Consider the following 56,597-nt stretch of genomic DNA (forward strand, 5'->3'; position numbering starts at 1 on the left):
CTCCAACGATGCCTATGCGGATCTCGCCGGTGCATTGAAAGCGGCAGCCGGAGGGGCGCAGGGCGGAGCGAGGCAGAGGGGATGACCATGACCGATTTTGATGCCGATGAACCCGTTGCACCGATCAGGCCGGCGCCCATTCGCCGACGTGTTTCGTCTGTTGACCGGGTACTGGCGGCGACCGGTGTGGCGCTGGCCTGCGCGGCTGCCTTCTTCCCCTGGTATGTCTTTTTCAACGAGGAGAAGTTCGGAGTTCGCGTTGCCGACTGGCAAAGCACGCGTGACCTGCCGGAAGGGCCTGGCCGTAACGTGTTCAGTGTCTCGCCGCTGGCCTTGGTCGACAATGACGACGAAAATGCCGGCGAGGGCAGCAATCCCCCGGCTGTCGATCAGATCGTCACGGCAACCGTGCCGACGCTTGGCAAGGAACGTCCGCAGGGGCTGGACGTGCCTGCCGCCCAGCCGTTTCCCGGTCAGAGCGGTTTCCGCCTGCTGCATGTCGCCAACGGCCGTGCGCTGATCGAGGACGGCGGCACGATGTTCATGGTACGTGTCGGTTCGATTCTGCCCGACAACAGCCGCGTCGCGACGCTGGAGCAACGTGACGGCAAATGGGTCATCGTGACCTCCAAGGGCGATATATATCAGAACAACTAAACTTGTGTGGGTGGGGCAAGTCCCACGCAAGATTACTGGCCTAGGCTCCGAGTGGTAAAAAGACGGAGTAACGCCCATGAACCCAATCCAGTTGTTCGAGCTGGCTTCCCGACAGGCCGAATGGCTTTCGGTGCGTCAGCAGGTTGTGGCAGGCAATATCGCCAACGCCAGCACCCCCAAATATCTGGCTAAGGACATCACCCCGTTCAGCGCAGTGCTGGACAATACGGCGATGGTACAGCACATGGCCGTGACCCAGCCCGGTCATATGGCGTCGAACGATATCAGCGCCGACAATATCGACATCGAGGAGTCAGAGCTCAACGACGAGATCGGCATCCAGGAATCGGGCAACTCCGTCGCTATCTCTGAAGAATTGTCCAAGACCGGCGAGATCAAGCGTCAGCATGAGCTGAACACCTCGCTGATGAGTTCCTTCCATCGCATGATGTTGATGACGGTGAAACGCTGATGACCGATCCTTTAAGTGCAGCCCTGAAAATTGCCGGCAGTGGTCTGGAAGCCCAGTCCACCCGCATGCGCATCGTCTCGGAAAACATCGCCAACGCGCGTTCGACCGGCGACACCCCCGGCGCCGATCCTTACCGCCGCAAGACCATCACCTTCGGCAGCGAGCTCGACAAGGTGTCCGGCGCGCAGGTGATCGAGGTCGAGAAGCTTGGCTTCGACAAGTCCGATTTCATCGAGGAATACGATCCGGGCAATCCGGCCGCCGATGAACGCGGCGTCGTCAAGATGCCGAACGTCAACGTGCTCATCGAAATGGGTGACATGCGCGAGACCAACCGAACCTATGAAGCCAATCTGCAGACCATCAAGCAGACGCGCGACATGATTTCCCAGACCATCTCACTGCTGAAGGCTTCGCAATGATTGATTCCATTTCCGGCGTAAGCGCATTTTCCAAGTCGATGGGTCTTGATTCGCTGACCACCGAACTCTCCACCTTCGACATGTCGACCCAGGGTGTTGCGACAGCTGGCCTGACGCCCGGCATGTCGGCCGGCGAGACATTTCTTTCGACCCTCAACAGCATGGCCACCGAAGCCGTCGGCAACCTGAAGCAGGCCGAGCAGACCTCGTTCGATGGCATGACCGGCAAGGCGAACACCCGCGAGGTTGTCGACGCCGTGATGTCGGCCGAGCAATCGCTGCAGACGGCGATCGCCTTCCGCGACAAGATCGTCAGCGCCTATCTCGAAATCACGAAGATGCAGATTTAGTAAGCAGGGAACGGACACATGAGAGCTCTTGCCATCGCAGCGACAGGTATGGACGCCCAGCAGACGAATCTGGAAGTCATCGCCAACAACATCGCCAACATCAACACCACCGGCTTCAAGCGGGCGCGTGCTGAATTTACCGACCTGCTGTACCAGACCGAACGCGCCCAGGGCGTGCCGAACCGCGCCAACCAGGCGATCGTGCCGGAAGGCGCCAATATCGGTCTTGGCGTGCAGACGGCCGCCGTCCGCAACATTCATACGCAGGGCGAACTGACTCAGACTGGCAACGAACTCGACATGTCGCTGGTCGGTCGTGGCTGGTTCCAGGTCGAATCGCCGGATGGCACGACCCTCTACAGCCGCTCGGGCGCATTCAACATGAACGCCGAGGGTCAGCTGGTCACCATCGACGGCTATCTCGTCACCCCGCAGATCACCATTCCGCAGGATGCCAGCGAAGTTGTCATCAGCCGCACCGGTCAGGTCCAGGCACGCATAGGCAACGATTCCGACTATACCGATCTCGGTCAGCTGACGATCGCAAACTTTGTCAACGAAGCCGGCCTGAAGCCGCTTGGCGACAACCTAGTGGCCGAGACGGCAGCGTCGGGCGAAGCGATTGTCGGCGTGCCGGAAGATCCGGGCTTTGGCTATATCAAGCAGGGCTATCTGGAATCGTCGAACGTCGATTCCGTCAAGGAAATCACGGACATGATCTCGGCACAGCGTGCCTATGAGATGAATTCCAAGGTCATCCAGACCGCCGACGAGATGGCTCAGATCGTCAGCAAGAACCTGAAGTAAGGCAACTGGAGGCAAACATGAAGTTTCGCCGGAAAATCGGGAATGCAATTCGGGCTGTGGCGCTTGTCACAGCATCCGTCATGGGCATCGGCGCGGCGCTTGCGCAGGGAACCGCTGTCGTCCCCACCCAGATCATCTATCCCGGCGAGACCATCTCGGCCGCGCAGGTCAACGAGGTCGAGGTAACCAACCCCAACCTGACCGGCGGTTATGCACGCACCAAGGCGGAAGTTGTCGGCATGGTATCGAAGCGCACGCTTCTGCCGGGCCGCACCATTCCGACCAGCGGCCTGCGCGAAGCCTTCGCCATCAAGCGCGGTGCCAGCGTTCGTCTGACTTTCGCCATTGGCAACATGGTGATCAGCGCCGCCGGCACGCCCATGGTCGATGCCACGGTCGGCGAGGTCATCAAGGTGCGCAACATTGATTCCGGCACGATCGTCACAGGCACGGTCATGGCCGATGGGACAGTACAGGTGATGGCGAAATGAAGTTGTTTGCATCATCACGGATCGCCCTGTGTGTGCTGGCTCTGGTGCTGACGCCGTTTGAGTCTGCCATTGCCGCCAATTCGCGCATCAAGGATATCGCATCCCTGCAGTCGGGACGGGACAATCAGCTGATCGGCTACGGCCTGATCGTCGGCCTGCAGGGCACTGGCGACAGCCTGCGCTCGTCGCCGTTTACCGATCAGTCGATGCGCGCCATGCTGCAGAACCTCGGCATCTCGACCCAGGGCGGCCAGTCCAACGCCAAGAACGTTGCTGCCGTCATGGTCACGGCAAACCTGCCGCCCTTTTCCAGCCCCGGCAGCCGCATCGATGCGAATGTCAGCTCGCTCGGCGATTCGACCTCGCTGCGCGGCGGCACGCTGATCATGACGTCGCTGACAGGCGCCGACGGCCAGATCTATGCCGTCGCCCAGGGCTCGGTCATCGTGTCCGGCTTCAATGCGCAAGGCGATGCGGCCTCCGTGCAGGAAGGCATCACCACCTCCGGACGCGTCCCCGGTGGTGCGATCATCGAGCGCGAGCTGCCATCCAAGTTCAAGGATTCGGTCAACCTGGTGCTGCAGCTACGTAATCCCGACTTCACCACCTCCTTGCGCATTGCCGACACGATCAACGCCTATGCCGCCGCCAACTACGGCGCACCGATCGCCGAGGCCCGCGACAGCCAGGAAGTGGTGGTCCAGAAACCGCGCACGGCCGATCTCGCCCGCCTGATGGCGGATGTCGAAAATCTCGTGGTCGCGACCGATTCTCCGGCCAAGGTCGTAATCAACGAGCGCACGGGCACGATCGTCATCGGCGCCGAGGTTCGTGTCTCGCGTGTTGCCGTGAGCTACGGAACGCTGACGGTCCAGGTGACGGAGACGCCACAGGTCATCCAGCCCGAGCCGTTTTCACGCGGCGAGACCGCGGTGCAGGAACAGACGGACATCATCACGCAGAAGACCGGCGACAAGGTGGTGATCGTCGACGGGCCTGACCTGAGAACCCTTGTCAGCGGCCTTAACAGCATCGGCGTCAAGCCGGACGGCATTATCGCCATCCTCCAGGGCATCAAGTCCGCCGGCGCCCTACAAGCGGAGCTTGTCCTGCAATGACACAGTCCAGGCATTTTCTCTCGCTGCCTCCGATCCTGCGCAACGGCCTGATCGTTTGTGCGATCGCCGTGCTGCCCGTTTTTGCCGACAACGCCGTCGGCCAGCAGCCGGTGAACCCGAGCGACGCCGAGATCCAGCAGTTCTGCACCGGGATCGCCGATGCCGCGCGCGACCAGCGCTATCTGTTGCAGAAGCAGGAACTGGAAAAGCTGCAGGCCGATGTCGACAGCCGCATCGCGGTTCTCGAAACCCGACGGGCCGAATACGAAGACTGGCTGTCGCGCCGCAACGAATTCATGAAGCAGGCCGAAGGCCAGCTGATCGAGATCTACAAGAAGATGGCGCCGGATGCGGCAGCACCGCAGCTCGAGGAGACGAATGTCATCCTTGCTGCTGCGATCATCATGAAGCTGCCGCCGCGCCAGTCGAGCCTCATCCTTACTGAAATGCAGCCGGACAAGGCCGCCAAGGTCGCCGCGATCATGTCGAGTGCCGGTGATTCCACTACGTCGAAGGATCCATCATGAACAAGCGTTCCCCGGCATTGCTGGCTGTTCTGTTTCTTGCCGGCTGCCAGAGCCAGACCGTCAAGGAAATCGGCAACGCACCTGCGATGAGCCCGATCGGATCCGGCCTGCGTTTCAGCCAGACGCCGCAGATGGCCTTGTATCCCAAGCAACCGCAGGCCACCGCCAGCGGCTATTCGCTGTGGAGCGACAGCCAGTCGGCCCTGTTCAAGGATGCCCGCGCCCTCAACGTCGGCGACATCCTGACGGTAAACATCCAGATCAACGACAAGGCATCGTTCGAAAACGAAACCGATCGCAGCCGCACCAATTCGAGCGGTCTGAGCTGGTCGACGGCCGTTGATCTGTTCGGCAACGAGATCCCGGCAACCACCGGCGACCTGAGCTCCGGTTCCGACACCAGCACCCAGGGCAAGGGTACGACGGAACGCTCGGAAAAGCTGACCCTGCTGGTTGCAGCCGTCGTCACCGGCATCCTTGAAAACGGCAATCTGCTGATCAGCGGCTCGCAGGAAGTGCGCGTCAATCACGAGATCCGCATTCTCAACGTCGCCGGTATCGTGCGACCGCAGGATGTCGATGCCGACAACACGATTTCCTACGAGCGCATCGCCGAGGCGCGCATCTCCTACGGTGGCCGCGGCCGCCTGACCGAAGTGCAGCAGCCGCCCGTCGGCCAGCAGGTGGTCGATCTGTTCTCGCCGTTCTGACGGCGGGAAAGCAAGACAGAGCAGGAACGGCAAGGTCCGATGGAACAAAACGAAGAGCCCACAGGCAAGAAGAAATCCGGCCTCATGACACTGCTCGTGCCGCTGGTCGTGCTGACCGTCGCAGGCGGCGGCGGCGGCTGGGTTATCGGCAATATGTTGGCACCACAGGTGAAGCTGTCGGAAGATGCCGCGAAGGCAGCCGAGGCAGCGCCGGCCGCCGGCCATGGCGATGCAAAGAAGGAAGAGGGACTTCCCAAGATTGCCACCGAAGCCAATGGCATCGTCCAGCTGGAGCCGATCACGACAAATCTCGCATACCCGTCGGAAAACTGGATCCGGCTGGAACTTGCGCTGATGTTCAACGGCGCGCCCGACGTCAAGATTGCCGAAGACGTGCATCAGGACATCATGGCCTATCTCAGAACCGTCTCGTTACAACAGGTCGAAGGGCCGCGCGGCTTCCAATATCTCAAGGATGACATCCAGGAGCGTGTTGACCTACGCTCCGAAGGGCGCGTATCGAAGGTGATGTTCAGGACGTTTGTGATCGAATGATTCGATTTTTTCTTGTTGCCGCTGTCATGATGATGGCGCCGGAAATTGCGCATGCGCAGCAGTTTCCGACGGAGATCTTCAATACGCCGATCGATGGATCGGTGGCGGCCTGGATTATCCGTACCTTTGGTCTGTTGACCATCCTGTCGGTTGCCCCTGGCATCCTGATCATGGTCACCAGCTTCCCGCGTTTCCTGATCGCCTTTTCGATCCTGCGCTCGGGCATGGGTCTTGCGACAACACCCTCCAACATGATCCTCACCAGCATGGCGCTGTTCATGACCTTCTATGTCATGGCGCCGACCATGGATCAGTCTTGGCGAACCGGCGTCCAGCCGCTGTTGGCTAACCAGATCAACGAGGCCGAGGCGGTGGCGCTGATTGCCGAGCCCTTCCGCACTTTCATGACGGCAAATACGCGTGACAAGGATCTGCGGCTGTTCGTCGATATCGCCAATGAACGCGGCCAGGCCACGGTCACCGGCGACAAGGTCGACTACCGCGTGCTCGTTCCGGCCTTCATGCTGTCGGAAATCCGTCGTGGCTTTGAGATCGGCTTTCTGATCGTTTTGCCCTTCCTCGTCATCGATATGGTGGTCGCCACGATCACCATGGCCATGGGCATGATGATGCTGCCCCCGACCTCGATTTCGCTGCCTTTCAAGATCCTGTTTTTCGTCCTAATCGATGGTTGGAACCTGCTGGTCGGCAGCCTGGTGCGCTCCTTCGTCTGACCCTTAAAAAATTGTTTACCACTTCCCTTGCGGCGTTGTTTACCAAGGATTTATCCAGCTTTATCGATCCCTAATTTGTTAAGGTGTTGGCAATACTTGGCGGTCAGTTTGGTCCTCACACGAAGGGTCTGGTAGACGAAAAAATCGCTACCGAATGGCATGATGCCGAACTGTCGTAGCCGGTAATTTCCAGTCCGGTATGTCCCCATTAGTATCTTGTTTTAAGGGACAAAAAACATGGCCAGCATTCTGACCAACACCAACGCTATGTCTGCACTTTCGACGCTGCGTTCGATCTCCGCCAACATGGAATCCACCCAGAACGCGATCTCCACGGGCAAGAGCGTTGCATCTGCTTCGGACAACGCTGCGTACTGGTCGATCTCGACCACGATGAAGTCCGACAACATGGCTCTCGGCGCAGTCTCCGACGCGCTCGGCCTCGGCGCTGCCAAGGTTGACACGGCCTATGCCGGTATGGACGCCGCCATCGACGTCGTAACCGAAATCAAGGCCAAGCTCGTCGCCGCCAAGGAACAGGGTGTCGACAAGGAAAAGATCCAGGAAGAAATCTCGCAGCTTCAGGATCAGCTGACTTCGATCGCCGAATCCGCTTCGTTCAACGGCCAGAATTGGCTGGCGAATGAAGGTGGCGACGTGACAGTCATCACCGGCTTTGTCCGCGCTGCCGACAACACGGTCACCGTCAAGTCGAGCACGATCACGCTGGACGACACCAACATGCTGTTCAGCGCTGACGCAGCTGGCGTTATCGACGAAGCAACCGGCATCCTGGGTGCCAACGGCACGGCCTCGTCGTCGAGCATCGTCGGCTTCGAAATCGACAACGACACCGACTCCGCTACGCTCGACAACCTGCTTACCGACGTTGAAACCGCTCTGACCAGCATGGTCAGCGCCGGCGCAACGCTCGGCTCGCTGTCCAGCCGTATCGATCTGCAGTCCGAGTTTGCAGACAAGCTTTCCGACGCCATCGAAACCGGCATCGGCCGTCTCGTCGACGCCGACATGAACGAAGAATCGACCCGCCTCAAGGCCCTGCAGACCCAGCAGCAGCTGGCGATCCAGGCTCTGTCGATCGCCAACAGCGACTCGCAGAACATCCTGTCGCTCTTCCGTTAATCGCAAGAACGGGCCGGCCCGTGAGGGCCGGCTAAACTATCCCGACGCCGATATGCCTTGGTGGCTGACCAGAGGCGCGCGAAGGGAAAGCTTCAACACCCGGAGGCTGAACCGGGTAAGTGGCTGCGGAGGTCGCGTCTGGAAACAGACGCGACCTTTTCGTTTTATTAAGCATTTTTTGTTACGCGCGCGTGCACGCGAAGATTGCAAGTTTTTATAGCGATCGGGCATCTCTTCGAATTGCCTTAGGCCTTCGTTAACCAACATGCGTTTATCTGAACGCATCGAAGGGGCGAGCTAACCATTCAAATTCAGCCGGTTAGCAGGCATGACGCTGTGCGCTTCTACCGGTGATACCGGAATGCCCTTCCTATTCAGCCATTAAGGGGCACACACCTATGACGAGCATTTTGACAAACGTCGCCGCAATGTCGGCACTCAGCACTCTGCGCAGCATCAGCAGCGGCATGGAAGAAACCCAGTCGCGCGTTTCCTCCGGCGAGCGCGTCGGCGAAGCGTCTGACAACGCAGCTTACTGGTCGATCGCAACGACCATGAAATCCGACAACATGGCCCTCTCGGCTGTCTCCGACGCCCTCGGCCTCGGCGCATCCAAGGTCGATACCGCCTATGCCGGTATGGACGCTGCCATCGACGTCGTGAAGGAAATCAAGGCCAAGCTGGTAACGGCGACTGAAGAAGGCGTCGACAAGGCCAAGGTTCAGGAAGAGATCTCGCAGCTGCAGGAACAGCTGATGTCGATCGCTGAATCGGCTGCATTCAGCGGCGAGAACTGGATTGCCGGCGACGCTGCAGACGTGACCGTCGTTTCCGGTTTCGTCCGTGATGCCAACAATGCGGTTTCCGTAAAGACCACCACCTACACGCTTGACGACGCAGCTGACGGCACGCTGCTGTTTGGTGGCGACGGCGCAGGCGGCATCGACGACACGACTGGTGTTCTCGGCACTGCCGGCGGCGCGACGATCGGTGTATCGGTATACGAACTCGACATCAGCACGTTCGACGGCACCGAAATGGCTGAAGCCCTGACGCTTGTTGATGAAGCCCTGGCTTCCATGACGAGCGCTGCTGCGGAACTCGGTTCGATCTCCACCCGCATCGAACTGCAGGAAGATTTTGTCGGTTCTCTCTCGGACTCGCTCGATAGCGGTATCGGCCGTCTGGTCGACGCTGACATGAACGAAGAATCGACCCGCCTGAAGGCTCTGCAGACCCAGCAGCAGCTGGCTATCCAGTCGCTCTCGATCGCCAATTCTTCTTCGGAAGTCATCCTCTCGCTCTTCCGTTAAGCCTAGGCTTCCGGTCAATAGCAAGATCGCAATTTTGGAAAGCCGCCCTCCGGGGCGGCTTTTTTTTACATCGTCAAATTGCGTTAACCATGCATTAACCATGTCCGGTTTACATGAAGGTCAAGTAACGATGGATTAACCAAAACGAAGAAGCGGTTAATAGCATTAGGCAAGGCCATCGTTCCCGGACAGACCGGGATGTCCCAGAAACTAGCCATTTTTAGGGGACGCGCAAGTGACCAGCATTTTGACAAACAATGCAGCTATGACTGCACTCCAAACCCTTCGTACTATTGATTCCAGCATGGAAGACACACAGGCGCGCGTATCGTCTGGTCTCCGTGTCGGCACGGCGTCCGACAACGCCGCCTATTGGTCGATCGCGACCACCATGAGATCCGATAATATGGCACTCTCGGCCGTGCAGGATGCACTCGGCCTCGGCGGCGCTAAGGTTGATACGTCCTACGCCGCGATGGAAAGCGCCATCGAAGTCGTCAAGGAAATCAAGGCCAAGGTCGTGGCGGCAACCGAAGAGGGTGTCGACAAGGCCAAGATCCAGGAAGAAATCGACCAGCTCCAGGAGCAGCTCCGTTCGGTCTCGCAATCTGCAAGCTTCAGCGGTGAGAACTGGATCGCCGGCGATGCCGGCACCAAGACGGTCGTATCTGGTTTTGTCCGCGATTCCACCGGCGCGGTAACGGTCAAGACGACGGAATACATTCTCGATGATGCCGCTGATGGCAACCTGTTGTTCGGTGGCGACGGCGCCGGCAACATCGAGTACACAACGGGTATCCTTGGAACGGTCTCGGCATTCACGGGTGTCGGCGACGTGTCGGTTGATACGCTCGACCTCAATGCCTTCGATCCGGCAGACATGGCCGCCAATATGCAGGAATCGCTGGATCTCATTGAAACTGCCTTGCAGAGCATGACGAGCGCGGCCGCTGAACTCGGCTCGATCTCGATGCGTATCGAACTCCAGGAGGACTTTGTCAGCACGCTCACCGACTCGATCGACTCCGGTATCGGTCGTCTCGTCGACGCCGACATGAACGAAGAATCGACCCGCCTGAAGGCCCTGCAGACCCAGCAGCAGCTCGCCATCCAGTCGCTGTCGATCGCCAACACCGCTTCCGAAAGCATCCTGACTCTCTTCCGTCAGTAAGGGCGCCTTGGCTAGGGGCGACTTCGTCCCGCGCTGACAAGTCGGATGTATTCGGTATGAACCGCACCCAGAAATGGGTGCGGTTTTTTTGTGCCTTGCGTGAGGCTGGCCGAATATTGCGGTTTTGCGCCGAAGCGGATTTCCGACCTTGCCAAATCGCGGTCGCGTTTGTTAACTGGCACCGTTAACGATTTGTTAATGGTTACGGGGACCAGCGGTATGCTGGTCTGCATGATGCCCCTCCGTTGCCACCGGTATGCTTCCGGCCTTTTGGATTGACGATTAAGGGCACCTCAATGACCAGCATCATGACCAACGCTGCCGCAATGGCGGCCCTGCAGACTCTGCGCTCGATCGATACCAATCTGGAAACGACGCAAAGTCGTGTCTCCTCGGGTTATCGGGTCGAGACGGCGTCGGACAATGCCGGCTACTGGTCGATCGCTACCACGATGCGCTCCGACAACGCTGCATTGTCGACGGTCGCGGATGCGCTGGGTCTGGGTGCCGCAACGGTCGATACCGCTTACACGGCACTCGACAACGTCATCGAGGTCATGTCGTCGATCAAGGCCAAGCTGGTCGCCGCAAGCGAGCCGGGCGTCGACAAGGAAAAGATCAACGAGGAAATGAAGCAGCTGAAGAACCAGCTGGTTTCAGCGGCACAGTCGGCATCATTCTCCGGTGAGAACTGGCTCTACAATACGAATGTCAACGAACTGGGCACCAAACAGGTTGTCTCGTCGTTCGTGCGCGGCGCCGACGGCAGCGTTCAGGTCACCACGCTGGATTTCGATACCGCCGATTCCGTCCTGATCGATACGGAAGATGCTAGCCGCGGCTTCCTGACCAAGGCGATCGACGCGGACACACTTGTTGCGGACCCGACGGGTACGGCGCGCGAATATTACCTTCTCGACGTCGGTTCCGTCGTGCCGCCGACGGGCGATCCGATCGAGATCGACAACGACACCGACACCGACACGTTGGATGACATGATCAGCGTTGTCGACGATCTGATCAGCCAGCTGACCGACGCTGCCGCAACGCTTGGCGCGATCACCAGCCGCATCGAGATGCAGGATAACTTCGTCTCCAACCTGATGGACGTGATCGACAAGGGTGTCGGTCGTCTGGTCGATGCCGACATGAACGAGGAATCGACCCGTCTGAAAGCCTTGCAGACCCAGCAGCAGCTCGGCATCCAGGCACTGTCGATCGCCAACAGCAGCGCAGAAAAGCTGCTCACCCTGTTCCGCGAGTAAACGCAAGCCTCGGCACCATGGCCAGATACGCCGTCGATACGGCATGGAACTTTTGGGCCGCGCGATCATCCTGGCGCGGTCCTTCGCATTCATCCTCGCGCAAGTTTGAAACCCTAGCTTCGGCCAAAGCACCCGTGGGCATATGCGCCCGCGACCGGCTCGATCCGAAGGTGATCTCGACATTGGAAGTGATGATGCTGCGCGTTCGGACATTTTTGAAATTCAGTCTGCTTGAGATCGATGACCGTTTCTCCGGAGCGGTCGTTCTCGCCGATGGAGGCGATCGCCGATGAGCATGCCATTGACCCGTCTTTTGAAGGATTTTTCGGCGCCTCCCGCGCCGACGCCTTCGTTGTCGGTCCAGTTTGACGTCTCGGAGCCGGACCCGTTCGACATGGATTTTCCAGCCCTGCCGGAACCCGTGCCGGTCGACCTCGATGCGGAGCGCCGCGAGGCCTATGCCGAGGGGCATGAGGCCGGCGAAAAAGCCGCTGAAGAACGTTTGGAAGTCGATCGTCAGGCGATGGAAGTTGCCCATTCCCAGGCGATTGCCGAGCTCGAAGCCCGGCATCGCGAAGAGATGACGAAAGCCCTGTCCGAAAAGCTCCCCGCCATCATCAACGAGCTTTCGCTTGCGATCAGCGATCAGGTGGCGGTCGCTCTCGCTCCGCTGTTTTCCGATGCGGTGGCAGAAAAGGCCGTGAGCGATCTCGCCCATTTGCTGAAGACGGCCATCAGCGCCGGCGAGGCGGGGGTGATCGAGCTGCGCGGGCCAAAGGCGCTGTTTGCCATGCTGTCGACCCATATGTCGGACCATCTCGGGCTTATGCACCATGTCGAGGCGGACGATCTGGATCTGTCCGCCGAATTTGCTGAGGCCGCTCTGGTCACGCGTATATCGGCCTTTACGGCCAGCCTCAGGAAGGTGATCGGATGAGCGACGAGAATCACCATCACGGCAAGAACGAAATCATCATCATCAAACGCCACGGCGGCGGCGATCACGATGGCGCCCATGGTGGCGCCTGGAAGATCGCCTATGCCGACTTCATGACGGCAATGATGGCGTTCTTCCTGGTTATGTGGCTGGTCAATGCTGCAAACGAGGAGACCAAGGCCTCCGTCGCCAGCTATTTCAATCCGATCAAGCTGTCGGATGAAAAGCCGACCGAGAAAGGCTTGAAGAAGCCCGTCGATCAGGCCGAGGGCGAGCAGAAGCAGGAACGCTCTAAGGTCGAGGCCGAGGAGCAGACGGTGGGCGCTGCGGCCGCGACCGGCGAAGACCAGACGGCAACGTCCGGCGACCAGGCGAATTATTCCGAAGCCGACTTCTTCGAAAATCCCTATTCCGTTCTGGCCGAGATCGCCCAGGAAGTCGGCCAGCAGGCCAATGTCAGCGCCAAGGGCGAGGGCGGCGCCGCCGATTCCGGTCCGTCGACGGGTGCCCAGGGCGGCGAAGCCTATCGCGACCCCTTCGATCCGGACTTCTGGACGCAGCAGGTCCAGACGGCCAATACGCCGGTCGGCAAGCCGACCGATGCAACGACGCCGGCCGAGCCGCAGACCGCCGAGATCCAGCCGCCACAGGAACCGGCAGACCCGACGACACCGGATCAGCAGGTGGCACTTGTCGTGCCTGGACAGAAGCCTCAGATGCAGCCGGACATAGCTGAGCTGGCTAAGCCGGACGAGGGCAAGACGGAACAACCGCTGGACGGCAAGGCCGAGATGACTGCCGAGGCCGAGCTTGCGGTCCAGCAGGCATCGGCCGACACGCTGAAGGCGCAGATCGAGGCCGAAATCGGCGGCGTATCCGGCAAGCTTGCCGAGGGTCTGATCGTAACCCCGGCCGAAGGCGGCCTGCTGGTGACGATCAGCGACCAGAGCGATCAGCCGATGTTCAGCGTCGGCTCGGCCGTGCCTCAGCGCGAAATGGTTCTGGCGATGGAGAAGATCGGCAAGTTGCTGCAGGCGCGGCCGGGATCGATCATTATCCGTGGCCATACCGACGGTCGCCAGTTCAAGGGCAACGAGAATGATAACTGGCGCCTCTCGATGGCCCGTGCCCACAGCGCCTATTACATGCTGTTGCGCGGCGGCCTGACGGAAGATCGCGTCCAGCAGGTGTCCGGCTTTGCCGACCGTCGTCTTCAGGTCCCGGATGATCCGTTGGCCGATGCCAATCGACGCATTGAAATCCTGATTCAGGCGGAGCAGGGATAATGACGCTCCGCAGGGTATCCATTTCGCTTCTGGCTCTCGCTTCGCTTGTCGGACTGGGCAATGCCGCGGCGCGCGCCAATGACATGGATACCATCCAGCCTTTCCAGATGCTGCGCTCGCTGCAGTTCGTGCAGGACACCGTGGTTCTGGGCGATCATTCTGCCGCCGAAATGCAGCGCTTCATGCTGGGAACCATCGACGAGCGCCTGCGCAGCGCCGATCAGGCGATCTTCGACGATCCGCGCAATGTCGATGCGGCCCTGATCTACGCCATGAGCGGTGGCAACCCGGCGACGCTTGAATACCTTGTTGCGCGTGACATCAACGGCAATTTCGACAATCGCATTGCCGACAGCCTGCGCAAATATCTCAGCGGCAAAGGCACCCTGATTGCCAAGTCCCTGGGGGAGATCAGCAAGGAATATCGCAACACCGACCTTGCGCCATACCTTGCTCTGGTCGCCGGGAATGTGACGATTACGCGCGATCCGGCCGATGCGCTGAAATTTTATGACTGGGCGCGCCTGACCGCACCCGGCACGATCGTCGAGGAGGCGGCCCTGCGTCGCTCGCTCGCGGTTGCCGTCGATGCGAAGATTGTCGACAAGGCGGGCGGCTATGCCAATCGCTACGCACGGCGCTACCTCTATTCTCCCTATGCCAGCCAGTTTGCCGATCTCTTCGTCCAGCTTGTCGTCGAGCACTATGACGTCATCAAGCAGGAAGATATCGAGGCCACTCTGGGATATATGGACAATGATCGCCGGCGTGAGGTCTATCTTCGCATCGCCCGCAAGGCGGCGATTGCCGGGCGCAAGGACCTGACCAAGATGGCAGCCGATCAGGCCCGGGCTCTGTCTGGAACAGCGGAAGGGGCCGATGCACTTGCCAATCTCTATGGCAGCCTGGCCAACATCTCGACGGAAAATGTCGATGACGCCATGCAGGCGATCATGGATATTCCAGCGGAATCACTTTCGCCGAAGGATCTTGCGCTGCGCCGCGCAGCAGAAGCCGTTGCCAAGGAAGTGCTGCGTAAACCGGAACCACCGCCTGAAAGCCTGACGCAAGCCAACGCTAATACAACTGATGCAGATGCAGGCGCGGTGGCTGCGGCAGAGGATGATGCGGAGTTGCAGGATCCGACGGCGCCACCAACCCCTGCCGCCGCGCCGCAACCGCAGCCCGTTTCGGCTGAGGCCGACGCAGGCAATGCCGCCGCACTCGATCCGGCGGTTCGTACCTTTGTTGACACCGGACGCTCCAAGCTGGACGCGATCGATGATCTTCTCAAGCAGGAAAGCCCCTGACCATGATGGATGCATATATAGCCCCCAGGATCCCCACAACGGATACAGCGGCCTCCCATGCGACATCGGGTGGGCGCGCAGATAAGTCCAGCGAAGGTGGTTTTTCCGAAGCCCTGTCAACTTCGAGCCGCCAGGATCAGGGCGATGCGAGTGACAGCGAAGTGGAGGCTGACGCAGGATCGGGCAACGAGCAGGGCGATGCCGCCGCGGTAGAAACCGGGCGCGCGAAGCGTCCGATCATCGATCTGTCCCAGGCAAGCCTGCTGAAGTCCGCTTCGGCGGAGACGACGAATGCTGTTGACGAGCAGCTTGATCAGCAGACAGTGGCTATCGACGGCAAGGACAAGACCAAGGGCAAGGTAAAGGCGCCTGTCGAGACGGACGGTACGGCTTCGTCGCTCGACGAGCAGCAGCTTTTAGCGCTTGTGAAGAGCGGTGGTCTGAAAGCTGCCGCCGCCAATGGCGAGAAAGCCGCAGAGGCAGACAGCGACGTTTCGGCAACCGAAGACGGTACCTCCGCGGACGGGAAGAGTGCCGATCTCGGGGATGTCTTGTCGCTTCTGACAACGGGGGCTGCGACCGAGCAGGCCAATGGCCAGGCAACGGTGCGCGACGCCATTGAAGGCAACAAGACGATCGTTGACGGTCAGGGCGAACAGATGGTCGAGGCACTCTCTGGCCGCGACGTGTCTGCAGGCGACGCCGAGACCGCTACTGACAGCGGCGAAACGGATCAAACATTCCGCTTCGTGCGTGCCGACGGCAAGGGTGAGCCCCTCACTCTGAGAAGCGAAGGCGCCCAGACCGTTCGGGATGAGGGTGGGCCGGCCTCTTCGACTGTCGAAACGGTCACCGTCATCGATGCACGCCGCTTCCTGGCGCCGGTCTCGAGCAACAACGCCGCTTCGATCACGGCCGCCATGGTTGGCGATAGCGAGTGGATCAGCGCGATGTCGCCCGGCTCGGAACTGGCCAATGCCGCAACGCAATCCAGTCAGGGCAAGGTCGTCAATACCCTGAAGATCCAGATGAACCCGATCGAGCTTGGCAGCGTTACGGCCACGCTGAAGCTGACGGGCGAAGAGCTTTCGGTGCAATTGACCGTCGAGAACCACGCAGCATTGCAGAAGTTGACCAAGGATCAGGACGAGATCCTCAAGGCATTGCGCGCACAGGGGCTGACCGTCGACCAGGTGCAGGTCAACATTCAGGTCGCGCCCGCCGATCGTAGCGCCGACAGCCAGAACAGTGGTAGCGGCCAGCAGAACGGTCAGTCGGGACAGCAGGCGTCCGATCAGTCGGGACGACAGGCCGGTGGCGATCGCCAGGCACGCGGTGACACTTCGGGCGACAGTGTGAGGGTGACGGATGACAGGACGCTTCAGCCAGCTGGCAACCAGGCTGTTGCCGATGACAGCACTCGTCCTGATCTCATTTACATCTAGCGCCTCGGCCAGTGTCGGCGTCTGCGAGCGCGAGATCAGCGCTGCCGCAGCAAAATATGGGGTGCCGGAAGGCATACTTTATTCCGTCGGCCTGACCGAAACCGGTCGCAAAGGATCGCTTCAGCCCTATGCCATGAATGTCGAAGGGCGGGCAGTCTATTCGGGCGACATGAACGAAGCGCTTGGCGCGTTTCAGGTGGCGCGCGGGCAGGGAGCCAAGCTGATCGACGTGGGTTGCATGCAGATCAACCAGCACTTTCACGGCGACCAGTTCACCTCGGTTCAGGCCATGTTCGATCCGAAAAAGAACGTCGAATATGCCGCCCGCTTCCTCAGCAAGCTCCACAATCGACACGAGACCTGGACGATGGCAGTGGCCCGATATCATGCCGGGCCGAACAATGACCCGGCGCAAAAGCGCTATGTCTGTCGCGTTATCGCCAATCTGGTCGCCACCGGCTACGGCACCTGGACGACCAATGCGCGTCAATTTTGCGGTGAATAGCAATCTTTGGTTGTTTGACAGCCACATTAGTGCCGATTTGATAATTGTGGCAAGACTGCGGACAATTGGGGCAAAGCAAGAGCTTGCGCGAAGCTTGCGTTAACTTTTCCACTAAAAAATAGTGCGCGATAGTGGGTATACCCACTACATATAGATCAAATCGGCACCAATTCGTTAATCAATTATTAATATCTATCATTAACTTTCGCCAGTTGTCGCTGAATCCCTCGATTCGTACCCATAGTGCATCGAAACACCACACTGATTCGGAGGCGGCTGAATGATCGTCGTGGTTGATGAGCGCGAGCTCGTGAAAGACGGGTACACTTCTCTATTTGGACGGGAAGGTATTCCATCCACCGGATTTGATCCGGCGGAATTCGGGGAATGGGTCACTACGGCGGCTGATTCCGACATTGCGGCAGTTGAGGCTTTTTTGCTCGGTCAGGGCGAAAGCACATTGGAACTGCCGCGGGCAATCCGGGATAGAACCCAGGCACCGGTGATCGCAGTCAGCGATCAGCCGTCCCTGGAGGCGACGCTGGCCCTGTTTGATTGCGGCGTCGATGACGTCGTGCGCAAGCCGGTCCATCCTCGTGAAATCCTGGCGCGGGCGGCAGCCATTCGCCGGCGTCTGAAGGCAATTTCCAACTTCACGGAAATCGGCCCTATCCGGGTTTTCTCCGATGGTCGCGATCCGGAAATTTCCGGCGACGTATTTCCTCTGCCGCGGCGCGAGCGTCGTATCCTGGAATACTTGGTCGCAAATCGCGGTCGACGCGTTTCGAAGACCCAGATCTTCAACGCCATCTACGGTATCTTCGACGAGGAAGTCGAAGAAAACGTTGTTGAAAGCCATATCTCCAAGCTTCGCAAGAAGCTTCGCAAGAAGCTCGATTTCGACCCGGTCGATTCCAAGCGCTTCCTTGGCTACTGCATCGACTGGAGCTGATTGGGCAGCATGCGGTTCCCTGCGTGGGGACGGCTGATCGGATGAATTCGACCGATAGCCGGAATGTCATACAGCCTCACGCAAGGCCCATCTCCTAGTCTCCGTACTGACTACCGAAGCGAGGATTTTAATATGAGCCTTTACGGAACAATGCGAACCGGCGTGTCCGGGATGAATGCCCAGGCGAACCGCCTCGGCACCGTCGCTGACAACATCGCGAATTCCAGCACTGTCGGCTACAAAAAGTCGTCGACACAATTTTCATCGATGATTTTGCCAAGCACTGCAGGCCAGTACAATTCGGGCGGTGTCGAAACGGATGTCCGTTATTCGATCTCCAGCCAGGGCACTTTCAGCTACACCACATCCTCGACCGATCTTGCGATCAACGGCGATGGCTTCTTCATCGTATCGGGTGAAGACGGCGTCGAGTACCTGACCCGCGCCGGTGCATTCACCTTGCAGGACGATGGTAGTTTGCAGAACTCCGCCCGCTATACGCTGATGGGTTATGAATATGACTCTGCTGCCGATCCGACGATCGTCGTCAACGGCTTCGACGGCCTGACCGAGGTGAACCTGTCCGGTTCCGGCATTTCTGCTGTTGCCTCCACGAGTGGGGCGCTTTCGGTCAATCTGCCGAACTACGAGGCCGATGGCTACGTCAAAACGACCTCGCTGAAGGTCTTCGACAGCCAGGGAACGAGCCGTCTTGTCGAATTTACCTACACGAAAGACAGCGACAACAACTGGACAGTCGATGCTGTCATTCCTGAAACCGGCGATGTGCTTCTGGCCGGTGCAGCAATGGAGTTCGACAGCGATGGCAAGTTGATTAATCCGGATCCGGCCGAGTTTGTGCTCGATCCTGTTGCCGATATCGATGGCGCCACGATCCCCGCCATCACGCTGAGCGTTGCTGGTACGACGCAGCTGGCGTCTGATTTCTCGGTGCAGAACGGCAAGGTCGACGGCAATGCGGCATCGAAGGTCAAGGGTTACGAAATCGATGACACCGGTGTGGTTTCCGTCGCTTATGAAAACGGTGACCTTGTGCCCACGTTCCGCGTGGCGCTGGCCAGTGTGCAGAGCCCGGACAACCTCAATCCGGTGGCTGGTAACCTCTACACTCAGTCCAATGATTCTGGTGTGGTTGTCATGGGTTATGCCGGCTCCAGCGGCTTCGGCAGCATCATCTCCGGTGCACTCGAAGACTCCAATGTCGACGTGGCTGAAGAGCTCACCGCGATGATCGAGTCCCAGCGCAACTACACAGCAAACTCCAAGGTATTCCAGACCGGCTCCGAATTGATGGAAGTCCTGGTCAACCTGAAGAGATAGTTCGAAAAGTTAGGGTAGCCTTATGTCGCTTGCATCATCGCTTGGCACTGCTCAGGGAATCTTCCGGAACACGGGGCAACAGACCTCCGTGCTCACGACGAACATCGCCAATGATGGAAACGAGAACTACGTAAGGCGCCAGGCTGTCGTTACCAACACCGTATACGGTGCGACGATGGTCCAGAACGAACGTTCGCAGCAGATGGCTCTGCTGCGACAGTTTTCCAGCGCGACATCGCAGCAGAGCTCGCAAAGCACGCTGCTGGAAGGTCTGGAAACGATCTCCAGTGCGCTTGGCGGCAATGACTACGAATTGTCGACGTCCACCTACCTCGCCAATCTGCAGAGCAGCCTGCAATCCTTTGCAGCAGCACCAGGTGAGTACGCACTGGCATCCACCGTGGTCACCGATGCGATCGATGTTGCCAATTCTCTGAACAATGCGACGGCTTCGACCCAGCAGCTGCGCGCCGATACCGACGCCCAGATTGCCGAACAGGTCGAGAGCCTGAACAAGCTTCTCGCCGAGTTCAAGACGGTGAATGACTCGGTCATTCGTCTGACGGCAACCGGTGGCGAGCCGAGCGATTATCTCGACCGGCGTGATACGCTGGTCAAGGAGATTTCCGGCATCGTTGGTGTCAGCATCAACATGCGCGAAAACAGCGACATGGTGCTGTACACCTCGGACGGCACAACGCTGTTTGAAACCGACCCGCGCGAAGTCACCTTCGATCGCAAATACAATTACGACGCATCGGTCACCGGAAACTCGATCTATATCGACGGAACTCCGGTTCGTGCGGGCGTCGGCGGCAACACTGACGGACAGGGCACGCTGAGCGCGCTGGTCCAGTTGCGCGACGTCATTGCACCGACCTTCCAGGTGCAGCTCGATGAAGTGGCGCGTGGCCTGATCGAGGCCTTTGCCGAAACCGATCCCTCGGGCGGCCAGCCGGATGCACCCGGCCTGTTTACCTGGTCGGGTGGCACCACGCTGACGTCCGGCACCGTCGAGCCGGGACTGGCCGCAAAGATTGTTGTCAATGACGCTGTGCGCTCCGATGCCGGCGGTGATCCGACGCTGATCCGCGATGGCGGAATCAACGGCACCGACTATGTCCACAACACAGCCGGGGCTTCGGGTTACACCGACCTGATCAACACCTATGTCGACGCCATGTCGGCCGACCGAGACTTCTCGGCGGACGCCGATCTGACCACGACGACCAGCCTGCTGTCTTTCGCCAGCGACTCCATCGGCTGGCTTGAGGAATATCGTTCGACGGCCACCTCGGCCGGAGACAACAAGAGCGCGCTCTATGAGCGCACATACCAGACATATTCGTCGAAAACGGCGGTCAGTCTCGACGAAGAACTTTCTCTGCTGCTCGATGTTGAGCAGTCCTACAAAGCTGCAGCCAAGCTTGTCTCGACAATTGACGAGATGCTGGAAGCCGTGCTGCAGATGGCGGGGTAATCCTGAATGTCGACTTCAAACGTATCCAATATCTCCATACAGACGTCGATGCGTTTGACCATCCGGCAGGCGCAGACCGAACTGCTGCAGGCGCAGCAGGAGGTCAGCACCGGGTACTTCGCCGATATCGGCGCCGAACTGGGCAGCAAGACGTCGACGGTGGTCGATCTCAACCGCGAAAGCCTGCGCCTGTCCTCGATCCTCAGCAACAACAGCATTGCGACCCAGCGGCTGTCTGGCTCTCAGGAAGCCCTGAATCAGATCGCCAAGGCGGCCGAGGAGATGAACCAGTCGCTGATCACGATCTCGGGTTCGACCAATACCGATACAATTGGTACGACGATCGGCACGGTCAAGAGCTCGCTCGACACCATGACCGACATGGCCAATTCGGCTATAAACGGCGAATTCCTGTTCTCCGGCATCAATACCGATGTGCAGCCGCTCGCCAAGTACGACGAAACCTCGGCGGCCAAGGTCGCCTTCGACAATGCATTTAACAGCTATTTCGGCTTTGCACCGACCGACACGGCCGGTACAGCAACGATCGTCGCCACTGGCGGTGCGCCGAGCATGGAAGACTTTATCGGCAACGTCCTGGAACCGATGTATTCCGGAGCCGACTGGACGACGGACTGGTCGAGTGCCTCCGATGAGGTGATGACGAGCAGGATTACGCAGTCTGAGACGGTGAACACCTCGGCATCTGCCAATGAAGACGGTTTCCGCTACTTCGCCCTTGCTGGGGTCATCACCCAGGAGCTGATGAACATCGGCGCGCCGGCCGATGCCGTCACCGTGGCAATCAATTCGGCGATTGACTACACCGGCAAGGCCATCAGCGGAATCAACAAGACCAGATCTGAGCTTGGTCTTTCGGAAAACCGGATCGAGAAGGCAGATTCGTCCTTGCAGATCCAGGTCGACATCATCGAGACGAGCCTGTCCAGCAAGATCGAGGTTGATGCTTATGAAGCGTCGACGAAGGTCAACAGTCTGCTGGCAATGGTGGAAGCATCCTACACGCTGACCGCCAAGATCCAGGCGCTGAGTCTCGTAAACTACCTTTGATGATCAAAGGTACTGAGTAAAACTGAAGGGCAAATGAATGTACCAGTTTTCATACGCCGAAATCATGGAAGATGGGGTGGCCGACGCGAAGGATCGCGAGCGTCAGGCCCTGGATCGGACAATTGATTTGCTGCGGGCGGCTGCACTGAAGGCCAGCTATTCGCGCGAGGCGATTGAAGCGCTTTACTACACACGACGGGTCTGGGTCCGCTTCATTGAGGATCTGCAGCATCCCGAAAATCAGCTGGCTGTCGAAGTTCGCGCCAATCTGATTTCCATCGCTATTTGGATTTTGAAGGAATGCGACCGGATCCGGAAGCGCCAGTCAGACAATTTCCAGGGCATCATAGACGTGACAACCATCATCAGGGATGGACTTAAATGAAGAGCACTTTGCGCATCTCGCTCAAGTCGGGCGAACGGATCTTTATCAACGGAGCGGTTCTTCGCGTCGACCGCAAGGTTGCTTTGGAGTTCCTGAACGACGTGACTTTCCTCCTGGAAAATCACGTTCTCCAGCCCGACCAGGCCACCACGCCTCTGCGTCAGCTCTACTTCATTGCGCAGATGATGCTGATCAATCCGGAAGGCCGCGAACAGTCGATGGCGATGTTCCGCAAGTCGATCATCATGCTGCTGAACTGCTTTCAGAACGAAGAAATTCTGGCCGAGCTGAAGCGTGTCGATGCGATGGTTTCGTCCGGGCGAGCCTTTGACGCGCTGAAGGCAATACGCTCGCTTTATACGGTCGAGGACCGGATTTTGAGCAGCGATGAGATGAGCCCGGCAACGATCGAGCAGATTCGCAAGGAGATCGCGCCATGGCGGTAGATGCAGTCGGCAGCACGACAAGTGCCACGACGACAAAGACGACGACTGATACCTCGGCCTCCAGCGCTTCGGCGTCTGCCTCGCTGGACTACGAAAGTTTCCTGAAGCTCCTGATTGCTCAAATGCAGAACCAGGATCCGACCGATCCGATGGATGCCAGCGAGCAGATCTCGCAGTTGGCCACCTTCTCGCAGGTCGAGCAGACGATCCAGACCAACTCGAACCTCGAGACTCTGATCACCGGCAACGCCCTGACCAACGCCTCGAACTATATCGGCAAGACCATCACCAGTGCCGATGAAAAGACGACCGGCGTCATCCAGTCCGTGCGTGTCTATAGCGACACGATGGTCGCCATGACGACTGACGGCAAGGAAATTCCGATCACCGTCGGCGTTCGTGTGGGCGAACCGAAGGCGACGACAACCGATACAGAGACGTCCGGCACCTAAAGTGCTAAGCCTTCTGGAGTGGAGGGCTTGATTCGCCGCTCCGGAAGGACCCCGTCTCATGAATGAGGCTGACGCACTCGATATTATGCAGGCCGCCATCTGGACGATCCTGATGGCATCCGGGCCAGCCGTTGCTGCCGGCATGATTGTCGGCGTGGTGATCGCGCTGATCCAGGCGCTGACCCAGGTTCAGGAAATGACCCTGACTTTCGTGCCGAAGATCCTGGCGATCCTGATTACCATCGGCATCACCGCACCATTTGCCGGCGCGCAGATTTCCCTTTTTGCCAACATGGTTTTTTCCCGCGTCCAGTCGGGGTTCTGATCGGATCGCCTGAGCGTCCGAACGCTTCCTGACACCCTCGCGCAAGCTTCGCCGTCTATCTCTTTTCCCGATACTGCCCGAAGCTCGGCTTCAGGATGACTTCTCATGAAGAGATGGAACGGACATGGCGCAACCTCCTGCAATCGTAATTCCGAAGGTTAGTCCGAGCGGACGCGATATTGGCTTTGCTCTCGGCATCACCCTGATCCTCGGCATTCTGTTCCTGCCGATCCCGCCGTTCCTGATCGACATGGGACTGGCCTTCTCGATCGCTTTCTCCGTGCTGATCCTGATGGTCTCGCTGTGGATCCAGCGTCCCCTGGATTTCTCATCCTTTCCGACTATTCTGCTGATCGCGACCATGATCCGCCTGTCGCTCAATATCGCGACGACACGTGTGATCCTGTCCCATGGCCACGAGGGCCATGGTGCGGCTGGTGGTGTGATCGCCGGCTTCTCGAGCCTGGTCATGGGCGGTGACTTCGTCATCGGTCTGATCGTCTTCATGATCCTGATCACCGTCAACTTCATCGTCATCACCAAGGGTGCAACGCGTATCGCCGAAGTCGGCGCCCGCTTCACCCTCGACGCCATCCCCGGCAAGCAGATGTCGATCGACGCCGATCTGTCGGCCGGTATCATCGACGAAAAGGAAGCTCAGCATCGCCGTAAGGAACTCGAGCAGGAAAGCTCGTTCTTCGGCGCGATGGACGGTGCCTCGAAATTCGTCCGCGGCGACGCCATCGCCGGCCTGATCATCACCGGCATCAACGTCTTCGGCGGCATCATCATCGGTTATTTCCGTCATGGCATGGAAATTGGTGAAGCGGCCGACGTCTTCGTCAAGCTGTCTGTCGGCGACGGTATCGTTTCGCAGGTGCCGGCTCTCGTCGTTTCGCTGGCTGCGGGTCTTCTCGTCTCGCGCGGCGGCACACCCGGCTCGACCGACCAGGCGGTCATCAACCAACTGAGCGGTTATCCGCGCGCGCTGTGGGTTGCCGCCTCGCTGATGGCCGCCTTGGCGCTGGTTCCCGGCCTGCCCTTCATCCCCTTCATGGCCCTTGGCGGCGTGATGGCATTCGGTGCCTGGTTCATCCCGCGTCAGCTCGAAGCCGAAAACAAGGTCAAGCGCGACCAGGAAGAAAAGAAGGTCATTCAGAACAAGGAAGCCGAGAAGGACTCGGTCAAGTCTGTCCTGAAGACCGCCGAAATCGAGCTTGCGCTTGGCAAGCTGGTTTCGACCCGCCTGCTCGGCGCCCATCAGGAACTGGCCTTCCGCGTCGGCAAGATGCGCAAGAAGTTTGCCAGCCAGTACGGCTTCGTCGTGCCGGAAATCAAGGTGACCGACGACATCGCCATTCAGGACAAGTCCTACCAGATCCGCATCCATGGCACGACGATTGCATCGAATGCGCTGCGCGTCGGCGAAGTGCTCGTTGTCACAGGGTCCGGTCGCAAGCCGAAGGTCCCCGGCGACGAGATCCGCGAACCCGCTTTCGGCATGCCGGCGGTCTCCGTCCTGGAAACCTTTACCGAAGAACTGAAACGCGAAGGCTTCCACCCGATCGATAACGTTTCGGTCGTGCTCACCCATGTCAGCGAAGTCATCCGCAACAACCTGCCGCAGTTACTTTCCTACAAGGACGTCAAGATCCTCATCGATCGCCTTGATCCGGAATACAAGAAGCTGGCCGATGAAATCTGCTCGTCGCACATGTCCTATTCCGGTCTGCAGGCAGTCTTGAAGCTTCTGCTGGCTGAGCGCGTCTCGATCCGCAACCTGCATCTGATTCTCGAAGCCGTGGCAGAGCTTGCGCCGCATGTGCGCAAGACCGAACAGATCGTCGAGCATGTACGGGTGCGCATGGCCCAGCAGCTCTGTGGCGACCTGACCGACAACGGTGTCCTGCGCGTGCTGCGCCTCGGCTCGAAGTGGGATCTCGTCTTCCACCAGGCGCTGAAGCGCGATGCCAAGGGCGAAGTCGTCGAATTCGACATCGATCCGCGCAGCCTCGAAGAGTTCAGCGAGCAGGCGAGCCAGGTTATCCGCGACTTTATGGACCGTGGGCTTCCTTTCGTGCTTGTCACCTCGCCGGAAACACGGTCCTATGTTCGCATGATTATCGAACGCTTGTTCGCCACGCTGCCGGTTTTGTCTCACGTCGAACTGGCCAAGGGCATCGAGATTAAGATCCTGGGCTCCATTTCATGATAACAGACCCGGAAGGGACCGTTCTCGCACTCTTTGCGGTCTTCTGCCGCATTGGCGCCTGCATGATGACCTTGCCGGGTTTTTCCTCCGCGCGCATTTCGATGACGATCCGGGTGCTGCTGTCGGTCTCGATGTCTCTGGCGTTGCTGCCGATCCTCTTCGACACGGTTTATCCGCGTGTTTCTGGTGGCGGATATACCTACATCCAGCTGATTGTCGCCGAAGTCCTGATCGGCGCGATGTATGGCCTGGTTCCCAGGCTTTACGTGCTTGGTCTGCAGTTTGCCGGATCGGCCACATCCATGGCGATCGGCTTCAACTCGCCGGGTGCGGCCGATGTCATCGAAGATACCAGTGAAAACCAGCTGACAAACCTGATCAGCTTCGGCGGATTGCTGCTTCTTTTCATGCTGGATTTCCACCATGTGGTCTTCCGCGCTCTGGTCGAATCCTATTCGGTCATGCCGCTGGGCGGCTTTCCCGACACCCAGAAGATGTTGATCACGCTGAGCGACACGCTGTCCAAGACCTTCATGCTGATGCTGCGGCTGGCAAGCCCGTTCATCATCTTCGGCCTGATGTTCAACGTGGGTGTCGGCCTGGTCAACAAGCTCGCGCCGCAGATCCCGATCTTCTACATTTCCACGCCTTATCTGCTGATTGGCGGACTGCTGCTGGTCTATTTCTCCATCGCGGCGATGGTCATGCAGTTTGCCCAGTCTTTCCCGATGATCTTCGACTTCTAGTGCAATTCCAGCAAAAGTGGGAACCGGTTTTGCGTACGGAATTGCGTAACAACAAAGAGATAGAGCATTGAAGGCGCTCCGTTTTCGCCGGAAATGCTCTAGGCCGCGCCAGAGGACCGCCAAATGGGACCGAAAAAGCAGTCCGAAAAGCTGAAGCGCCTGGTCGCAGTGCAGCGCCACATGGAACGCATGGCGGAGAGCGATCTCAGCACGACCGCGAAACGCATCGAGGAGAACACGGTCTCCATGGATTCGGTGATGGATGCCATCGGCTCGCTGGAACCCGTGCATCGCCTGTTCGCGCAGAATTATGCGGATCGCTTCGATCGCCTGTCGAACTCGGACAAGCAGCTCCGTGGACTTCAGCAGGTTCAGGAGATGAAGGTCATGCGCGAACGCGCCAAGGGTGATCGTCTGGAGGAGAACATGAGGGACGCCCGCGATCACGAAGATCGCGAAGCCGATGACAATTCCATCTATGATCTGATCGATCTGCAGTTTGCCACACCAGCCTCCAGCAAGCTTCACGAGTGATAGTCGCCGCGAACACATATCGAGGATGTCATCGTGGCCATTTCCCCTCCGAGCGATCTCGTGCTGGACGTTGTCCGGGCGGCTGATCCGTCGCAAGTTGCTGCAGCGCAGGAAAAGCTCAAGACAAACCGGGCAAATTTTCTGGCAACGAGCCTGGCCGAAAAGGGTGCCGGCTTTGGAAATGCCGTCGAGATCCTGAACAAGGCCAGTGCTGCCGAGGCGCGTGCGACCGCTGCAGACAAGGCCGAGGGCACCGAGCCGCCGAAGGTCTACCGCGACTTCGAAGCGGTTTATCTGACCAACTTTGTCCAGTCGATGCTGCCGGATGACAGCGAGGAAGTTTATGGCAAGGGCAATGCCGGCGAGATGTGGAAGAGCATGATGGCCGAACAGATGGGTTCGGTGATCGCGGACTCCGGTGGCATCGGCATCGCCCAGCAGATGTATGACGAAGCACTTGCCCGTACCCGCGGTCAGGACACTGCCAATGCCAAGACGGACGAAGCTGATCGAAGCCGGGCTTTGAGCTGGGTGACCGATCTTGAACGGCGCACGCTCGGCGCCTCCGCCGAATCCAAGTCCGCACAATAATTAGAATACTTTTTGAGGTGACATCATGGAAGTTGTTTCGAGCGAATACCGTGTGAAGACGGTTCTTGGTCGTCTGGAACGCATTATCGACAATGAAAACGAACGGATCGGCAAGGATCGCGAATTCGATTTCAAGGTGTCGAATGCCCACAAGAGCCGCTGCCTCTATGAACTGACAATGCTGTTCAGGGAGACGGATCCGCGCGAAATCGCCGTCAACTACGTCGAGCAGATGCATTCGCTGAAGAAGAAGCTCGCCCTCAATGTCCGTCGCGTCGAAGCGCATATGAACGCTGTGCGCGCCGTTGCCGATCTCCTGAAGAATGCCGTGCGCGACGCGGACGGCGACGGTACCTATTCCCAGGAACAGTTCCTTCTGCATAGCGAGTTCTGATGGGAAAGATTCTGGCCGTTGGTTTGTGGGTCTGCATCGTCACGCTCGGCGCCGTCTACGGCGCCATCAGCCTGGCAACGGCCCCGGCTGGCCCCAGCGAAGAGGACCAGAAAGCTCCGCTTGAACTGGTCAAGGGCGAGCCGATCACCATTCCGGTCATTTCGGATGGTGGCGTGTCGGGCTACTTCCTCACCCGCGTTTCGTTCATGATGGACAAGGCGAAGATCACCGGCGTCGAGCTGCCGATGACCGAGCTGATGACCGACGAGCTGTTTACCCTTCTGATTGGCAACAAGATGGTCGATCTTGCCAATACCAAGGGATTTGACGTCGCTGTCTTCCGCGAGAAGATCAAGACCGACATGAATGCCCATCTCGGCGAGGGCTTCGTCAGTCAGGTCCTGATCGAACAGCTTGACTACGTCTCCAAGGAGGTTGCCCGCAAGGCAGCCGATGGCGACAGCCGCGGGCCTCTGGACGCGACCGTGATCGTCGAAGGCGAAAAGGTCGAGGAACCGGCGGCAGGTTCGGGCCACTGAACCGCCCGCACTCGCATTGGCTACAGATTGAAGACAGGAGGGTGCAATCCGGATTGCCCCTCCTGTTTTGCATCGCGCTAACCGATCTCGTTGCCGCAACTCTTGCAAAATGCCGCAATTTGACAGCATAGGACGGAGACAGGCAAACGGCGCCGGGTCGATGACGCTAGCTTGTCGAAACGTGAGGCGAGGGCGAGAGACAGTGACGACGGTGATTGATGGAAAGGCAGCGGCCGCATCGGTGGTCGAGGCGGTAACCTCTGCAGCAGCAGTCCTTGAAACGCGCGGCCATCGCAAACCCGGCCTTGCCGTGGTGATCGTCGGCAATGATCCGGCAAGCCACGCCTATGTCGGCGCCAAGAGCAAGATGGCCAAGCAATGCGGCTTCAATTCCATCCAGCATACATTGCCGGAAGACACGTCCCAGGACGACCTGATGGCCCTTGTCGCGTCGCTCAATGCCGACACGACCATTGACGGCATCCTCGTCCAGCTTCCGCTGCCGAAGCCGCTGAATTCCGATCCGGTGATCCAGTCGATCCTGCCGGAAAAGGATGTCGACGGTCTGCATGTGGTCAATGCCGGCAAGCTGGCGATTGGCGATACCAGGACCGGCCTTGTGTCCTGTACGCCGGCCGGTGCCATGATCCTGGTGCGCCAGGTGCGTGGATCCGACCTCTCCGGCCTCAATGCGCTGGTCATCGGCCGCTCCAACCTGTTCGGCAAGCCGATGGCCCAGCTCCTGCTGGCCGCCAATGCCACGGTGACGATCGGACATTCGAAGAGCCGCGACCTGCCGGCTTTGGCGCGCGAGGCCGATATTCTGGTCGCTGCGGTTGGTCGTCCTGAAATGGTCAAGGCCGACTGGGTCAAGCCGGGCGCGACGATTATCGATGTCGGCATCAACCGGATCGCGGCTCCTGAGCGCGGCGAAGGCAAGTTCCGTCTTGTCGGCGACGTGGCCTTTGCCGAGTGCAAGCCCGTAGCAGCCGCTATCTCGCCTGTACCAGGCGGCGTCGGTCCGATGACCATCGCCATGCTGATGGCAAACACCGTGATTGCGGCCTATCGCGCAGCGGGTGAAACAGCTCCGAGCTTCTGAGCTGGGAGCCGCCCGGCGATCAATCCGCCGCCGGCGCCGGCCCTGTCGAGGACCTGACCACCAGATCGACCTTCCACAATTCCTGCTGCTGCGGCTGCATGTCCGTGCCGGTGTGGATCATAGCGATCAGCCGTTCGGCGACGCGCTTGCCGGCCTGGCGCAGCGATGAGCGTGTGGTCGTCAACGGGACGCTGAAATTTTCCGGTTTCAGCAGTGGCAATTCGTCGTCATGGGCGATGAGCGATACATCTACCCCGAGCTTCAGGCGCGCTTCGTTGAGTGCCCTGACGGCACCGAGCGCCAGAACGGTGCTGGCACAGAGCACGGCCGTCGGCCGCTGCGGTCCGCTGAGGATTTCCTTCATGCCGCGATAACCCTGCTCGTCGCCCATGAAGGTGTTGCGGATATGGGCCGGGTCGAGGGCCAGCCCTTGTTCGGCAAGGGCCCTTTCCGTGCCTTGTTTCCGGCGGAAGGCAAAATCAAGGTCGGCAGGTCCGTTCAGCAGCGCGAAGCGCTTGTGGCCGAGCTGCAGCAGGAAACGCGTCGCATCATAGAATGCGCCTTCGTTGTCGACGTCGAGAAAAGCATAGTCCGTCGCGCGTCCGTAGGAACGGCCATGCACGATGAAGGGCAGGGAAAGGGACTGCGCCATGGCGATGCGCGGATCGTTCTCGCGCATATAGGCGAGATAGTAGCCATCGACGCTGCCGCTGGCCACCAGCCAGCGGATCGCTTCCTGCTCGTCCTCCACCCGCGCCGGCATGATGACGAAGTGAAAGTCGTGTTCGATCGCGACCTCTGCCAGGCCGCCCTGAAATTCGGCAAAATGGATGTCTGAGGCATGGTCGGGCGAAACCGGCATGATGAGGCCGATCGATCCGGCTTTGCCGGTGGCCAGTCGCTGGGCAGCCCGGTTGGGCCGGTAGCCGGTTTCCTTGGCTGCCTTCAGCACGCGTTGACGGGTTTCCTCGTTGACCTCGGGGTAACCGTTGATGGCACGGCTGATCGTCGTTTGCGACAGGCCGAGCATGAGCGACAGTTCTTTGAGATTCACGGCAGGCAATTCCTCTCCCTCGCTGGGAAACCGCCGGTTCTTCCTCCCTCCGGCATTTCAAAGCGCTTCGACTATGCAGCAGTTTTCGCTTGGGCGACAAGTCCGAACTTGCCATAATTGCGCGCACCTGCACCATTTTAGGATGCGCTTTGCGACTATTTGGAGCAAATTTGCGATAGCTCTTGACTCTTCGGGGATGGGAGTGGGATGACTTGTAGGCCAAAGCGCTTTGAGGAAGGGGCTTTCGAGCCAATGGACGTTTGGCCGTCCATATGTGATGGGAGGTATATCACATGAAGAAACTGTTTTTGATCACGGTCGCTGCCGCAGCGCTGACCACAGGTATGACGTCCGCCGCCGAGTTGAAGTTCAAGCCGGGCGAGGACGCGAAATTCAATTGGGCGAGCTTTGAAGAGTTCAAGAAGGCGAATGACCTCAAGGGTCAGACCCTGAGCATCTTCGGACCCTGGCGCGGCGAGGACCAGGCTCTGTTCGAGAGCATCTTTGCCTATTTCGAGGAAGCCACGGGCGCAGACGTCCAGTATTCCTCGTCGGAAAACTACGAGCAGCAGATCGTCATCGACACCCAGGCCGGCAGCCCGCCGAACATTGCCATCCTGCCGCAGCCGGGCCTGATTGCCGACCTCGCGTCGAAGGGCCATCTGACGCCGCTGGGCGACGAGACGAAGAACTGGCTGCTTGAAAACTATTCCGCCGGCCAGTCCTGGGTCGATCTCTCGACCTACAAGGGCAAGGACGGAACAGCGGCCCTCTACGCACTGCCCTACAAGATCGATGTGAAGTCGTTGGTCTGGTACGTGCCGGAAAACTTCGAGGACGCCGGCTATGAAGTGCCCAAGACCATGGAAGAGTTGAAGGCGCTGACCGAAAAGATTGCCGCTGACGGCGGTACGCCGTGGTGCATCGGGCTCGGTTCGGGCGGTGCGACCGGCTGGCCGGCAACCGATTGGGTCGAAGACATGATGCTGCGCACGCAATCCGCTGATGTCTACGACAAGTGGGTTACCAACGAGGTTAAGTTCAACGATCCGGCCGTCATCGGTGCGATCGAGGAATTCGGCTGGTTTGCCCGCAATGACAAGTTTGTCGATGGTGGCGCCAAGGCCGTGGCCTCGACCGACTTCCGCGACAGCCCGAAGGGTCTCTTCGGTGCGCCGCCGAAATGCTATCTGCACCATCAGGCGTCGTTCATCCCGTCCTTCTTCCCTGAGGGCACGGTTGTCGGCGAAGATGCCGACTTCTTCTACATGCCGCCTTATGCATCCAAGGCCGATCTCGGCAATCCGGTGCTGGGTGCCGGAACGCTCGCCATGATCGCCAAGGATAGCCCGGCTGCCCGCGCCTTCATCGAGTTCCTCAAGACCCCGATCGCGCATGAGACCTGGATGGCGCAGTCGAGCTTCCTCACCCCGTTCAAGGGTGCCAACAAGGAAGCCTATGCCAATGCCCCGATGGCCAAGCAGGGTGACATCCTCCTGAATGCCACCACGTTCCGCTTCGACGGTTCCGACCTGATGCCCGGCAAGATCGGCGCCGGCGCCTTCTGGACCGGCATGGTGGACTATTCCGGTGGCAAGTCTGCGGAAGACGTGACCGGCGAGATCCAGAAGGCCTGGGACGCCCTGAAGTAAGTCTCTCCGAAGAGGGAGCACCGCCGGGCTCGTGGAAATCGAGCCCGGCGACAGATACAAAAATGCCTGCGGTCCGGCGTCATGTGCCTATGGCGAGGGGGACCCCGTAAAGGGAGGGAACGCAAGTGGAACAGCTATTCTTTGCATTGTTGACGATCGTGATCGGTGTCGCGGCAGCCATAGGTTATTTCTATGGATCCAACCTGCTGCTCGACATGATCTTTCCGTCGCGCATCGCGGACACGACCCGCGCATCCGAAAACCTGCGCAAGGCGGCGCTGATCCGCCCTTGGCTGTTTCTCGGGCCAGCCCTGATCTCGCTGGCGGTCTATCTGGTTTATCCGCTGTTTTCCTCGGTGGTCTATGCGTTTCTCGACCGGTCCGGCGAGAACTATGTCGGCCTCGCCAATTTCCGCTGGATGCTGCAGGATGGCGAATTCCGCCAGTCGATCTACAACAATCTCCTCTGGCTGATCGTCGTGCCGGCGGCCGCCACGCTGTTCGGCCTGATCATCGCCGCCATGACCGACCGCATCTGGTGGGGCAATATCGCCAAATCGCTGATCTTCATGCCGATGGCGATCTCCTTTGTCGGTGCCTCGGTCATCTGGAAATTCGTATACGATTACCGCGATGCCGGTTCCGAGCAGATCGGCATCCTGAACGCCATCGTCGTCGCCTTCGGCGGCGATCCGCAGATCTGGATCGCGCTGCCGTTCTGGAACAATATCTTCCTCATGGTCATCCTGATCTGGATCCAGACGGGTTTCGCCATGGTTCTTTTGTCCGCAGCGCTGCGCGGCATTCCGGAAGAAACCATCGAGGCCGCGATCATCGATGGTGCAAATCCCTGGCAGATCTTCATGAAGATCAAGGTGCCGCAGATCTGGAACACCATCGCGGTCGTCTGGACCACCATCACCATCCTCGTCCTCAAGGTCTTCGACATCGTTCTGGCGATGACCAACGGCCAGTGGCAGACACAGGTTCTCGCCAACCTGATGTTCGACTGGATGTTCCGCGGCGGCGGCGATTTCGGCAAGGGTGCCGCCATCGCTGTCGTCATCATGATCATGGTCGTGCCGATCATGATCTGGAACATCCGCAATGCCCGCCGTGAAATGGAAGGACACTGAGATGCACGCCACCAAGCTTTCGCCGCTGACGATCGTCGTCAATCTCACCGTTTTGCTGCTGGTCGCGCTCTGGACGCTGCCGACTGCCGGCCTGCTGATCTCGTCGCTGCGCGACAAGGACCAGATCGTCGCCTCCGGCTGGTGGACGGCGCTGACCACATCCAGCCAGAACGCCATCTACAGGGCGCCGCCGGCCAGCGCCCAGGTCGAGGAAAATGGCCAGTTCGTCATTGCCGGCAATGTCTTCGACGGCAAGGGCGGAACCGTCAGCGCCTTCGGTGTCAACATCAACAGGCCGGCCGATTTCGAACCGGGCGCCGTTGCCGAGCGCAATGACGGCAGCAAGCTGACGCTGCAGGAAAACGGCGATTTCCGCCTGGAATCGCCCAAGGCGTTCGAGGGCTCCCGCGGCGACCGTATCTTCTTCACCTCGGCCGTCCCGCCGCGCTTCACGCTGGAGAATTACCAGACGGTGCTCAATTCCGAAGGCATCGGCAAGTCCTTCATCAATTCGCTGACGGTGGCCATTCCGTCGACCATCATCCCGATCCTGGTTGCGGCCTTTGCCGCTTATGCACTCGCCTGGATGAAATTTCCGGGGCGCTCCATCCTGCTTGCGGTCATCGTCGGCCTGCTCGTCGTGCCGCTGCAGATGTCGCTGATCCCGCTTCTCAAGATGTACAACGGCGTCGGCGCCTTCTTCGGCGTGCCGGCCAAGGGTTATGTCGGCATCTGGCTGGCGCATATGGGCTTCGGCCTGCCGCTCGCCATCTATTTGCTGCGCAACTACATTGCCGGCCTGCCGCGCGAGATCATGGAATCGGCCCGTGTCGACGGCGCCTCCGATTTCGAGATCTTCATCAAGATCGTCTTGCCGCTGTCCTATCCGGCGCTCGCCTCGTTTGCCATCTTCCAGTTCCTCTGGACCTGGAACGACCTTTTGATCGCCATGGTTTTCCTCGGTTCCGGCGACAACGAGCTCGTTCTGACCGGACGCCTCGTCAACCTGCTCGGCTCGCGCGGCGGCAACTGGGAAATCCTGACGGCATCCGCCTTCATCACCATCATCGTTCCGCTCTGCGTCTTCTTCGCCCTGCAGCGCTACCTCGTCCGGGGTCTGCTCGCTGGCTCGGTCAAGGGCGGTTGAGCGTGCGATTTCTCCACTGACATGCACAAGGACCGAACATGAGCTCTCCGACGCAATCGATGCTGACCGCTGACAAGGACTGGTGGCGGGGTGCGGTGATCTACCAGATCTATCCGCGCTCCTACCAGGACTCCAATGGCGACGGCATCGGTGATCTCAAGGGCATCACCGCGCGCCTGCATCATATTGCCGAACTTGGCGCCGATGCGATCTGGATCTCGCCCTTCTTCGCCTCGCCGATGAAGGACTTCGGCTACGACGTGTCGAACTATGTCGACGTCGATCCGATGTTCGGCTCGCTCACCGATTTCGACGGGCTGATCGCAGAGGCTCATCGCCTGGGCATTCGCGTCATGATCGACCTGGTGATGTCGCACTCGTCGGATCAGCATCCGTGGTTTGTCGAAAGCCGCTCGAGCCGCGTCAATCCGAAGTCGGACTGGTATGTCTGGTCGGATCCGAAGCCGGACGGCGCGCCGCCGAACAACTGGCTGTCGATCTTCGGCGGTTCGGCCTGGCAGTGGGATCCGACGCGCATGCAATATTACATGCACAACTTCCTGACCTCGCAGCCCGACATGAATCTGCACAATCCGGAAGTGCAGGACGCGCTGCTCGCCGCCACCCGCTTCTGGCTGGAGCGCGGCGTCGACGGCTTCCGTCTCGACACGATCAACTTTTACTTCCACGACAAGCAACTGCGCGACAATCCGGCGCTGGCGCCGGAGCGCCGCAATGCCTCGACGGCACCGGCGGTCAATCCCTACAATTTCCAGGAGCACCTCTACGACAAGAACCGCCCGGAAAATATCGCCTTCCTCAAGCGCTTCCGGGCCCTGCTCGACGAATATCCGGCAATTGCCGCCGTCGGCGAAGTGGGCGACAGCCAGCGTGGTCTCGAGATCGTCGGCGAATACACTTCCGGCAACGACAAGATGCAGATGTGTTATGCCTTCGAATTCCTGGCGCCGGAACCGCTGACGCCGGATGTGGTCAAGCAGACGCAGATCAATTTTGCTGCCGCCGCCCCGGAAGGCTGGGCCTGCTGGGCATTTTCCAACCACGACGTCGTCCGCCACATCAGCCGCTGGGGCGCCGAGGTGCTCGATCGGGACACCTATGCCAAGATGATGTCGGCGCTGCTGCTGACCCAGCGCGGCTCGGTCTGCATCTATCAGGGCGAAGAGCTTGGCCTGACCGAGGCCGAAATTGCCTTCGAAGACCTGCAGGATCCCTATGGCATCCAGTTCTGGCCGGAATTCAAGGGTCGTGACGGCTGCCGCACGCCGATGGTCTGGGACAATCACGCGGCACAGGCCGGTTTCTCGACAGCCGCCAAGACCTGGCTGCCGATCCCGGTGGAGCATGTGCTGCGGTCGGTGAACACGCAGGTCGGCAAGGAGGAGACGGTTCTCGAGCATTACCGCCGGTTCCTGTCGTTCCGCCGCAAGCATCCGGCCTTTGCCAAGGGCGATATCGAATTCCACGCCGCCGGCGAAACGCAGCTGGCCTATACGCGATCCTTCGGCAACGAGACGCTGCTCTGCCTGTTCAACATGAGCCCGGAGGCGAGCACAATGGCGCTTCCGGCCGGCGAATGGGTGGCGCTCGAAGGCCATGGCTTCACAAGTGAGATGAACGGCAACCACGTAGAATTGCCGGCATGGGGCGCGTATTTCGCGCGTCATGTCTAAAAGGGGAGGAAGACAATGACGGGCTTGGTTCTCAAGGACATTCGCAAGGCATACGGGCAGGTCAAGGTTCTGCACGGGATCGATCTCGACATCAAACAGGGCGAGTTCATCGTCTTTGTCGGGCCGTCGGGCTGCGGAAAATCAACGCTTCTGCGCATGATTGCCGGCCTTGAGGACATTACCAGCGGTGAAATGCTCATCGATGGCCAGCGCGTCAACGATATCCCGCCATCCAAGCGCGGCATCGCCATGGTGTTCCAGTCCTATGCGCTCTACCCGCATATGACGGTCTACGACAACATGGCGTTTGGCATGCGCATTGCCGGAGAGAGCAAGCAGGAGATCGACCGGCGCGTGCGTGCGGCGGGCGACATCCTGCAGCTCGGACCGTATCTCGACCGCCTGCCGAAAGCCCTGTCCGGTGGCCAGCGCCAGCGCGTCGCCATTGGGCGCGCCATCTGCCGCGATCCGAAGGTCTTCCTCTTCGACGAGCCGCTGTCGAACCTGGATGCGGCCCTGCGCGTCGCCACCCGCATCGAGATCGCCAAGCTCAACGACAGCATGCCGGACACGACGATGATCTACGTCACCCATGACCAGGTCGAGGCGATGACGCTTGCCGACCGGATCGTCGTGCTGTCTGCCGGCCGCATCGAGCAGGTCGGCCCGCCGCTGGAACTCTATGAGCGTCCGGCCAATCTTTTTGTCGCGCAGTTCATCGGCTCGCCGGCGATGAACATCATGCCGGCAACCATTGCCGAAGCCGGTCCGGCAACCACCCTGAAGCTCAAGGATGGCAGCACGGTCGCCGTCGATATCGCGACGCAGGTAAGCGAAAAGGGCAAGGCCGCAAGTTTCGGCGTTCGCCCGGAAGACATCGCGATTGCCACCGGTGACGATTATCTTTTCGAGGGGCTTGTCGATATCGTTGAGGCGCTGGGCGAAGTGACGATGCTCTACGTCCAGGGACCGGCCGAGGACGCGCCGATCGTCGTCAAGCTGCCGGGTATCGTCGATGTTAAGAAGGGCACGAAGCTGCGCTTCTCCGCCGACAAGTCGAAGCTGCACCTTTTTGACGCAGCCGGCCAGACCTATCGCCGTTGAGCCCCGGTTTTCTAGGTGTTTTCGCCTGATTGAGGATTAAGGCCCTGTTAGCCCTAGTTGCGACAGGGCCTTTTTGCACCCAGGAATGAGCCGCCCAAAATACCAACTGTTAAACTGTCACTGCTAGCTTTTTGCTCATAAGAACGGACAAAAAAATAGGGACAGGAACAATGGCAGCGCCAAGTGGTTCTCATTTTCTGAAAAAGGAAGAATCCTTCATGTACGACCGGGAAAACCGGTACCGCATGGAAGACACGATGAACGCGGGACGTCTCGAGTATACCGAGAACGGCATGACGCATATGGCCGCGCGCCGCTGCGACGTCGTCCGCATCTCGATGAGCGGGGCGATCATTTCGCTGATCACGCAGGTCAATCTTCCTAAGCAATTCTACTTCGACATTCCGGATGCACGCATCAACAAGATCGGTAGCATCCTGCTGAAGACGTTTTCCAACAATACCGCCGAGATCCGCTTCCTGCGTCTGCTGACCCAGAAGGAACTCGACCGTATCTTCGTCTTCTCCACTCATCCGGCCCACAGGGACCGCGTGCTCGACGTTCGTAGCTGGTAAGGCCGCTTTTTTCGTTTCGTGATCGAAGGCCGGTGTGGCGCAAGCTACACCGGCCTTCAGTTTTTCTGACTGGACATCGACCGCAAAGCTCATAATCCTCCCGGCCAAACACAGGGGAGATATTCATGTCGGAAAATAAGGTTGCCATCGTCACTGCGGGCGGAAGCGGAATGGGAGCAGCCGCTGCCAAGCGGCTGGCCGCCGATGGCTTCAAGGTCGCCATCCTGTCGTCCTCCGGCAAGGGCGAGGCGCTGGCGCAGGAACTCGGCGGGATCGGCGTCACCGGCTCCAACCAGTCGAACGACGACCTCAAGCGCCTGGTCGACGCCACCATGTCCACCTGGGGCCGGGTCGATGTCTTGGTTAACAGCGCAGGCCACGGTCCACGCGCGCAGATCCTCGAAATTACCGACGAGGACTGGCACAAGGGCATCGACGTCTATCTGATGAACGTCATCCGCCCGACCCGTCTGGTCACGCCGATCATGCAGGCGCAGAAATCGGGCGTGATCATCAACATCTCGACGGCCTGGGCGTTTGAGCCGAGCGCCATGTTCCCGACGTCTGCCGTCGCGCGTGCCGGCCTTGCCGCCTTCACCAAGATCTTTGCCGATACCTATGCGGCTGAAAACGTCCGGATGAACAATGTTCTTCCGGGCTGGATCGACAGCCTGCCGGCCACAGAGGAGCGCCGCGAAGGGGTGCCGATGAAACGATATGGCACCAGTGAGGAAGTCGCTGCAACGGTTGCCTTTCTGGCCTCGTCCGGCGCCGGATACATTACCGGCCAGAACATCAAGGTCGACGGTGGTCTGACGCGCTCCGTCTGACATTTTGCCGGTGTGGCGGCTCCGGCATAGTGAGGTATGCCGGTACCGATGGCGGGAGGATGCAGATTTCATCCCGCCATGTGACAAGAAAGATCGACGCGTAAACCTCTTGGTTACCAAACTTCTTCATTCTTTAGGGCATCCGACAGAACGGGATCTCCAATCTGTCTGGCCTGTAAGAGTGTCGGCATCGCCGTATTGATGCCATGTGAGTCCGGTAGCGAGTATCAGTATGGCGTCCTCGACCAAGTTTGTGTCCGGTGGCAATGTGTCTGCCGTTGTAAAGACGAAGTCGCGCACCAGGAAGCGCGGCTCCAGCATGCCGACCATCATGGGCATCGGTCTTGCTTGCGGCTTCTGGGCCATGGCCACCCTTGCAATCGTCAAGGGCCTGTCCAGCTCGGCCGTCGAAGCACCGGTTCTGGCCGGCCATTCGCTGCCGCGCCCCGAACTGGCGCTGACCCAGCCGCTGGCCCCACGCCCGATCACCACGGCCAGTGCCCAGCATGCAGCGCTTGAAAAGATGCGCGCCCGTTTTGCCGAAGCGATTGCTGCGACCGATCATCTGGGCCTGCTGATGTTGCCGGCCGCCATGCGGCTGGCCGAAGTTGATAAATCTGATCGTCTGCTGCTTGCCCGCATCGAGAGCTTCACCGATCCGCAGGCCATGGCTGTGCTGCGAGACGCGCTGGTCGAGGCGGAAGCGACCCGCCAGCAGGCTGGTCTTGCCACTGCCGCACATGAGCGCCGCACCGCCGCCGATGACGTCGATCCGGTGATGACCGCCTCCATTCCCGTAGCCGCCAGCGCCGCGACAATGGCGCTCGGCTACGCCGCCCCATCGACGGCCGCCGACGTGGTTGCCGCAGCCGATCCGCGCGAGGAGCCATTTGTCGAATTGCTGTCCGAACCGGACATGGACCACGATGCCCTGCCGGATGATGGCCCGATGCCGGGTTCCAAGCCGAAGCCCAAGGCTGTGCTGGTCGAGCCTTTGACCACCGAAACGCCTGCCGCGCCGCCGAAGCCGAAAAAGACCAAGACTCTGTCCAGCATGCTGGCCTATGCCAAGCCGGACAATCCGATCACCACCGATGATGGCGCCGGTGGCCTGTTCAGCCGCAAGTCGAAACTTCCGGGTGCCGGCAGCCGTATCGCGGTCTATGTCATCGATGAAGCCGTCGTTCACATGCCGAATGGCGAAAAGCTCGAGGCCCATTCCGGACGCGGCCACATGCGCGACAAGCCGAAGTTCGTCCATATGAAGAACCAGGGGCCGACTCCGCCGAACGTCTATACCCTGCGCATGCGTGAATCCCGGTTTCACGGCATCGAGGCGATCCGCATGACCCCGGTCGGCGATTCCAGGATGTACAATCGCGACGGCTTCCTGACCCATACCTATCTCCTGCGCCGGCGCGGCGACAGTTCCGGCTGTGTCGTGTTCGAGGATTACAATCGTTTCCTCAATGCCTTCAAGCGCGGCAATGTGAAGACGCTGGTCGTCGTGCCAAGCATGCGCGAACTGCCGAAATACATGGCGATGCTCTAGCAGCTTCTGCCTTTGTCCTGACCATTCCTTCACGCCCCCGACCATCCATCCCGGTCGGGGGCGTTTTTGTTGGCGGCAAACCTGCTTGCAAGGGAGCTTGGCGCCGGGCCGGTGATCGCGCCGCTATGGGGGCATTCAGGTGCCGATAAAAATTGTGCACTATTTAATTGATAGCAATTGACAGTCGCGTGAATCTGCGCGATATAGATTGCGCACAAGCAAATTGCGCGCAATTAACAAAGGAGCTGCCAAATGTCGGATCGAAACTCAACTGCACTCTCCCTCACCCGCAGGGGCGCGCTGGTGGCCGGAACGGCATTCGCAGCCCTCGCTTTGGTGAATGCCCCGGCATTCGCAACCCCTTCATTCGCCTCTACCACATCAGGAGATTTGATCATGAGCAGCATCACCACCAAGGACGGCACGAACATCTTCTACAAGGACTGGGGCTCCAGAGACGGCCAGCCTGTCCTCTTCTCGCATGGCTGGCCGCTCTCGTCGGATGCCTGGGATGCCCAGATGCTGTATTTCGGCCTGCAGGGTTACCGGGTCATCGCCCATGATCGCCGCGGCCATGGGCGTTCCGACCAGCCCTGGAACGGCAACAACATGGACCAGTATGCCGATGATCTGGCCGAGCTGATCGAGAAACTCGACCTCAAGGACATCGTCATGATCGGTCATTCGACCGGCGGTGGCGAAGTGGCCCACTATATCGGTCGCCACGGCTCGGCCCGTGTCGCCAAGGTCGTCTTGGTCGGCGCCGTTCCGCCGCTGATGCTGAAGACGGAAGCCAATCCGGAAGGCGTGCCGATGGAAGTGTTCGACAGCATCCGCGCCGGCACGGCAAACAACCGGTCGCAGTTCTACTATGACCTGACGCTTCCCTTCTACGGCTTCAACCGCGAGGGTGCCACCGTCAACGAAGGCTTCCGCGAAAGCTTCCGCCTGCAGGGTCTCGCCGGCGGCATCAAGGGCCAGTACGATTGCATCCGCGAGTTTTCGGAAGTCGACTACACCGACGACCTGAAGGCGATCGACAAGCCGACCCTGATCATCCACGGCGATGACGACCAAATCGTGCCGATCAAGGCAACAGCTGAAAAGGCCGCCAAGCTGGTCAAGGGCTCCATCTTCAAGGTCTATGAAGGTGGCCAGCATGGTCTCGCCCAGACGCAGGCGGACAAGTTCAATGCCGACGTCCTGGGCTTCATCCGCGGCTGAGCCAATGCAGGAACCCTTCTCCCGTAGCAGGGAGAAGGGTCCTTGGCGAAGGGGAGGCGGGTGAGGGACGAGCGTCGAACTCGGGACGCGCTGAACTGCATGCCCCTCACCCTGACCCTCGCCACCCCAGCAGGGCGAGGGATCCTTTTGTGCCGGCTTTACATTGCCGGCATCACGGTGATCGCACGCACCGGCATCTCGACGCCGGCGAGCGCACCGGTCTTGGTGGCGGCACCGGTTTCCAGATTGACCGTGTAGAGGCTGTTGTCTGCCACCAGCCAGGCGGTATTCTTGCCTTCGCCGGTTGCCTGGATGTCGAAGGCATAGGTCTTCGGCATGCCTTCGATGCCGAGCTTGCCGATCGCCTTCAGTGTCCCGTCATTCGGCTTGGTCTGCTGGATCAGTGCGCCGATCGTCGCATCGATATTGTACATGGCCGTCTTTTCCGGCTTGCCCATCGAATTGGTATAGGCGGCCGCCACCGTGTTGGGCGCTTCGCCCTTGTGCATGTCGCCCTCTTCGAAGGCGAGATTGCCGTCGACGGTGACGGCACCGGTGTCGGGATGAACGCGGTAATTCGTCGTGCCGGTCATGTAGCGCAGGCGGTCGGCGGCAGGGTTGAAGTTCACCACAACCGGCGCCGCGCCGATCGTGAGCGGCTTGTCCATCTTGGCAACTTCAGTGGCAGCACCGGTCGCGGGGTCGATCGTGACAATGACGCTGTCTGCAGTTACGCCGACAATGGTCTTCGTGCCCGGGCGAAAGTCGAGGCCGACCAGTTTCGTCACGCCGGTCACGTCCATCGTCTTGGTGGTATCAGGCTTGTCGGTATCGAACATCACGAGTGTCTTATCGCCGGCAAGGCCGAGGGCAGGCGCCGCATGGGCTGAAAACGCGGTCAGCGCGGTGGCGGCGGTCAGGCTGAGAATGCTCAAGGTCTTCATGGTCTTCTCCCGAATATGTTGATCCGGAAAGCGCCGGAATGGCACCTCCTGAACTTTAGACACGCGGGCGATGCACTTTGGATGCAGCGAATTCGTATTTATTTCTGCATCCAAATCGTCTGCTGCCGTGTCTCATCCGTAGAAGGGATGAACACATGGGTTTGATCGGGGATATGGATCATCGGCAGCGGGGCGCGGGTGAGAAGCCTTGCAATCGCCCGTCGCGCCGCTACGCTTTGGTCAGACGAGGAAAAGGAGTTCGGATGGAGGATCCGCAACAGCGGCTGGAGATGGCGCTGAAGTCGTGCGCTGTCGGGGACCGCAAGGGACTTGCCGTGATCTATCACAGCGAGGCCGCGCGCATGGTGACGATCGCCGAGCGCATCCTGCGCCGCCACGATCTGGCCGAGGAAATCGTCCAGGAAGCTTTCCTGCAGATCTGGCAGAAGGCCGGGCAATATAGTCCCGAACGCGGTTCCGCCCGCGGCTGGCTCTATGCCGTGGTCAGGAGCCGCTCGCTCAATGCCATCCGCGACGGACGGCGTGAGGAACTGACCGATACGGAAAGCCTGGAGCGGTTGCAGGACGAGGCACAGGATGGCCTGTTTGCCGATCTGTTCGACGATCTCGACCAGTCGAGCCGCCTGCGCGCCTGCCTGCAGCGCCTGGATGCCCTGCGCCGCAAGACCGTCCTGATGGCCTATGTCTCGGGCTATAGTCATGGCGAGATTGCCGGTCGGCTAAAACTGCCGCTCGGAACCGCAAAGGCCTGGATCCGCCGCTCGCTTCTGGCATTGCGGGAGTGCATGGCATGACCGAGCCGTTGAACATCGATGAACGCGCTGACGCCTATGTGCTCGGCCTGATGGATGACACCGATCGTGCCGCTTTCGAAACGGCGATGGAAGGCGATGCGGCTTTGCAAAGGGCCGTCGGTCTCGCCCGCGACCGCTTCGTCGAACTCGATCTGGCTGGCGAGCCATCAAGCCTGTCCCCCGATCTCTGGGCGCGCATAGAGGGCCAGTTGCAGTCGCCGGAGCAAGTGTCGGGGACCGTGCCGGTAGAGCGGAGCGGGCGAGCCGCGGAGCCTCCCGTTCCACCAGCGAATGACAATGCAATCAGTGCACTCGGCCGCTGGAGACGCATGGCACTGTTGGCGACCGCAGCCTCTGTTCTCCTCATCGCCGGCCTCGCCTATACCCTGACCAACCGGCCTGATCCGCAGGTCATCGCCATCCTGATGAACGATGCCGGCCAGCCGGTGGTGATGATCGAGGATTTCGGCAATGATGCCGCAAGGGTAACGCCGCTGGTCGATGTCGACGTGCCCGCCGATCGCTCGCTGCAGGTCTGGACGCTGCCGTCGAAGGACTTGGGACCGGTCTCGCTGGGCGTTCTCGACAGCTGGCGCACGGTCATGGTCGAAGGCCCCGGCCTGCCTGGACCGCAGGAGACGCAGCTGTATGAGATCACCATCGAACCGCTGGGTGGCTCCCCGACAGGCCGGCCAACGGGACCGATCCTCGGCAAAGGCTTTGCCAAGGTGCCGCGCTGAGATTGGCGTGATCTAAATCGCTACCGGTGTCACGGCGCTCAAGCCTGCCTGTGGCCAGACAGACGAGCAGGCCGGATCGGGCCCGCTCGGTGATCTGTCGGTCTCTAGAAAAGCACGCTGGCGCCCTGATCCGCCGGTCCGGCGATACGGCGGAAGCTGGCGAACAGTTCGCGGCCCATGCCGAATTCATTGTCGTCGAGATTGACCGTCGCGGCCGGGCGGCCAGCAAATTCGCCGGCATTGACCAGCACTTCCAGCGTGCCGGCAATCGCGTCGAGACGAATGATGTCGCCATCCCGGATCTTGGCGATCGGGCCGCCGTCGACGGCCTCCGGCGTCACATGGATGGCCGCCGGCACCTTGCCGGATGCACCTGACATGCGGCCGTCGGTGACCAGTGCCACCTTGAAGCCGCGATCCTGCAGCACGCCGAGCGGCGGGGTCAGGCGGTGCAGTTCCGGCATGCCGTTGGCGCGCGGACCCTGGAAGCGCACGACCGCGATGAAATCACGCTCGAGTTTGCCGGCCTTGAAAGCCTCCTGCAGTTCCTGCTGGTCGTTGAACACGATCGCCGGTGCCTCGATGACATGGCGCTCCGGTTTGACGGCGGAGATCTTGATCACCGCCTTGCCGAGCGAGCCGGTCAGCATCTTCAGGCCACCATTCGACTGGAAAGGCTTGTCGTAGGTGGTGAGCACCTTCGGGTCTGCGCTCTGTTCCGCCGATGGCTCGCGCCTGACGGTGCCGTCGTCGGCCAGCTTCGGATCGATGGCATAGGCGCTCAGACCCTGGCCATAGACCGTGCGCACGTCGTCATGCAGATATCCCGCCTTGAGGAGTTGCTTGATCAGGAAGCCCATGCCGCCGGCCGCGTGGAAATGGTTCACGTCGGCAAGCCCGTTCGGATAGACGCGTGCCAGCAGCGGCACGATGTCGGAAAGCTCGGAAATGTCTTCCCAGGTCAGCTTGATGCCGCCCGCCCGCGCCATGGCGAGCAGATGCATCGTGTGGTTCGTCGAGCCGCCGGTCGCATGCAGGCCGACCACGCCATTGACGATCGAACGCTCGTCGATCATCTCGCCGGCCGGGGTGAACTCGTTGCCGAGTGCCGTGATCGCCAGCGCCCGCTTGGTCGCTTCTCGTGTCAGTGCGTCGCGCAGCGGTGTGCCCGGATTGATGAAGGAAGCGCCGGGCAGGTGGAAGCCCATGATCTCCATCAGCATCTGGTTGGAATTGGCCGTGCCGTAGAAGGTGCAGGTGCCAGGCCCATGATAGGACTTGGATTCGGCTTCGAGCAGTTCCTCGCGGCCGACCTTGCCTTCGGCATAGAGCTGGCGGATGCGCGACTTCTCGTCATTCGGCAGACCGGTGGTCATCGGACCGGCCGGCACGAAGACGGCCGGCAGATGGCCGAAGGTCAGGGCGGCGATCATCAGGCCGGGCACGATCTTGTCGCAGACACCGAGATAGACGGTGGAATCGAACATGTTGTGGCTGAGACCGATGCCGGCGGACATGGCGATCGCGTCGCGCGAAAACAGCGACAGTTCCATGCCGGGTTGGCCTTGCGTCACGCCATCGCACATCGCCGGCACGCCGCCGGCCACCTGCGCCACGCCGCCGACTTCGGCTGCCGCCTTGCGGATCTGGGCCGGATAGGTCTCGAACGGCTGATGCGCCGACAGCATGTCGTTGTAGGAGGTGATGATGCCGAGATTGGGGACGATGTCGCCGGCAAGCGCCGCTTTGTCCCCGGGGGAACAGACGGCAAAGCCGTGGGCGAGGTTGCCACACGAAAGCGTCGAACGATGCACGCCCTTGGTGATCGCGCGGCGCGTGCGCTCCAGATAGAGCTCGCGGGTCGGTTTCGACCGTTCGACAATGCGCTTGGTAATGGCTTCGATACGGCGATCTGCACTCATCGGATGTTGCTCCTCAACTGGGCGCGAGCGCCTTGGGCACGCATCGCGCGGAGGGCCTCGACAGGCCCGAACGTTCACGTCTTGTCGTTATAAAGCCCCTGCCGGTCTCCTCAACCGGCAGGGCAGGGCAAGCCTCTCAGGGCGCCCAATAGATGTCGGGTACCGTCGCAGCGCGTTCAAGCACGGCCCGGATCGGCATGTCGGCTTCGTCCGTACCGGACAGCGCCTTGTCCAGCACGGTCTTCTTTTCCGCGCCTTCGATATGCACGACCAGCAGGCCGGCGTCCTGCAACGCCGAGAACGACAAGGTCAGCCTTGCCTCACCGGCGCCCGGCGCTTCCATGGTCATCACCCGGCGTGGCTTCGAAAGGTCGAGCGCGTCTGCCAGATGGTCGCCGCCCGGGAAGAACGAGGCCGTGTGGCCATCGGTCCCCATGCCGAGGATGGCGACGTCGAAAGGCTCGCTCATCCCCGGAATGATCCCGGATGCTGCCGTGGCAGCGTCCTCGATGGTTGCTTCCGGACGATAGAGCGGCACGAATTCGGCCGATACCGCTTCGTTCTTCAACAGATGCGTCGCGACCAGAAGATGGTTCGACCGCGCATTGTCTGCCGGCACGAAGCGTTCGTCGACCAGGGTGATCTTGACCTTCGACCAGTCGAGCTTGCACGCCGACAGAGCCTCGAAAAAGGCCTTCGGTGTCGAGCCGCCGGAAACGGCGAGCGTCGCCTCTCCCTTGGCTGCAATCGCTGCGGCCAGCGCCGAGGCAACGCGCGTGGCCAATGCCTCGGCCAGCGCCGCTCCGGTCTCGAATGTATGCATGTGATGCGCCATCGCGATCCCCGGCCTTAGTCGTTTTCGTGCCATGTACGGCCGTCGCGCTCGATCAGCGCGATGGCCTGGCTTGGTCCCCAGGTGCCGGACGTATAGCCCTGCGCCTTCTGGCCGATTTCTTCCCAGGCTTTCAGGATCGGATCGACCCAGTTCCACGCTGCCTCGACTTCGTCGCGGCGCATGAACAGCGTCTGGTTCGAACGGATGACGTCCATCAGCAGGCGCTCATAGGCATCCGGATTGCGGACCTCGAAGGCCTGGGCAAAGCTCATGTCGAGCGATACGTGGCGCAGGCGCATGCCACCCGGACCCGGATCCTTGATCATCAGCCATTGCTTGACGCCTTCGTCCGGCTGCAGGCGAATGACCAGCTTGTTGGCTTCGATGCGGCCGGCGCTTTCGCCGAAGATCGAATGCGGGATCGGCTTGAAGGCGATGACGATCTCGGACATGCGGCTGGCAAGACGTTTGCCGGTACGCAGGTAGAACGGTACGCCGGCCCAGCGCCAGTTGTTGATCTCGGTCTTGATGGCAACGAAGGTCTCGGTGTCCGAGGTCGCTTCCAGCTCTTCCTGATAGCCGTTGACCGGGCCGCCGGCAGAGGCGCCGGCGCGGTACTGGCCGCGCACGGTCAGCTTCTCGACATTAGCGCCGGTGATCGGCTTCAGCGAGCGCAGCACCTTCAGCTTCTCGTCGCGCACCGCTTCGGCGTCGAGCGAGGAGGGGGCTTCCATGGCAACCAGGCAAAGCAGCTGCAGGATATGGTTCTGCACCATGTCGCGCAGCGCGCCGGCCTTGTCATAATAGGTGACGCGACCTTCCAGGCCGACGGATTCGGCAACCGTGATCTGCACATGATCGATATGGGCAGAGTTCCACAGCGGCTCATAGAGCGCGTTGGCAAAACGCAGCGCCATCAGGTTCTGCACGGTTTCCTTGCCGAGATAGTGGTCGATACGGAAGATCTGCTCTTCCTTGAACACCTTGCCGATCGTGTCGTTCAGCGCCTGGGCCGATGCGAGATCGCGGCCGATCGGCTTTTCCACCACGATGCGGGTCGACTTGGTGATCAGCTTGTGATCGCGGATCTTGTCGGCGATGTCGCCGAAGATCGACGGGGACACCGCGAGATAGAAGGCGCGCACGATGTCTTTGCCGGCGTCGAGCAGCGTCTTCAGCTGCGGCCAGCCCTGATCGGACTTGGCGTCGACTGCGACATAGAAGATGCGGGCGAGAAATTTCGCCAGCTCGGCCTCGTCGAGTTCCTCTGCCTTCAGATGTTCCTTCAGCGCGGCGAGCGTGTACTGACGATATTCGTCGTCGGTCATGGCCGTGCGCGAAGCCCCGATGATGCGCGTCGGCTCGGTCAGCTGGCCGGCCAGCTGGCGATGATAGAGCGCTGGCAACAGCTTGCGTTCGGCAAGGTCGCCGGTGCCGCCGAAGACGACATAGTCAAAAGGTTCAACGGGGATGATCTGGCTGCTCATACGGCGTCTCTCACTCGGCAAGTTAGTTGGACAGGTTTGTAATCTAATCGATTTAAAAAAGCCACCCCGCGGGGTGAATTTTGCATTCACTTATCGTTTTGCGGCACGCGTTGCGTCTGGTTGCGGCAATTGACCACAAGGCCAGAGGACGGCGGGGCTGCCGCAAAACCGAGCAGGGCAATGAAGAGGACAGCAATCCAGACGCGGTAAGAAATCGCGCGGCGATCATCGCCTTGGTCCGGTTCGGCTTCTATCGATCGCAGCAGTGCGGTTGTCCGCTGCGCTTGCCGCGCAGGGACACGGATCGGGATACCGCCGACTGCACCGGCATAGTGCGGCAGGTTGGCAATGAGGTGCCATTGCTTCGCCACGACCACAATGCCATGAGCCTCGAGATAACCGAGGCACATCGAAAAGTCGCGGATGCCGTAAGCGATAGCGACGCATTCGAGGCTGTCGCCCCGGTCCGACAGGCAGGACCCTACCTGCATACTAGAACCTGTCCCGCAGCGCATACCAGGTCAGCGCCAGGAACAGAAGCGGGCTTCTGAACCGTGCACCACCGGGGAAAGGCGGGATCTTGAGTTGTTTGAGCAGGTCCAGTTCACTCGAATTTCCGGCAATCGAATCGGCGTACATCTTGCCTGAATAGTTTGACAACATCACGCCATGACCGGAAAAACCGCCGATCGAGGTGACGCCGGGCATGACCTCGCGGGCAAAGGGCTTGCGCGGCAGCGTGATGCCGACCGAGCCGCCCCAGGCATGGGTCATCTCGATGTCTTTCAGGGAAGGGTAGATCTCGGCGATCTGGCGCCGGATATGGGTGGAGATGTCGCGCGGACTGTCCGAGGTATAGGCCTCGCGGCCGCCGAACAGCAGCCGTCCGTCCTGGCTCTTGCGGAAGTAGCGCACGACGAAGCGGCTGTCGGCGACGGCTTCCGAGCCCGGGATCACATCCGGGAATTTGTCGAGCGGCACGGTCGCGCCGATGAACGAGCGGATCGGCATCACCCGGGCAGCCGTCACCGGTTCCAGATTGCCGATATAGGCATTGGTCGCGATCAGCACCTTGTCGGCGGTAATCGTGCCGCGGGGCGTCTCGATCATCGTCTTGCCGCCGTTCTGGCGGATCGCCGTGGCCGGCGTCATTTCATGGATGCGCGCCCCGGATCCTGCCGCCACGCGCGCCAGACCGATCAGCATCTTCAGCGGATGGATATGTCCGGTGCCGGTATCGCGCACGCCGCAGAAATAGCGCTGCGATCCTAGGCGCTCGGCCGTCTCGGCCTGGTCCATGAAGCTGACATGCGGATAGTTGTAGCGCGTCGCCAGGATCTCGGCCGAACGCCGATAGTCGTCGCCGTAGCTTTTCTTGTGCGAGACATTCATCTGCCCCGGCATGTATTCCATGTCGATACCATGCGTATCGGCAAAGCCGAGCAGATGCTGCTTTGCGTTTTCCGCCATGTCGAACAGCGCCTTGGAGCGCTCATAGCCGAGCTCATCTTCCAGTTCGTCCGGCCAGGCACGCTGGCCGGTGCCGAGCTGGCCGCCATTGCGGCCCGATGCGCCGTCGCCGAAGCGATGGCCTTCGATCAGCACGACCGAGACGCCACGCGTCGCCAGATGATAGGCCGCCTGCAGGCCTGTATAGCCGCCGCCGACAATGGCGACATCGGCGGTCGTCGAGCCGTCAAGCGCCGGATATTCCGGCCGCTCCCCGGCACTCGCCTGATACCAGGACAGGCCGGGTGCGATAGGACTTTGCCATGCCATGAACCGCGCTCCTCAGACGTTCAGGAGAAGGAATTCGCGTTCCCACGGGCTGATCACCTGCATGAAGGTCTCGAATTCGCCGCGCTTGACGCCGGCATAGAGGCCGATGAACTCGGCGCTCAGCACTTCCGCCAGCGCATCATCCGATTCCAGCTGCGACACGGCCTCCAGCAGGCCGCGCGGTAGATCGACCGAACCTTCGTTGGCGGTGCCTTCCGATGCTGCCGTCGGCTCGACCTCTTTCAGGATGCCGAGCAGGCCGCAGCCGAGCGAAGCGGCGAGCGCCAGATAGGGATTGCAGTCGGAGCCGGGCAGGCGGTTTTCGATGCGCCGCGCTGCGGCGTCGGACACAGGAACGCGGAAGGCCGTGGTGCGGTTGTCATAGCCCCAGGCATTGTTGACCGGTGCCGACATGTCGGGCGTCAGGCGGCGATAGGAATTCACGTAGGGCGCCATCATCACCAGCGCCTTGGGCACGAAACTCTGCATGCCGCCGATGAATTGGAAGAATTCCTTCGACGGGGAACCATCGGGATTGGAGAACACGTTTTTGCCGGTCTCGATATCGACCACTGACTGATGGATATGCATCGCCGATCCCGCCTGGCCCTGCATCGGCTTGGCCATGAAGGTGGCATAGATGCCGTGCTTGAGGGCAGCCTCGCGGATCGTGCGCTTGAACAGGAAGACCTGATCGGCAAGCTCGATCGGATCGCCGTGTCGCAGGTTGATCTCGAGCTGCGCCGGCCCCTCTTCATGGATCAGCGTGTCGATTTCCAGACCCTGCTTCTCCGAGAAGTGATAGATGTCGTCGATCAGTTCGTCGAATTCGTTGATGCCGGCAATCGAATAACCCTGGCCGCTGACGATGGCCCGGCCGGAGCGGCCCTTCGGCGGATGCAGCGGATAGTCGGGGTCGTCATTGGTGGCGACGAGATAAAATTCGATTTCCGGCGCGACGACCGGTTTCCAGCCGCGATCCGCATACATGCGCACCACGTTTTTCAGCACGTTGCGCGGCGTATAGGGCACGTCCTCGCCGGTCGAGCCGACGATGTCGCAGATCACCTGCGCGGTCGGGTCGGTCTCCCATGGCACGACGGACAGCGTCGAAAGATCGGGCACCAGCTTCAGGTCGCTGTCGCGTGGCTCGTAGCGGAAATTGCCGGTTTCTTCGGGATATTCGCCGGAAATCGTGTGCCGGTAGAGCGCGGACGGCAGCGCCAGCGACGTGTTCGACGTGAACTTCGATGACGGCATCATCTTGCCGCGCGGCACGCCGGCAAGATCCGGCGTGATGCATTCGATATCCTCGATGCCGCGTGCACGCAGCCAGCCGGCCGCTTCCTTCCAACTGCTGACGCCACGCATCGATCTGGGGTCCGGGGGAATGCTCGCCTTTTTCTTTGCCGCGCCTTGGGGTCTCAGCATTGTCTTTTTAGGAGGCATGTCTCACCGGTTCGGATTGTTGATGCCAGCATCATAACCAGACTTTGCCAATTGGCGAGGGGGGACCGTTGACTTTGACGGCCCGATCGAAAAGACAGGCGGTGAACTCGGATCGGGAGCCAAGCATGGCCAAGCAGTATGATGTCGCCATCCTTGGCGCAGGCGCGGCCGGCATGATGGCAGCGATGGCGGCGGGCAAACGCGGCCGCTCGGTTGTCATTCTCGACCACGCCAAGGCACCGGGCGAAAAGATCCGCATCTCCGGCGGCGGCCGCTGCAACTTCACCAACATTCATGCCGGTCCGAAGAACTATCTGTCGAACAATCCGCATTTCGCCAAGTCGGCGCTGGCTCGCTATACCCCGCATGATTTCATCGCCATGGTCGATCGCCACAAGATTGCCTGGCATGAGAAGACCCTTGGTCAGTTGTTCTGCGATGACAGCGCCAAGGATATCATCCGCATGCTGCTCGAAGAGATGCGGGCCGCCCATGTCGACCTCAGGCTTTCGACTACGATCGACACGGTCGAGCACGGCATCGACGGCTTTCGCCTGCAGACTTCGGAGGGGGCAATCACGGCCAGATCGCTGGTGGTTGCCTGCGGCGGAAAGTCGATCCCGAAAATGGGCGCTACCGGTTTTGGCTATCGTATCGCCGAGCAATTCGGCCTGACCGTGACCGAGACAAGGCCGGCGCTCGTGCCCTTGACGCTGGAGCCGAACCTGCTCGCCGATCTGGCCGAGCTCGCCGGTGTTGCGGTCGACGCCGAAATCCGCCACGGCAAGACAAGCTTCCACGAAGCCATGTTGTTCACCCATCGCGGTCTCTCGGGTCCGTCGATCCTGCAGATCTCCAGCTTCTGGCGCGAGGGCGACGAGATCCTCCTGTCGCTGGAACCGGATGTGGCGATCCTCGAGGGCCTGAAGCAGGCCAGGCGCGAAAACGGTCGACAGGCGGTACAGACCGTGCTTGCCCAGCACCTGCCCAAGCGCCTTGCGCAATATATTGCCGACAGCCTGAAGCTGGACAGGCCGCTGGCCGATCAGTCTGACAAGGCCTTGGCGGCCGTCGAGCAGCATCTCCGCCGCTGGGTAATCAAGCCCGCCGGATCGGAAGGTTATCGCACTGCGGAAGTCACCCTCGGCGGTGTCGACACACGCCACCTCGATAGCCGCACGATGATGGCCAGGGATGTCCCGGGTCTCTATTTCATCGGCGAATGCGTGGATGTCACCGGTTGGCTGGGCGGCTTTAATTTCCAGTGGGCCTGGGCGTCCGGATTTGCCGCTGGCGAGAGCTTGTGACCGCGCATCAATGGCCGGCTTGGCCACAATGTTTGCCTTTTCCAGTGATCCACGCCAGCTTCGCCTGATAATTCAGCACTTGTTAACATGCGTCCGCCATCCTGAAGCACTGCCGGAGCGGTGACCCTCAGGGATCCGTGACATGACGTCGGGCCGGCAAGCCCGAAAAGGCATGCTTCCTGTCGAGTGGCCCACTATGAGGACAGCGCTGATGAACAGACATGATCGCAAACCCCGCGCCATTGCCATTGCCCGCACGCGGGACGCCGACCGCGACCGGCTGCTCCATATCGCCATTCTCAGCGCTTACGCAGCAAGCGCGCTGGCCGCTCTTGCCATCTGCCTGATCCACTGATCACGTCCACAGCAGAATGAACGGCCGGCCGACAAAGGCCGGGCCGCTATTCTCGCCGGATATAAATTCCGATCCGATGCGTCCCGCTGCGTGTCCTGTCTTGCTGCCGATCCGGCCTTCGAGTCTGCTTGAGCCTAAGCTTGGACACGTGCACGGCTGATGTGAAGCGGTCACGCGCTTTCACTTAACTTCGTCTTGATACTTTTGTTGCAGGCTTTTCCACGGAGACTTGCCGAAAAATCGCTGCACATTGTTTCAGGTTGCGCGGCGATGGATTGCAGGCGGGGAGGAAGTCGGCGCGCAAGCGTCGCAATTGCTTGGAGGAAACAAGTTGATCGATCGTATTTTGTCGCGTTTTTCGATATCGACCAAGGTCATGGCCTTCGTCCTGCCATTTGTGCTGTCGATCACGGTCGTCGGCCTGATGGGCCTTTATGCGTCCGGCATGCTGCAGCAGCGCATGGAGATCTCCAACGGCACGATGCGTTCGCTCAACGGCTTCCGCAATGTCAATGCAACGATGGCGCGTTTTCTCAGCGAAACGTCGGAGGAAACGCGTGCCGCCGTTCTTGCCGAATTGTCGGCCCAGCAGGGCACGCTGCAGGTCAACGTCACGGAAATCGGTGCAGACGGCGTGGGTCGCAATTTTCTCGACGAAGCGATTGCCGGCACCGGTGCGATCAACCAGAAGATCGACAGCCTGTGGCAATTGCACCAGGCCGAAGTTCAGCTCGCAACCGGCATCAACGAACATCTGAAGGGCCTGATGGCCCAGCAGATCCGCGTCTCCGACGAAGCGCAGAAATTGCAGCGCGCCGTGGTCTCGGGTGAAAATGATGCGAAGAGCGCGCTGCGCGAAGCCGATCGTCTGACAGCCGCCGCCAATTTCATGGCCACGCTCGCCAGGGACTATTTCTCCGCCGGCCTGCCCGAGGCGCAGTTCCCGGTTCTGCAGAAGGCGCTGCCCGAACTGGTCAAGACCCAGCGCAAGATTGCAACCGCCCTGCCGCCGCAGCACAAGGATCTGGGCAAGGCCCTGCAGGCAACCATTGCCGAATTGAAGGAAAAGCTCGCCACGGATGATACCAGCCTGGAGGCCGGTCGCGCCATCGGGCCGGTCATGGCGAAATTCCGTGGTTATGAGGCCATCCTGCGCGCCAGTGCAGCAGAAAAGAATGCGCTCGCCGTCAGCCGCTTTGCCGCCGTCGAAACCAGCGCGGTACAGGCCGCCGATGTCCTGTCGGGCAGCCGCATGCTGATTGCCGATGTCTATGACCTGCGCCTGATCACCGCCGCCTTCCTGATGGCCAAGGATGACAAGGCGCGCGATCCGCTGCTGCGCCAGATCAAGCTGGTCGGCGACAACCTCGCCGTGCTCGGCGGCAGCATCGCCGACAAGGCATTTTACGAAAGCCTCACTGCCGCCATCACCCCGCACCTGGCTGGCCTGACAGCCGACAGCGAGACGCTGGTCAAGTCCAGCGCCGACCGCATTACAAGCTATGCCGAAGCCAGCCGGACCATGGATACGATCTGGGCGTCGCTGACCGCCTTTGCCGATCTGCAGAAGGATGTGGCCGGCACGGAAACCCAGGAAGCCAACCGCCTGTCGATCTCGACCATGGTCGTCGGCGTCGTTGTCGCCATCATTGGCGGCTTCGCACTGGTGCTCACCTTGCAGCGACCGATCGCCCGCATCACGGCAACCATGCAGCGTCTTGCAGAAGGCGACCTGGAAGCCGGCATCATCGGCGACAAGCGCGGCGACGAAATCGGCGCGATGGCGCGCGCGCTTGGCGTCTTCAAGACCAATGCTCATACCAAGATCGAGATGGAGGCAGAGCGCCACCGCGAGCAGCAGGAAGCCGAAGCCGAGCGCCGTCGCAACGATGCCGACAAGCGGGCACTGGATGCCGAGATCGACCACGCCGTGACGAAGCTCGCCCAGGCTCTGGAACGTCTTGCCAATGGCGATATTTCCTTCGAGATCGAGGACCGGTTCCATGGCCGCCTCGAAACCCTGCGCACCGATTTCAACCTGTCGCTGGCCCGCCTGCGCGACACCATGCGTCAGATCGCCGGCAATGTGGACATGATCCAGAACAACGGCCGCCAGATGGCGCAGTCGGCCGTCGATCTCGCCCGCCGCACCGAACAGCAGGCGGCATCGCTCGAGGAGACGGCGGCCGCCGTCGACGAGATCACCGTTGCCGTAAGGTCCGCCTCCGAACGCGCCGAGCGCGTCAATGGCGTGGTGCGCGACGCCAAGAAGAATGCCGATGAATCCGCCGTCGTTGTCGGCAGTGCGATTTCGGCCATGGGCCGGATCGAGGAAGCCTCGGGCCAGATCTCCAGCATTATCGGCGTGATCGACGAGATCGCCTTCCAGACCAATCTGCTGGCGCTTAATGCCGGCGTCGAGGCCGCTCGTGCGGGCGAGGCTGGCAAGGGCTTTGCCGTCGTCGCGCAGGAAGTTCGTGAACTGGCCCAGCGCTCGGCCGGTGCCGCCAAGGAAATCAAAGGGCTGATCAATCGCTCCGCCCAGGAAGTCGCAAGTGGTGCCACCCATGTGCAGCAGACCGGTGAAGTCCTGTCGCGCATCGGCAGCCAGATTTCCGCCATCAGCGAACATGTCGAGAAGATCGCCGAAACCAGCCGCGAGCAGTCCGGCGCTTTGCAGGAGGTCAACGGCGCCGTATCGCGCATGGACCAGATGACCCAACAGAATGCCGCCATGGTCGAGGAAGCGACAGCCGCAACCCAGGATCTCTCGGGTCAGACGGATGCGTTGCGCGACCTGCTGCAGCAATTCCGTATCGAGACCGAGCGAGCCGGCGCGGCACGGGCGGCGTAAGCCGCTGTAAGGATAGGCACCGCGTCCGGGGCGCCATTGCAGTCGGCATTTCTCCCATCGGGGAAGTCGGCTGCAGGCCGCAACACGGGCCGAAAGGCAATGTGGCGGATTGTATTCATCGCTAATGCAATCAAAAGACGATCGCCAGGTTAGCAAAAACTAAAAGTTGACAATGCCGGTGTGCTTGCCTATATCGGGCCTGTCGATATTTTGCTTGCTGAGCTTTGGTTACCGCGCGTTTTATGAGCGTGCCCTGAACGAACCTTCATTTCAAAATTCGCTACCACCATCCGCAGCGCTTCGGCACTGTGGTTACTCAATACTGCTATGAAAGGGTTCATCATGATCACCGGC

Annotated in this window: 59 protein-coding genes (1 of these 59 running past the window's edge); 50 read left to right on the top strand and 9 right to left on the bottom strand. The window is 60.2% G+C overall.

The features are described from left to right. Nucleotides 1-87: 87 nt before the first annotated feature. The 14 genes from PDO_RS01880 to PDO_RS01945 all read left to right on the top strand — a co-directional run bounded on the left by PDO_RS01880 (nt 88) and on the right by PDO_RS01945 (nt 10,470). Nucleotides 88-657: a hypothetical protein gene (locus PDO_RS01880; RefSeq protein ID WP_037072360.1), complete on the top strand. Its 570-nt coding sequence runs from the start codon at nt 88-90 to the stop codon at nt 655-657. Between the two features lie 76 nt (nt 658-733). Next, nucleotides 734-1,129: a flagellar basal body rod protein FlgB gene (flgB, locus tag PDO_RS01885; RefSeq protein ID WP_007597100.1), complete on the top strand. Its 396-nt coding sequence runs from the start codon at nt 734-736 to the stop codon at nt 1,127-1,129. Next, nucleotides 1,129-1,551 (top strand): flagellar basal body rod protein FlgC, encoded by a 423-nt coding sequence (flgC, locus tag PDO_RS01890; protein ID WP_007597101.1) that lies wholly within the window; start codon nt 1,129-1,131, stop codon nt 1,549-1,551. The genes flgB and flgC overlap by 1 nt, the downstream gene beginning before the upstream one ends. Continuing rightward, nucleotides 1,548-1,901: a flagellar hook-basal body complex protein FliE gene (locus tag PDO_RS01895; RefSeq protein ID WP_007597102.1), complete on the top strand. Its 354-nt coding sequence runs from the start codon at nt 1,548-1,550 to the stop codon at nt 1,899-1,901. Before flgC ends, PDO_RS01895 begins: the two co-directional genes overlap by 4 nt. Nucleotides 1,902-1,919: 18 nt before the next feature. Then, nucleotides 1,920-2,708, top strand: a complete 789-nt coding sequence (gene flgG, locus PDO_RS01900) for a flagellar basal-body rod protein FlgG (protein ID WP_007597103.1) — start codon at nt 1,920-1,922, stop codon at nt 2,706-2,708. Between the two features lie 17 nt (nt 2,709-2,725). Further along, nucleotides 2,726-3,199 (top strand): flagellar basal body P-ring formation chaperone FlgA, encoded by a 474-nt coding sequence (gene flgA, locus PDO_RS01905; protein WP_007597104.1) that lies wholly within the window; start codon nt 2,726-2,728, stop codon nt 3,197-3,199. Beyond that, entirely contained in the window at nt 3,196-4,317 is a 1,122-nt protein-coding gene (locus tag PDO_RS01910) for a flagellar basal body P-ring protein FlgI (RefSeq protein WP_007597105.1), read from the top strand. The genes flgA and PDO_RS01910 overlap by 4 nt, the downstream gene beginning before the upstream one ends. Next, a complete protein-coding gene (locus tag PDO_RS01915; RefSeq protein ID WP_007597107.1) occupies nt 4,314-4,844 on the top strand; it encodes a MotE family protein in 531 nt (176 codons plus the stop codon). The genes PDO_RS01910 and PDO_RS01915 overlap by 4 nt, the downstream gene beginning before the upstream one ends. After that, nucleotides 4,841-5,554: a flagellar basal body L-ring protein FlgH gene (gene flgH / locus PDO_RS01920; RefSeq protein ID WP_007597109.1), complete on the top strand. Its 714-nt coding sequence runs from the start codon at nt 4,841-4,843 to the stop codon at nt 5,552-5,554. The genes PDO_RS01915 and flgH overlap by 4 nt, the downstream gene beginning before the upstream one ends. A 39-nt stretch (nt 5,555-5,593) precedes the next feature. After that, nucleotides 5,594-6,109, top strand: coding sequence for a flagellar basal body-associated FliL family protein (locus PDO_RS01925; protein ID WP_007597110.1), 516 nt, complete (start codon nt 5,594-5,596; stop codon nt 6,107-6,109). Continuing rightward, the gene (fliP, locus tag PDO_RS01930; protein WP_007597113.1) at nt 6,106-6,843 is read left to right on the top strand and encodes a flagellar type III secretion system pore protein FliP; all 738 of its coding nucleotides are present in this window, start codon (nt 6,106-6,108) and stop codon (nt 6,841-6,843) included. The genes PDO_RS01925 and fliP overlap by 4 nt, the downstream gene beginning before the upstream one ends. A gap of 237 nt (nt 6,844-7,080) precedes the next feature. Further along, entirely contained in the window at nt 7,081-7,986 is a 906-nt protein-coding gene (locus PDO_RS01935; RefSeq protein ID WP_007597115.1) for a flagellin N-terminal helical domain-containing protein, read from the top strand. 398 nt (nt 7,987-8,384) lie between these two features. Next, nucleotides 8,385-9,299, top strand: a complete 915-nt coding sequence (locus PDO_RS01940) for a flagellin N-terminal helical domain-containing protein (RefSeq protein WP_007597117.1) — start codon at nt 8,385-8,387, stop codon at nt 9,297-9,299. Between the two features lie 235 nt (nt 9,300-9,534). Further along, nucleotides 9,535-10,470, top strand: coding sequence for a flagellin N-terminal helical domain-containing protein (locus PDO_RS01945; RefSeq protein ID WP_007597118.1), 936 nt, complete (start codon nt 9,535-9,537; stop codon nt 10,468-10,470). 11 nt (nt 10,471-10,481) lie between these two features. On the opposite strand, the gene PDO_RS27695 is transcribed toward PDO_RS01945, so the two are convergent. After that, on the bottom strand, nt 10,482-10,703 hold the full coding sequence (locus PDO_RS27695) for a hypothetical protein (protein WP_007597119.1): 222 nt from the start codon (nt 10,701-10,703) through the stop codon (nt 10,482-10,484). Nucleotides 10,704-10,766: 63 nt separating this feature from the next. Here PDO_RS27695 and PDO_RS01950 point away from each other — a divergent pair, with 63 nt between their 5' ends. The 21 genes from PDO_RS01950 to folD all read left to right on the top strand — a co-directional run bounded on the left by PDO_RS01950 (nt 10,767) and on the right by folD (nt 29,788). Then, entirely contained in the window at nt 10,767-11,735 is a 969-nt protein-coding gene (locus PDO_RS01950; RefSeq protein WP_007597120.1) for a flagellin N-terminal helical domain-containing protein, read from the top strand. A gap of 289 nt (nt 11,736-12,024) precedes the next feature. Further along, nucleotides 12,025-12,672 (top strand): hypothetical protein, encoded by a 648-nt coding sequence (locus tag PDO_RS01960; RefSeq protein WP_007597121.1) that lies wholly within the window; start codon nt 12,025-12,027, stop codon nt 12,670-12,672. Then, on the top strand, nt 12,669-13,958 hold the full coding sequence (locus PDO_RS01965) for a MotB family protein (RefSeq protein ID WP_007597123.1): 1,290 nt from the start codon (nt 12,669-12,671) through the stop codon (nt 13,956-13,958). Before PDO_RS01960 ends, PDO_RS01965 begins: the two co-directional genes overlap by 4 nt. Further along, the gene (motC, locus tag PDO_RS01970; protein ID WP_007597125.1) at nt 13,958-15,268 is read left to right on the top strand and encodes a chemotaxis protein MotC; all 1,311 of its coding nucleotides are present in this window, start codon (nt 13,958-13,960) and stop codon (nt 15,266-15,268) included. Before PDO_RS01965 ends, motC begins: the two co-directional genes overlap by 1 nt. A gap of 2 nt (nt 15,269-15,270) precedes the next feature. Then, on the top strand, nt 15,271-16,713 hold the full coding sequence (gene fliK, locus PDO_RS26615; RefSeq protein ID WP_007597128.1) for a flagellar hook-length control protein FliK: 1,443 nt from the start codon (nt 15,271-15,273) through the stop codon (nt 16,711-16,713). Then, on the top strand, nt 16,679-17,218 hold the full coding sequence (locus PDO_RS01980) for a transglycosylase SLT domain-containing protein (RefSeq protein WP_007597130.1): 540 nt from the start codon (nt 16,679-16,681) through the stop codon (nt 17,216-17,218). Before fliK ends, PDO_RS01980 begins: the two co-directional genes overlap by 35 nt. Nucleotides 17,219-17,498: 280 nt before the next feature. Beyond that, complete coding sequence (gene rem, locus PDO_RS01985) at nt 17,499-18,170, top strand: transcriptional activator Rem (RefSeq protein ID WP_007597131.1); 672 nt, start codon at nt 17,499-17,501, stop codon at nt 18,168-18,170. A 132-nt stretch (nt 18,171-18,302) separates the two neighbouring features. Beyond that, a complete protein-coding gene (locus tag PDO_RS01990; RefSeq protein WP_007597132.1) occupies nt 18,303-19,511 on the top strand; it encodes a flagellar hook protein FlgE in 1,209 nt (402 codons plus the stop codon). Nucleotides 19,512-19,533: 22 nt separating this feature from the next. Continuing rightward, nucleotides 19,534-20,991, top strand: coding sequence for a flagellar hook-associated protein FlgK (gene flgK, locus PDO_RS01995; protein WP_007597133.1), 1,458 nt, complete (start codon nt 19,534-19,536; stop codon nt 20,989-20,991). 6 nt (nt 20,992-20,997) lie between these two features. Continuing rightward, nucleotides 20,998-22,062, top strand: coding sequence for a flagellar hook-associated family protein (locus PDO_RS02000; protein ID WP_037072341.1), 1,065 nt, complete (start codon nt 20,998-21,000; stop codon nt 22,060-22,062). A gap of 37 nt (nt 22,063-22,099) precedes the next feature. Further along, nucleotides 22,100-22,447: a flagellar biosynthesis regulator FlaF gene (gene flaF / locus PDO_RS02005; RefSeq protein ID WP_007597135.1), complete on the top strand. Its 348-nt coding sequence runs from the start codon at nt 22,100-22,102 to the stop codon at nt 22,445-22,447. Continuing rightward, nucleotides 22,444-22,893, top strand: a complete 450-nt coding sequence (gene flbT, locus PDO_RS02010; RefSeq protein WP_007597136.1) for a flagellar biosynthesis repressor FlbT — start codon at nt 22,444-22,446, stop codon at nt 22,891-22,893. The genes flaF and flbT overlap by 4 nt, the downstream gene beginning before the upstream one ends. Then, nucleotides 22,884-23,345: a flagellar hook assembly protein FlgD gene (flgD, locus tag PDO_RS02015; RefSeq protein WP_007597138.1), complete on the top strand. Its 462-nt coding sequence runs from the start codon at nt 22,884-22,886 to the stop codon at nt 23,343-23,345. The genes flbT and flgD overlap by 10 nt, the downstream gene beginning before the upstream one ends. Before the next feature lie 58 nt (nt 23,346-23,403). After that, entirely contained in the window at nt 23,404-23,670 is a 267-nt protein-coding gene (gene fliQ, locus PDO_RS02020; RefSeq protein WP_007597140.1) for a flagellar biosynthesis protein FliQ, read from the top strand. A gap of 124 nt (nt 23,671-23,794) precedes the next feature. Next, nucleotides 23,795-25,882, top strand: a complete 2,088-nt coding sequence (flhA, locus tag PDO_RS02025) for a flagellar biosynthesis protein FlhA (protein WP_007597141.1) — start codon at nt 23,795-23,797, stop codon at nt 25,880-25,882. Further along, the gene (gene fliR / locus PDO_RS02030; RefSeq protein WP_007597144.1) at nt 25,879-26,628 is read left to right on the top strand and encodes a flagellar biosynthetic protein FliR; all 750 of its coding nucleotides are present in this window, start codon (nt 25,879-25,881) and stop codon (nt 26,626-26,628) included. The genes flhA and fliR overlap by 4 nt, the downstream gene beginning before the upstream one ends. A gap of 123 nt (nt 26,629-26,751) precedes the next feature. After that, nucleotides 26,752-27,162, top strand: a complete 411-nt coding sequence (locus tag PDO_RS02035) for a hypothetical protein (RefSeq protein ID WP_007597146.1) — start codon at nt 26,752-26,754, stop codon at nt 27,160-27,162. Between the two features lie 33 nt (nt 27,163-27,195). After that, nucleotides 27,196-27,753, top strand: a complete 558-nt coding sequence (locus tag PDO_RS02040; protein ID WP_007597147.1) for a rod-binding protein — start codon at nt 27,196-27,198, stop codon at nt 27,751-27,753. 25 nt (nt 27,754-27,778) lie between these two features. Next, a complete protein-coding gene (locus tag PDO_RS02045) occupies nt 27,779-28,147 on the top strand; it encodes a hypothetical protein (protein ID WP_007597150.1) in 369 nt (122 codons plus the stop codon). Continuing rightward, on the top strand, nt 28,147-28,686 hold the full coding sequence (locus PDO_RS02050) for a flagellar basal body-associated FliL family protein (protein ID WP_007597151.1): 540 nt from the start codon (nt 28,147-28,149) through the stop codon (nt 28,684-28,686). The genes PDO_RS02045 and PDO_RS02050 overlap by 1 nt, the downstream gene beginning before the upstream one ends. A 202-nt stretch (nt 28,687-28,888) precedes the next feature. Beyond that, nucleotides 28,889-29,788, top strand: coding sequence for a bifunctional methylenetetrahydrofolate dehydrogenase/methenyltetrahydrofolate cyclohydrolase FolD (gene folD, locus PDO_RS02055; protein ID WP_007597154.1), 900 nt, complete (start codon nt 28,889-28,891; stop codon nt 29,786-29,788). A gap of 19 nt (nt 29,789-29,807) precedes the next feature. Here the strand turns inward: folD and PDO_RS02060 are convergent, their stop codons facing one another. Continuing rightward, nucleotides 29,808-30,842, bottom strand: a complete 1,035-nt coding sequence (locus PDO_RS02060) for a LacI family DNA-binding transcriptional regulator (protein ID WP_007597156.1) — start codon at nt 30,840-30,842, stop codon at nt 29,808-29,810. A 293-nt stretch (nt 30,843-31,135) separates the two neighbouring features. Here PDO_RS02060 and PDO_RS02065 point away from each other — a divergent pair, with 293 nt between their 5' ends. The 9 genes from PDO_RS02065 to PDO_RS02105 all read left to right on the top strand — a co-directional run bounded on the left by PDO_RS02065 (nt 31,136) and on the right by PDO_RS02105 (nt 41,756). Continuing rightward, nucleotides 31,136-32,494, top strand: a complete 1,359-nt coding sequence (locus PDO_RS02065; protein WP_007597159.1) for an ABC transporter substrate-binding protein — start codon at nt 31,136-31,138, stop codon at nt 32,492-32,494. Nucleotides 32,495-32,619: 125 nt separating this feature from the next. Then, nucleotides 32,620-33,630: a carbohydrate ABC transporter permease gene (locus tag PDO_RS02070; RefSeq protein ID WP_007597161.1), complete on the top strand. Its 1,011-nt coding sequence runs from the start codon at nt 32,620-32,622 to the stop codon at nt 33,628-33,630. Nucleotide 33,631: 1 nt separating this feature from the next. Then, nucleotides 33,632-34,777 carry a carbohydrate ABC transporter permease gene (locus PDO_RS02075; protein ID WP_052023366.1) on the top strand — a complete coding sequence of 382 codons (1,146 nt, stop codon included), beginning with the start codon at nt 33,632-33,634 and terminating at the stop codon, nt 34,775-34,777. Between the two features lie 38 nt (nt 34,778-34,815). Then, nucleotides 34,816-36,471, top strand: coding sequence for a beta-galactosidase BglA (gene bglA, locus PDO_RS02080; protein ID WP_007597165.1), 1,656 nt, complete (start codon nt 34,816-34,818; stop codon nt 36,469-36,471). 15 nt (nt 36,472-36,486) lie between these two features. Then, complete coding sequence (locus PDO_RS02085) at nt 36,487-37,575, top strand: ABC transporter ATP-binding protein (RefSeq protein WP_007597168.1); 1,089 nt, start codon at nt 36,487-36,489, stop codon at nt 37,573-37,575. Between the two features lie 170 nt (nt 37,576-37,745). Further along, the gene (locus tag PDO_RS02090; RefSeq protein ID WP_081593121.1) at nt 37,746-38,150 is read left to right on the top strand and encodes a hypothetical protein; all 405 of its coding nucleotides are present in this window, start codon (nt 37,746-37,748) and stop codon (nt 38,148-38,150) included. Between the two features lie 125 nt (nt 38,151-38,275). Further along, on the top strand, nt 38,276-38,980 hold the full coding sequence (locus PDO_RS02095; RefSeq protein ID WP_007597172.1) for an SDR family oxidoreductase: 705 nt from the start codon (nt 38,276-38,278) through the stop codon (nt 38,978-38,980). Between the two features lie 232 nt (nt 38,981-39,212). Then, nucleotides 39,213-40,532: a DUF2778 domain-containing protein gene (locus PDO_RS02100; protein WP_007597174.1), complete on the top strand. Its 1,320-nt coding sequence runs from the start codon at nt 39,213-39,215 to the stop codon at nt 40,530-40,532. 396 nt (nt 40,533-40,928) lie between these two features. Next, nucleotides 40,929-41,756: an alpha/beta fold hydrolase gene (locus tag PDO_RS02105; protein WP_037072345.1), complete on the top strand. Its 828-nt coding sequence runs from the start codon at nt 40,929-40,931 to the stop codon at nt 41,754-41,756. Nucleotides 41,757-41,914: 158 nt separating this feature from the next. Here PDO_RS02105 and PDO_RS02110 read toward each other — a convergent pair whose 3' ends face one another. After that, the gene (locus PDO_RS02110; protein WP_007597179.1) at nt 41,915-42,700 is read right to left on the bottom strand and encodes a DUF4394 domain-containing protein; all 786 of its coding nucleotides are present in this window, start codon (nt 42,698-42,700) and stop codon (nt 41,915-41,917) included. A gap of 263 nt (nt 42,701-42,963) precedes the next feature. On the opposite strand from PDO_RS02110, the gene PDO_RS02115 reads away from it, so the two are divergent. Continuing rightward, nucleotides 42,964-43,515 carry a sigma-70 family RNA polymerase sigma factor gene (locus PDO_RS02115; RefSeq protein ID WP_007597180.1) on the top strand — a complete coding sequence of 184 codons (552 nt, stop codon included), beginning with the start codon at nt 42,964-42,966 and terminating at the stop codon, nt 43,513-43,515. Continuing rightward, complete coding sequence (locus PDO_RS02120) at nt 43,512-44,255, top strand: anti-sigma factor (RefSeq protein ID WP_007597181.1); 744 nt, start codon at nt 43,512-43,514, stop codon at nt 44,253-44,255. Before PDO_RS02115 ends, PDO_RS02120 begins: the two co-directional genes overlap by 4 nt. A 104-nt stretch (nt 44,256-44,359) precedes the next feature. On the opposite strand, the gene edd is transcribed toward PDO_RS02120, so the two are convergent. The 6 genes from edd to PDO_RS02150 all read right to left on the bottom strand — a co-directional run bounded on the left by edd (nt 44,360) and on the right by PDO_RS02150 (nt 51,727). Then, a complete protein-coding gene (edd, locus tag PDO_RS02125; RefSeq protein WP_007597182.1) occupies nt 44,360-46,177 on the bottom strand; it encodes a phosphogluconate dehydratase in 1,818 nt (605 codons plus the stop codon). Between the two features lie 136 nt (nt 46,178-46,313). Continuing rightward, nucleotides 46,314-47,012, bottom strand: a complete 699-nt coding sequence (gene pgl / locus PDO_RS02130) for a 6-phosphogluconolactonase (protein ID WP_007597183.1) — start codon at nt 47,010-47,012, stop codon at nt 46,314-46,316. A 14-nt stretch (nt 47,013-47,026) separates the two neighbouring features. Further along, nucleotides 47,027-48,499 (bottom strand): glucose-6-phosphate dehydrogenase, encoded by a 1,473-nt coding sequence (gene zwf / locus PDO_RS02135; RefSeq protein ID WP_007597184.1) that lies wholly within the window; start codon nt 48,497-48,499, stop codon nt 47,027-47,029. A gap of 86 nt (nt 48,500-48,585) precedes the next feature. Then, nucleotides 48,586-48,990 carry a hypothetical protein gene (locus PDO_RS02140; protein WP_007597185.1) on the bottom strand — a complete coding sequence of 135 codons (405 nt, stop codon included), beginning with the start codon at nt 48,988-48,990 and terminating at the stop codon, nt 48,586-48,588. Between the two features lies 1 nt (nt 48,991). Continuing rightward, complete coding sequence (locus PDO_RS02145) at nt 48,992-50,278, bottom strand: NAD(P)/FAD-dependent oxidoreductase (RefSeq protein WP_007597186.1); 1,287 nt, start codon at nt 50,276-50,278, stop codon at nt 48,992-48,994. A gap of 12 nt (nt 50,279-50,290) precedes the next feature. Then, entirely contained in the window at nt 50,291-51,727 is a 1,437-nt protein-coding gene (locus tag PDO_RS02150; RefSeq protein WP_037072348.1) for a glutamine synthetase family protein, read from the bottom strand. A gap of 125 nt (nt 51,728-51,852) precedes the next feature. On the opposite strand from PDO_RS02150, the gene PDO_RS02155 reads away from it, so the two are divergent. From PDO_RS02155 to PDO_RS02165, 4 genes are all read left to right on the top strand, one after another. Then, nucleotides 51,853-53,034, top strand: coding sequence for a BaiN/RdsA family NAD(P)/FAD-dependent oxidoreductase (locus PDO_RS02155; RefSeq protein ID WP_007597193.1), 1,182 nt, complete (start codon nt 51,853-51,855; stop codon nt 53,032-53,034). A gap of 211 nt (nt 53,035-53,245) precedes the next feature. Then, entirely contained in the window at nt 53,246-53,389 is a 144-nt protein-coding gene (locus PDO_RS28160; RefSeq protein ID WP_007597194.1) for a hypothetical protein, read from the top strand. 331 nt (nt 53,390-53,720) lie between these two features. Then, nucleotides 53,721-56,243, top strand: coding sequence for a methyl-accepting chemotaxis protein (locus tag PDO_RS02160; protein WP_007597195.1), 2,523 nt, complete (start codon nt 53,721-53,723; stop codon nt 56,241-56,243). A 342-nt stretch (nt 56,244-56,585) separates the two neighbouring features. Further along, nucleotides 56,586-56,597 carry the 5' end (the start) of a cold-shock protein gene (locus PDO_RS02165; protein WP_007597196.1) on the top strand. It continues 198 nt past the right edge of the window, so the window shows 12 of its 210 coding nt (coding positions 1-12); the start codon lies at nt 56,586-56,588; the stop codon falls past the right edge of the window.

Source organism: Rhizobium sp. PDO1-076, assembly GCF_000247475.1.
GTDB lineage: Bacteria > Pseudomonadota > Alphaproteobacteria > Rhizobiales > Rhizobiaceae > Allorhizobium.

Coding starts and splice junctions, on each gene's coding strand:
- PDO_RS01880 (WP_037072360.1), top strand. CDS start 88: ATGACCGATTTTGATGCCGATGAACCCGTTGCACCGATCAGGCCGGCG.
- flgB (WP_007597100.1), top strand. CDS start 734: ATGAACCCAATCCAGTTGTTCGAGCTGGCTTCCCGACAGGCCGAATGG.
- flgC (WP_007597101.1), top strand. CDS start 1,129: ATGACCGATCCTTTAAGTGCAGCCCTGAAAATTGCCGGCAGTGGTCTG.
- PDO_RS01895 (WP_007597102.1), top strand. CDS start 1,548: ATGATTGATTCCATTTCCGGCGTAAGCGCATTTTCCAAGTCGATGGGT.
- flgG (WP_007597103.1), top strand. CDS start 1,920: ATGAGAGCTCTTGCCATCGCAGCGACAGGTATGGACGCCCAGCAGACG.
- flgA (WP_007597104.1), top strand. CDS start 2,726: ATGAAGTTTCGCCGGAAAATCGGGAATGCAATTCGGGCTGTGGCGCTT.
- PDO_RS01910 (WP_007597105.1), top strand. CDS start 3,196: ATGAAGTTGTTTGCATCATCACGGATCGCCCTGTGTGTGCTGGCTCTG.
- PDO_RS01915 (WP_007597107.1), top strand. CDS start 4,314: ATGACACAGTCCAGGCATTTTCTCTCGCTGCCTCCGATCCTGCGCAAC.
- flgH (WP_007597109.1), top strand. CDS start 4,841: ATGAACAAGCGTTCCCCGGCATTGCTGGCTGTTCTGTTTCTTGCCGGC.
- PDO_RS01925 (WP_007597110.1), top strand. CDS start 5,594: ATGGAACAAAACGAAGAGCCCACAGGCAAGAAGAAATCCGGCCTCATG.
- fliP (WP_007597113.1), top strand. CDS start 6,106: ATGATTCGATTTTTTCTTGTTGCCGCTGTCATGATGATGGCGCCGGAA.
- PDO_RS01935 (WP_007597115.1), top strand. CDS start 7,081: ATGGCCAGCATTCTGACCAACACCAACGCTATGTCTGCACTTTCGACG.
- PDO_RS01940 (WP_007597117.1), top strand. CDS start 8,385: ATGACGAGCATTTTGACAAACGTCGCCGCAATGTCGGCACTCAGCACT.
- PDO_RS27695 (WP_007597119.1), bottom strand. CDS start 10,703: ATGCAGACCAGCATACCGCTGGTCCCCGTAACCATTAACAAATCGTTA.
- PDO_RS01950 (WP_007597120.1), top strand. CDS start 10,767: ATGACCAGCATCATGACCAACGCTGCCGCAATGGCGGCCCTGCAGACT.
- PDO_RS01960 (WP_007597121.1), top strand. CDS start 12,025: ATGAGCATGCCATTGACCCGTCTTTTGAAGGATTTTTCGGCGCCTCCC.
- PDO_RS01965 (WP_007597123.1), top strand. CDS start 12,669: ATGAGCGACGAGAATCACCATCACGGCAAGAACGAAATCATCATCATC.
- motC (WP_007597125.1), top strand. CDS start 13,958: ATGACGCTCCGCAGGGTATCCATTTCGCTTCTGGCTCTCGCTTCGCTT.
- fliK (WP_007597128.1), top strand. CDS start 15,271: ATGATGGATGCATATATAGCCCCCAGGATCCCCACAACGGATACAGCG.
- PDO_RS01980 (WP_007597130.1), top strand. CDS start 16,679: ATGACAGCACTCGTCCTGATCTCATTTACATCTAGCGCCTCGGCCAGT.
- rem (WP_007597131.1), top strand. CDS start 17,499: ATGATCGTCGTGGTTGATGAGCGCGAGCTCGTGAAAGACGGGTACACT.
- PDO_RS01990 (WP_007597132.1), top strand. CDS start 18,303: ATGAGCCTTTACGGAACAATGCGAACCGGCGTGTCCGGGATGAATGCC.
- flgK (WP_007597133.1), top strand. CDS start 19,534: ATGTCGCTTGCATCATCGCTTGGCACTGCTCAGGGAATCTTCCGGAAC.
- PDO_RS02000 (WP_037072341.1), top strand. CDS start 20,998: ATGTCGACTTCAAACGTATCCAATATCTCCATACAGACGTCGATGCGT.
- flaF (WP_007597135.1), top strand. CDS start 22,100: ATGTACCAGTTTTCATACGCCGAAATCATGGAAGATGGGGTGGCCGAC.
- flbT (WP_007597136.1), top strand. CDS start 22,444: ATGAAGAGCACTTTGCGCATCTCGCTCAAGTCGGGCGAACGGATCTTT.
- flgD (WP_007597138.1), top strand. CDS start 22,884: ATGGCGGTAGATGCAGTCGGCAGCACGACAAGTGCCACGACGACAAAG.
- fliQ (WP_007597140.1), top strand. CDS start 23,404: ATGAATGAGGCTGACGCACTCGATATTATGCAGGCCGCCATCTGGACG.
- flhA (WP_007597141.1), top strand. CDS start 23,795: ATGGCGCAACCTCCTGCAATCGTAATTCCGAAGGTTAGTCCGAGCGGA.
- fliR (WP_007597144.1), top strand. CDS start 25,879: ATGATAACAGACCCGGAAGGGACCGTTCTCGCACTCTTTGCGGTCTTC.
- PDO_RS02035 (WP_007597146.1), top strand. CDS start 26,752: ATGGGACCGAAAAAGCAGTCCGAAAAGCTGAAGCGCCTGGTCGCAGTG.
- PDO_RS02045 (WP_007597150.1), top strand. CDS start 27,779: ATGGAAGTTGTTTCGAGCGAATACCGTGTGAAGACGGTTCTTGGTCGT.
- PDO_RS02050 (WP_007597151.1), top strand. CDS start 28,147: ATGGGAAAGATTCTGGCCGTTGGTTTGTGGGTCTGCATCGTCACGCTC.
- PDO_RS02065 (WP_007597159.1), top strand. CDS start 31,136: ATGAAGAAACTGTTTTTGATCACGGTCGCTGCCGCAGCGCTGACCACA.
- PDO_RS02075 (WP_052023366.1), top strand. CDS start 33,632: ATGCACGCCACCAAGCTTTCGCCGCTGACGATCGTCGTCAATCTCACC.
- bglA (WP_007597165.1), top strand. CDS start 34,816: ATGAGCTCTCCGACGCAATCGATGCTGACCGCTGACAAGGACTGGTGG.
- PDO_RS02085 (WP_007597168.1), top strand. CDS start 36,487: ATGACGGGCTTGGTTCTCAAGGACATTCGCAAGGCATACGGGCAGGTC.
- PDO_RS02090 (WP_081593121.1), top strand. CDS start 37,746: ATGGCAGCGCCAAGTGGTTCTCATTTTCTGAAAAAGGAAGAATCCTTC.
- PDO_RS02095 (WP_007597172.1), top strand. CDS start 38,276: ATGTCGGAAAATAAGGTTGCCATCGTCACTGCGGGCGGAAGCGGAATG.
- PDO_RS02100 (WP_007597174.1), top strand. CDS start 39,213: ATGGCGTCCTCGACCAAGTTTGTGTCCGGTGGCAATGTGTCTGCCGTT.
- PDO_RS02105 (WP_037072345.1), top strand. CDS start 40,929: ATGAGCAGCATCACCACCAAGGACGGCACGAACATCTTCTACAAGGAC.
- PDO_RS02110 (WP_007597179.1), bottom strand. CDS start 42,700: ATGAAGACCTTGAGCATTCTCAGCCTGACCGCCGCCACCGCGCTGACC.
- PDO_RS02115 (WP_007597180.1), top strand. CDS start 42,964: ATGGAGGATCCGCAACAGCGGCTGGAGATGGCGCTGAAGTCGTGCGCT.
- PDO_RS02120 (WP_007597181.1), top strand. CDS start 43,512: ATGACCGAGCCGTTGAACATCGATGAACGCGCTGACGCCTATGTGCTC.
- edd (WP_007597182.1), bottom strand. CDS start 46,177: ATGAGTGCAGATCGCCGTATCGAAGCCATTACCAAGCGCATTGTCGAA.
- pgl (WP_007597183.1), bottom strand. CDS start 47,012: ATGGCGCATCACATGCATACATTCGAGACCGGAGCGGCGCTGGCCGAG.
- zwf (WP_007597184.1), bottom strand. CDS start 48,499: ATGAGCAGCCAGATCATCCCCGTTGAACCTTTTGACTATGTCGTCTTC.
- PDO_RS02140 (WP_007597185.1), bottom strand. CDS start 48,990: ATGCAGGTAGGGTCCTGCCTGTCGGACCGGGGCGACAGCCTCGAATGC.
- PDO_RS02145 (WP_007597186.1), bottom strand. CDS start 50,278: ATGGCATGGCAAAGTCCTATCGCACCCGGCCTGTCCTGGTATCAGGCG.
- PDO_RS02150 (WP_037072348.1), bottom strand. CDS start 51,727: ATGCCTCCTAAAAAGACAATGCTGAGACCCCAAGGCGCGGCAAAGAAA.
- PDO_RS02155 (WP_007597193.1), top strand. CDS start 51,853: ATGGCCAAGCAGTATGATGTCGCCATCCTTGGCGCAGGCGCGGCCGGC.
- PDO_RS28160 (WP_007597194.1), top strand. CDS start 53,246: ATGAACAGACATGATCGCAAACCCCGCGCCATTGCCATTGCCCGCACG.